Genomic DNA, 57,671 nt, shown 5'->3' with positions numbered 1-57,671 from the left:
AGGAGGATATATTCTCGCTGTTGCTTGTTCACGCTGAGGGATTGCAGTTAATCACGGTGAGTCCGGCTGAGTTGTTCATGGAAGGATTAAAGACGGCATTTTTCGCGGGGTTATTCGTCTCGTCGCCTGTGATACTGTACCAGCTCTGCGCGTTTTTGTGGCCGGGACTGAAGGACAGTGAGCGGAGATATTTATTCATTGGACTCATAATCGGCGCGGGATTGTTCCTGCTTGGGACTCTTTTCGCGTATTTCGCGGTGATTCCGGGAGCGTTGAGATTCTTGACGGGATTGAACATCAGCGGAGTAAAGCCTATGTTCACGCTGAATAATTATATGTCATTCGTTTGGACGTTCATTGTATTGTTCGGGCTTGCGTTTCAAGTTCCTGTGCTGCTCTCGTTATTGTCGTTAATCGGACTCGTTCGGCCTCAGTCGTTACGGTCAAAGCGGAAATTCTGCGTCCTGCTGATATTCATACTGTCGGCAATTCTGACTCCTCCTGATGTCGTCTCACAAATATTAATGGCCGTTCCTCTTCTTGCGCTTTATGAGATTGGCATAATCGGCGCGGAGATTGCATTGCGTTACAGGCGGAAAAATGACTAAGCGCGAATCAACAGCCGTAATTTTATGCGGGGGACTCTCGTCAAGAATGGGAACTCCTAAGCACAAATTATTTCTTGACCGCATAATCTCACAGCTTGAGGGCTTCAGGATTATTTCATTGTCCGTGAGAGATGAGACTCAAATTTACGGGTACGATTTTCCCACATGGCCGGATTTGCTGAAAGATTGCGGGCCTCTCGGAGGAATCTATACGGCTCTGATGATGTCTGAGACTCAATACGTTTTCACGACTCCCTGTGATGTTCCTGATATTGACGCGGGATTTATCGATGAGCTTTTCTCACAGCTCCGTGAAAATGATTTGTGCGCTGTGCCTGTGATTGACGGGAATATTCAGCCTCTCACGGGAATATATAGCGTGTCATGCGCGGGAATGATTCGGGAGTCTTTGAGGTCGGGAGATTTCAGCGTGAAAAAATTTCTGAGTCGTATTGACGTTCATTATGTTGACATTAACGAAAGGGGGCGGGAGTTTTTACGGAACATTAACACGCCGGAAGATTATAGAATCTGGCTTAACGATAATCCGAGCCATTCAGCCTAAAGATAATTCTATGGCAGCTTGGCCGACGGTCATTAACGGCCTCAGAGTATAACGGGAAACGGTTATGCTTTCCATCAAGAGAAGGAGAAAATATCATGAGAAAATTTGCGTCATTAATCACGGCTTTATTGCTGTTCACATTTTCGCGGGCGGCATTCTCGGAAACACTCACAATATTTGCGGCGGCCTCTCTGCAGTCAGCAACAGAAAAAATCACAGCACTATACACAGCGAACAATCCCGGTACACAAATCACATGCAACTTTGACTCATCCGGCACTCTCAAGACTCAAATTATGGAGGGCGCAGAGTGCGACATATTCATATCAGCGGCACAAAAGCAAATGGACACGCTAGAAAGTGAGAGCCTCATAGATTCGTCAGCAAGAGTAAATCTTCTTGAGAACAAAATCGTATTGGCCACAACGGAAATTAATCCGGCAAAAATAGAATCGTTCGCTGATTTAGGGACGGACAAACTGACCCTAATCGCGCTGGGAAATTCTGACGTTCCCGCAGGAATGTACGCGCAGGAAATTTTGACGGCTATGGGACTGTGGGACGCTCTGAATCATGCGGGGAAAATCTCTTTTGCGGGGAATGTTACTGAAGTCGCAATGCAGGTTCGCGAGGGTGCTGCTGACTGCGGAATAGTCTACGCGACAGACGCAATGACTCACGGCCTGAAAGTTATTGCCTTTCCTCCTGCAGGGACTCTCAAGACTCCCGTAATTTATCCGGCTGCTGTAATTTCCCGGTCATCACACAAAGACGAGGCCGTAAAGTTCCTCAAGTACCTTCAAGAATCAGAGTCGCAGAAAATTTTTGAGTCATTCGGCTTCACGTCAGCAAAATAAATCATGGACTTCTACCCGCTGTATAACTCTCTGAGAGTCGCTGTTGTCTCGTGCGTGATTGTGTTCTTCACGGGGATAATTGCGGCTTGGTATGTGTCAAAACTTCCGGCCATGTTTCGCGGAGTCGTTGATGTGATTCTGACTCTGCCTCTTGTGCTTCCTCCGACTGTTACGGGATATTTCCTGCTGAGACTCTTAGGGCCGAGGCGTGTTATTGGAGCGTGGGTTATGGCTCATTTCGGCGTGAGGCTGTCTATGTCGTGGCACTCGGCTATATTCGCGTCAGTTGTCGTTTCGTTCCCGTTAATGTACAGAACATCGCGCGGGGCATTCGAGGCCGTCAGCAAAAACATCATACACTCCGCAAAGATTCTCGGACTGTCTGAGTCGTTCACGTTCTGGCGGATTGTCGTACCGTGTAGCAGGAAAGGCATTACGGCAGGTGCTGTTCTGTCGTTCGCTCGTGCATTGGGCGAATACGGAGCTACGAGCATGATTGCGGGGTATATTCCCGGGAAGACCGCGACAATTTCAACGACTGTATATCATCTCTGGCGGACGGGAAATGATGAGCTTGCTGTGAAATGGGTACTCGTCAACATCGCAATATCATTCGCTGTCTTGCTTGCGCTGAATGTTATTGAGCGGGGGAAATCATGAGCCTTTATGCTGACATACGCAAGAAATTTCCGGGCTTCAGTCTCAATGTCTCGCTTGATGTCGGTGATGAGAGTCTCGCGGTTCTCGGTGCGTCAGGTTCAGGGAAGAGTCTGACTCTCTCATGTATTGCCGGAATCGTTAAGCCTGATGAGGGAAAAATCATCATTGACGGCGTTACGGTTTTCGACAGCGCAAAGGGGGTAAATCTTCCTCCGCAGAGAAGGCACACGGGCTTGATGTTTCAGGATTACGCATTGTTCCCGAATATGACAGTCGAGGAGAATATCAGAGTCGCAGGAAGAAACCGCGAGTCAAAAATTGAGTCTGAAGAATTAATACGGCGTTTCGGTCTTGAGAGCGTGAGAAATCTATTGCCGTCTCAAATTTCAGGAGGCCAGAAGCAGCGCACAGCATTAGCCCGGACTCTGTTGTCCCGTCCCAAAATCTTAATGCTTGATGAGCCTTTCTCAGCGTTGGACAGCCATTTACGTTTTCAGACTGAGCGCGAACTCTCAGAAGTTTTCCGTGAGTTTTGCGGGACTGTGATTCTTGTGTCTCACAGCATGGAGGAGTCGTACAGGCTCTGCGGAAAAATAGCGGTCATTCACGGGGGGCATGTCGAAATTTCCGGTGCAACGGATGACGTTTTCAGCAGTCCAAAAACGAAACACGCCGCAATCCTCACAGGCTGCAAGAATATATCACGCGCAAAATTCACAGACGGAAAAATTTACGCTTACGACTGGGACATAGAGCTTCAATGCCCGGACAATCACGGCGACCCGAAATATGTCGGAATAAGATCGAACAATATCATTCACGGAGGCGGAGTCAATTCTTTCACGTGCAGAGTCATTCAGGCTGTCGAAAATCCGTTCTCATTTACTGTAATGTTGCTCGCAAAAGTAAACGCAGACCCGATATTTTGGGAAGCGGATAAAACTTTGTGGCGTGAAATTGAGTCTGAGACCGTGAGAATTTCATTTCCGCCCGAAAATTTATTGATGCTGAAGGAGTGAGAGTTGTTGACTTACGAAGAAGCAAGAAATATTGTCGCTGAAAATGTTATCCCCGTATCATCGGAAAAAATATCATTGTCCGAATCAGCCGGGAGAGTCTCAGCGCAAGATATAACCGCAAAAATCAACGTGCCTTCATTCGACCGTTCACCCTATGACGGATTCGCATTCATGGCCGGGGACGTTCCCGGAAAATTACGAATCACGCAGGAGATCCGCGCAGGAGATCCGCCGCAAATGCCGCTGAAGCATGGCGAGTCCGCAAAGATTTTGACGGGCGCAATGATTCCTGAAGGTGCAGACGCTGTAACGAAATACGAGGACACAGAATTTACTGACAGCGAGGTTACAATCAGCCGGAAATTTGCGGGCGGTGAAAATATCATCAGGGCAGGCGAGGACGTTAAAGCCGGAAATGTCATCGTGAGGAACGGAGAAATTATTGACGCGGGCCGGGCAGGACTCATAGCGTCGCAGGGCATCGCAGAAATCATCGCCTACCGTAAGCCCGTAATCGGCATAATCTCAACAGGAAATGAAATCGCCGACATACATTCGCCATTAACAGACGGAAAAATCTACAACACAAGCCGTTATACATTTGAGACCGCATTAACGCTCGCAGGATTTATCCCGGATTTTATCGGCGTTGCATGTGATGATGAGAACGAAATCGCCCGAATAATGTCGGAGGCATTATCATCGTGTGATGTGATTATTGTTACGGGGGGAGTCTCAGCGGGGGATTATGACAGAATGCCGGAAGCGTTGAAAATTTTGCGCGCTGAAATTCTCGTGCGTGATGTCGAACTCAAGCCCGGCGGGAAATGTATATACGCCGTGAAAAATGGCAGGCTAATCTGCTGTTTGTCGGGCAATCCTGCTTCAGCACTCACAAATTATTACGCCGTCGCGCTTCCTGCCCTGAAAAAATTATCCGGCCTGAAAGATTTTATGCCAGTCGAAATTGATATAGCCCTCGCGGATTCATTCGGCAAAAAGAGTCCAATCACACGAATCATTCGCGGGACTCTGAAATTTGCTGACGGAAAAATATTTATGCGCGTCCCTTCAGAGCAGGGCAACGGAATTTTGCGTACTATGTCGGGCTGTAACGTAATGGCAGTGATTCCGGCCGGGAGCGGACAAATTCAGGCGGGCGAAAAGCTGAAAGGATTTCTGATATGAGGAAAGTTAAGACGGAAAACGCATTAGGACTCGAATTGTGCCACGATGTTACGGCCATGCGGGACGGATTCAAGGGTGCTGCATTCAAGCGCGGCCATGTCATAACGCAGGACGATATTCCCGAATTGCTGAGACTGGGAAAAAAGCACGTGTTCATATGGGAGTCAGAGTCAGGAGAAATTCACGAGGATGACGCAGCATTGAGACTCGCGGAAATTTGCAGGACGGAAGGGACTCACTTCACCGGGCCTTCTGAGGGGAAAATAGTAATGACGGCTGACATTTGCGGATTGTTCACGGTTGACACGGAATTATTGAGGGCGGTTAATTCTGTTGATGACGTTACAATCTCGACACTGCCGAATCATTACCCCGTCAGCAAAAATTCCCGTCTTGCGTCAATGCGAATCATTCCGCTTGTTACTCACGAGTCGAATATCATCATGGCCGAAAATATTTGCCGTGAGAAAAAATTAATTTCCCTTTTACCATACAAGCCAATGAAGGCCGGAATTATTATCACTGGCTCAGAAATTTATCACGGACTCATTTGCGACAAGTTCGAGGCCGTAGCGCGCAGGAAACTCGAAAATTATCCGTGCGAAATTTTGGGCGTTACTCTCTGCGATGATGACCCCGGAATGCTGGACTCCGCGATAACGTCATACATGACTCAGAACGCGGATATTGTCATCATGTCCGGCGGAATGTCCGTAGACCCTGACGACCTCACGCCCTCCGCAATCGCTCACACAGGCGCGGAAATCGTCTCATACGGAGTCCCCTCACAGCCCGGAAACATGACGATGTTAGCATACCTGAATGACACGGCGATAATCGGAGTCCCCGGCGCGGCAATAATGATGCCCGTAACAGTCTTTGATGTCTTACTGCCTCAGATTTTCACGGGGCTGAAATTCACGCGGGATGATTTGATTCGTCTTGCTGACGGCGGATTGTGCCAGCTATGCGCGGAATGCCGTTACCCTAATTGCACATTCGGACGGTATTAGCATGAAGGATTCTTACGGGCGCGAGATAACGTATATGCGGGTGTCTGTTACTGACCTGTGTAATTTGCGGTGCCGTTACTGTATGCCAGCTGAAGGTGTCATAAAGAAAAATCATGACGACATTATGAGCGAGGAAGAAATTATTACGGTGATTGAAGTTGCGTCTGAGCTTGGCATAAGAAAGATTCGTTTCACTGGCGGAGAACCGTTAGTGAAGAAAAATATTATCTCAATTTGCAGACGTACTCACGAAATCCCCGGCATTAACGAGATTTGCATTACGACAAACGGAATATTACTGCCGAAATTAGCTGAGAGTCTCAGATCGTCAGGCGTTGAACGAATCAATATCAGCCTCGACACATTGAGGCCGGAAAAATATTCGTACATCACACGCGGAGGGAATATCGCTGACGTTCTGCAGGGAATAGAGTCGGCAATGAGCGCGGGATTTCGGGTGAAAATTAACACGGTTCTGATTAGGGGCTTCAATGATGATGAAATTTCCGACATGGCCGGGATGACTCTTGAGCGTGATATAGATATTCGCTTCATTGAGCTGATGCCGATGGTTGAAAATTTTGCTGACGGATTCATTTCCTCACAGAAAATTTTTGACATGCTCCCGGATATTGAGCCTTTAGAGTCAGACGGGGTAGCGAAAATTTACAGACTCAAAAACGCAAAGGGCCGTATAGGATTCATAAGTCCGATTAGTGAGTCGTTCTGCGATTCGTGCAACAGGATTCGGCTGACTGCTGACGGGTATTTGAAGCCCTGCCTGCATTCTGACACAGAGATTTTCATACGGCACAAGACAAAGCACGAAATCAAATCCCTCATCACACGCGCAATAATGTCGAAACCGAAACGCCATCACCTTTGCGAAAATCACATCACAGAATCATTACGGGCAATGAACAGAATCGGAGGCTGATAAATTCATGGACTTCACGCACTTCAACGACAGCGGGCGCGCGAAAATGGTAAACGTAGGCGACAAGGACATAACCCGGCGCAAGGCTACAGCGTCAGGAAAAATTCACGTAAATGCCGAGACATTCAGGCTGATTCAGACGGGCGGAATGAAGAAGGGCGATGTTCTGACAGTGGCGCAGATAGCGGGGATAATGGGCGCGAAAAGGACTCCCGACTTAATCCCGATGTGCCACACGTTAAACCTTAACGGCGCGGATATATCGTTCACACTTGACGAGGAGAGTCTGACGGTGAATGTTACGGCTGAAATTTCCTGCTCAGGGCGGACTGGAGTCGAGATGGAAGCATTAACGGCGGTAAGTGTCGCATTGTTGACGGTGTACGACATGTGCAAGGCTGTGCAAAAGGATATGACGATAACGGACATAAAATTACTCACAAAGAGCGGAGGCGTTCACGGAGATTATGAAGCGTGCAGCAGTAATAACGATAAGCGATAAAGGGTCAAAAGGTGAAAGAGTCGACACAAGCGGGCCGGCACTGGTGAAGATTCTTGAGTCTGACAACTGGGAAGTAGTTTACACAAAAATTATTCCCGATGATTTTGACGTGATAAAGTCTGAGCTTCTGAAATGTTCTGACGGGATGAGAATCACACTGATACTTACGACAGGCGGGACGGGATTTTCTCCGCGTGATGTTACGCCTGAAGCAACGTTATCCGTGATTGAGCGTGAGACTCGCGGAATCCCGGAGGCGATGAGAGCCGAAAGCATGAAGATTACGCCTATGGGATGTTTGTCGCGTTCGGTTGCTGGGATTCGGGGTGAGTCGCTCATCATCAATTTGCCCGGAAGCGAGAAGGCAGCGCGTGAATGTTTCAATGCCGTGAAAGCCGCGATTCATCACGGAACTGATATGCTTGCGGGAAAAACTCAGGACTGCGGAGTCGTAGTGCCAAAAATTTTAGCGGTCTGCATAAGTGAACGAAAGGGGGAGCAGAAACACGCGGTGAAAAGTATCACGCTCAGAAAAGATTATGGGATTGTCGGCGACGCTCATGCAGGAAAGTGGCATAGGCAGGTGAGTCTTCTTGCGGTTGAAAGTGTAGCGAGGCTCGAAAAAGTTACGGGGATGAAATTTCCGGCCGGGGCATTCGCGGAGAACATTTTGACTCAGGGGATAACGCTTCATGATTTGCCTGTCGGGACGAAAATCCGAATCGGGACGGCGTTATGTGAAGTTACGCAGATCGGCAAAGAGTGCCATAACGATTGTGCGATTCGCAAAGCTGCCGGGGATTGTGTAATGCCCCGTGAAGGAATCTTTGCGCGGGTTCTTGAGGACGGGGAAGCAAAGAGCGGAGACAGCCTGAAATACTCCTTTAACTGATATTACGGAGAAAAGACAAGCACAGCCGAGATAAATTAGCCGTCTGCGAAACTTTTACGCATGAAAAAGCAGATGGAGATTTTTGCGTCCTCTACTATTCCACGTGATTTTTTTTAACAGAACGTAATATAAATACTTAGTTAATATTTCCCTGCGGCAGGGTATTACGGCAAATGCGGAGCCGGCTATAACTTCTTTTGAGTAACATTGACTCTTTCGCTGATATGGTTGAATGGAATCGGGGCTGTCAAGTAAACTGGAGACTCCTATATGGGACACGTATGAACAGATAATAGCCAAGTATGACGGGCGCGGAAAAGGTCTGAAGCAGCCTGTATCTCTCGCAAAAGCAGGGCTGAAAGTCTTTCACGCGGGGGCAATCGGCGAAAATGACGGGCAGTTTCTTGCTGATGAGACACGAAAAATTTTGCCGCCTGAGATGCCCTTGTGATTCAGAATGAAATCAGTGAGCCGATAAAATTTGAGCGCGATATTTCAGGCCGTGTTCAGTGCAAAAAAATCCCTCTCCCAAAATTTCAGGAGGGGGATTTTTTTATATGCGTCCAGCAGGATTTTACATTCTCACTTTCTGCCCTTCATGCAAAAGATGTGCGCCGGCCACAACGATTTTATTCCCGTCTCTGAGCTGTTCGCTTGTGATGTCAATGAAGCCGTTGTTATGCGGGCTGTTCTGCTTCACGCTGACACGTTTCACCGCGTTGTCCTCACACTGCCATACATATGCATTGTCGCCGCTGGTAACAACAGCCGTCTGCGGAACTGTGTACACTCTTTCGCCGCCCTCAGAGTCTAAAACTTCAACCTCTACAACAGCGGTCATCCCGGGCAATAAGGCTACATCTCTCTGCTGAGGCATTACGGCGGTTACGGGGAAAGTGTTTGTGCTTCTGTCAGCCTGCAACACAAATTCTTTGAGCGTCAGGGGAAAAGTCCTCTCAGGGATTGCGTCAAATTTCGCACGGATTGAATCGGGGGCTGATGATGTCGCTTTTGTTGCCCATATCACATCGGTGTCCGGGACGTTGAAGACTATCTCCAACATGGATATGTCCTGCAAAATGAAAATCGTCTGTTTTGCGTTCACGTCCTGGAAACTTTCTACCATCCTGTCAACAATTACACCGTCAAACGGCGCACGGAGTTCCGTATCCTTCAGCGAGTCGCGCACGGCGGTAGTTGCGGCTTTCGCGACATTCAGCGATGACTCAGCGACATTCAATTGAGTCTTGTATGTGTCATATTGCGAGCGTGCTATGACTTTCTGCTTGTAGAGATTCTCATATCGCTTGAAGTTTGCCTGTGCGTTTTCGTACTGAGCCTGAGCCTGCGCCTGATTGCTCTGAGCCTGCTTTAACTGTGTCTGATAGTCGCGGGGGTCTAACGTCGCAAGAAGCTGGCCTTTCTTCACTGAGGCTCCCTTGTCTACCCTTATGCTTCTGATAGGCCCCGGCACCCTGAAGGACAAATCAACGCGCCTTCCTCCCTGCAACGTTCCGTAGTACTGCCACAAGCCGCCCTTGCCGTTGCTCCTGAGGGTAACTGTTTTCACTGGACGGATTACTTCTTTCAGCTGGATTTCCTCTTCTTGTCCGCGCATTAACTCAAGACCTTTATATGCCCCGAATACAAGCCCTACAAGAATTATTATCTCAATGAGTCTCTTCATGTTTTATCACCTTTCCTGCAAAAAATTTTTATTCCTCTTCGTATTCGTCTCCGCTGTTGTCTTCAGGATTGGGAACGTTATAGGCTACCGCTGTCATTACAGGTATGAATACCATCGTAAGAATCGTGCTGACTGTAAGCCCGCCCATAATCGTAACAGCCATAGGGCCGAACATGCTATCCCATATCAGCGGAATCATACCAAGCACTGTAGTAACCGCTGACATTGCTACGGGTCTCAGCCTGCTTACGCCTGTTTCAACGATTGCGAGATAGCGGTCTTTGCCTGAAGCGAAATCGCTGGCTACTTGGTCAAGAAGGACGATTGAGTTTTTCGCCAGCATTCCCACAAGGCTCAGTATTCCCACGATTGAGAGGAAATCAAGCGGCTTATGTGCGAGAACGAGTCCAAGAACAACTCCGATGACGATTAACGGTATCGAGCCGAAAATGATAAACGGCTGGCGAAATCCGTTGAACAGGAAAACCATTATCGTAAACATCAGAATCAGGCACGGCAGGAATAATACTGACATTCCGTCCATTGCGTCCTTCTGGCTTTCGTCCTCGCCGCCCCATTCAAACCTGTAGCCGAACGGTAGCGGTATGGCCTCAATTTTGGCGCGTATTCTCTCCTGCATCTCTGAAACGTTGCTGCCGATAGTTACATCGCTTACGACACTGAGAACCCGCCTTCTGTTTCTCCGCATGATTACTTCGTCTTCATATGACACTTCAACGTCAGAAATCACCGAGCCTAATGTTACAGCCCTGTTTGCGGACGGCGACCACACCGGCAATGACTGCAAGTTGTCTATCCTGTTGCGCTCTTCAGGAATGAGGCTGAACAGAATAGGCAGTGATTTGTTCTTGTCCCTGAACGCCCCGACAGTTAATCCTGATGTGCCTGTGAGAATGGCATTGTTTATCATCGGGCGGGTAAGTCCTAGGCTCTGCATTCTGTCCTTGCGAATCTGAGGGCGGAATACTGTAACGCGGTCGTTCCAGTCAAGCCGGACGCAGTTATGTATAGGGTCTTCCTCCATGATTTTGCGTGCCTTGTCTGCTAGGCCGCGTAACACAAGAGGGTCATCGCCGTAAAATCTTGCCTCAATTACAGGAGCCATGCTCGCACCCTTTGAGAAAAGTTTACACACACCAATAACGCCGGGCATTTCGTCATCAATAATCCGCTGTGTTTCCTGAAGGATTGCTTTCGGGTCTCCGCCGGGGTTTACTTCTACGAGAAGCTCTGAGAATGCGTTATCACCGTCAGGCGGGGAATATGTCAGCATGAAGCGCAGATTTCCGGCTCCGATTGTGCTCGTAACGTTCTTTATGTCGGGGCGTTTTCTCAGGCGTTCGGCAAGCTGTTCCGTCATGTCTCGCTGAACGTTGATTGATGTCCCCTCGCGCTGCCACAAGTCCGCAACGAAATACATCGCTGTTGACGAGGGGAAGAAAACTTTTTCGACAGACGTAATCAGAACAACAGCAGAGAAAGCGAACATGATCACAACAACGGCTATCGTTAGGAGTCTCATGTGAAGGCAGCCCTCAAGAAATGCCCGGTAAGCCCTGAACAAAAAGCTGCCGTAGGGGTCTCCTCCTGACTGTTTTGCGGGCTTGAGCATAAGATTTCCGATGACAGGAGTCGCTGTAATCGCAAAAAGCCAGCTCAACATCATCGATATTCCGACAACCTGAAGAAGACTCCGGCAAAATTCGCCCGTGCTGTCAGGTGATAATCCGATTGGCGCAAACGCAAGGACAGCGATAACAGTCCCGCCGAACATCGCCCACATTGACCCCGATACAGTGCTTGAGGCGGCATCTTCTGCGGATTGCCCGTTTTGGACTCCTACAAGCATTCCCTCAGTAACAACTATAGCATTGTCGACTAATGAGCCTAGCGCGATAATCATGGCCGCAAGTGAAACCTGCTGAAGGAAAATCCCCTGCTGATTCATCACAACAAGAGTCGCCGCAACCGTAAGAAGCAATACAATACCAATTATGAGTCCCGATCTCACTCCCATAAACACGAGCAGGACTCCGACAACTATAACAAGCGACTCAATCAGGTTAATCACGAAATCGTTGACGGACTTCACAACCCCGTCTGACTGCATATAAATCGGTTTCAGCTCCATGCCTATGGGACAGTCTTCTTCAAGCTCTTCTAGTCTTTTCTCTACAGCCTCGCCCATAGTAACGACATTCCCGCCCGTAACCGTTGATATTCCGATCCCTAAAGCGGGCTGGCCGTTGAAATACATCATCATTGTCTGCGGGTCAGCGTAGTCCCTGCGAATCTCTGCAACTTCCTTCAGCCTTATAAGATGACCTTCTCCCCCGCCGATAACAGTCTCGCCGAAATCCTCAACGCTAAGGACTCCTCCTGTCGGGTTTATTGTTACGTACTGTTCCCCGTAGAAAGTTTTTCCCATAGACGAGAGTGAATTTTGCTGATTTAGTATGTCAAATATTGTTGATGATGATATTCCCAGCGAACGCAGGCGGGCTGATGAGAACTCAACGTAAACGGCTTCTGTCTGCTCGCCTACTATGCTGACTTTTGCGACTTCCGGGACTAACACAAGCTCCTTCTTGAGAAAGTCCGCGTAATCGTAAAGCTCCCTCATAGTGTAGCCGTCTCCCGTGAGCGCGTAATACTGTCCGAAAACGTCCCCGAAATCATTGTTGATTACGACTGTACAGCCTGACGGGAGATTGACGAGAGCATCATTAACTTTCTGCCGGAGAATATTCCAGACCTGCGGAAGATCTGCGGTAGTATACTGGTCTTTGATGTCAACATAAATTGTTGCGGAGCCGGGAGAAGAGCGTGTGCGGATTCTCTTTATCTCTCCCATTGCCTGGATTGCGTCTTCCATTCTGCTTGCGGCTTCCTGTTCTGCCTCGTAGACAGTTGAGCCGGGGTATAAGATTGTTACAACTGCGGTTTTGATAGTGAAGGCGGGATCTTCAAGTTTACCGATGCTGAAATAGGCAGATACACCGCCAAGAGAGATTAGAAGGCAAATGAAAAGTACAACGACAGTACGCTTTATACTAGCGCGGGCAATATCCATGACAAAAAATTCCTCTTTCTGTCTGTAAGCTGTTTGTGCGGTTAAGTTTACCATAACACGCAGGAATTTCACAAAAATAATACCCTATGGACTTCAGCGATGACATTGCCGGGGCTGACTCGCGGGGGCGTTCATTTCCGGGAAGGCAGAGCGCATACAGCAGTCCCGGAATTTTACGGCAAGTGTAAAAACTATAGGGGGAGAGTAAAATCTCCTCTTCATTTTTTTTTTTGCGCTGTGGCGGAATATGTGATATATTCTCGCAGGCTCTCCTGTCCGGCCTTCATGCTGGCGGGGAACTAAGAAGCCGACACTCTGAATCTATACGCATATAACTGTCAGGGGTCAGGCTTGAAATTTATGAGCCGCCCTGATTTTTATTATGCAAATCAACTACAGCTGCGGCAGATTTTGAAAGGAGGAGGAATTTTTGCCCGGCAACGAAGAGAATACCCCGCGCATTAATGAGGAGATAACATCATCGCAGGTGCTTCTTGTTGACGAAAACGGGGTGAAAGTCGGAATCACAAGCACTATTGATGCCATAAGGATGGCGCATGAGCAGTCGCTCGACCTTGTGGAGGTAGCACCGCTAGCACAGCCGCCCGTTTGCAGAATTATGGACTACGGGAAATACCGCTACCAGCTCCAGAAGAAAGAGAAAGACGCTCGAAAGAAACAGAAAGTCCAGGAACTCAAAGAAATAAAGATGAGGCCGAAAATTGATGATCATGATTTTGACTTCAAGACAAAGGCCGTCAGGCAGTTTCTTGAGAAAGGACACAGGGTAAAAGTATCGGTGTTCTTCAGGGGGCGAGAGATGTCATTTCTTGACAGGGGCGAGGAAGTTTTGAACCGCGTATTAGCCGAGTGCGAAGACGTAGGAAAGTCAGAGTCAAAGCCCATCATGGAAGGAAGATATATGCGGCTCTTATTGACACCGGTAACAGGCAGCAGCGCAAAACAGTCAGCAAAAACGAAAGGAGAAGAATAAATCAGAATGCCCAAGCAGAAACTGAAATCACATTCCGGCGCAAAAAAACGTTTCTTCAAGACAGCTTCAGGGAAATTCGCATACAGGAAGTGCAGCAGGTCTCACATCCTCGTCCACAAGAAGCCCTCAAGAATGCGCCGCCTCAAGGAAACAGGCTACGTAACAGAAACACTCACCGAGCAGATGAGGCACTTGCTCCCCTACGACTAGGAAAGGACTGACACACAATGAGAGTAAAAGGCGCGTCGCAGAGCAACAACAAGCGCAGAAAGTTATTCAGCATAACAAAAGGCTACTGGGGTCAGCGAAAGAACGTTTACCGCCGGGCAAGAGAGGCATATTTAGCGGCACTCTCACGGGCATACGGCGACAGGAAGCGCAAAAAGAGAGATTTCCGCAAATTATGGATTACGAGAATCAGCGCGGCAGTCAGGGCTGAAGGAATGAGCTACAGCGTATTCATGAACGGCCTGAAGAAAGCAGGTATCACCCTCAACCGCAAAATGCTGTCAGAAATGGCGATACATGACGCAAAAGCATTCAGCGATTTAGTCGCAAAAGTGAAGGCCGCCAAGTAATGACGGAAGATAATATCACCGCAAAAACTGTGAGGGATTCATTCCGCGAGTCCCTCGCAGGAGCTTCAACACTTCAAGAGTTAGACGAAATCCGCGTAAAATTCACAGGCAAAAAAGGATCACTCACGCAATTACTGCGCTCACTCGGAAAATTACCACCCGAACAAAGGAAATCAGCAGGCCAGGAAGTTAATACCCTCCGCGACGAAATAGAGCACGAATTAGAGCAGGCCGGAAAAAGAATCCGCGACGCTGAGAACGAGAAGCAGGAAATCTCACAGCGCATTGACGTAACACTCCCCGCAAAGGGCAGAATCTCCGGGGCGTTCCATCCCGTTTTGCAGACAATGCACGAGATTGCCGACATAATGCAGGGACTCGGATATTCCGTAGCGTCAGGGCCTGAGATTGAAGAGGACTATTACAATTTCGAGTGTCTCAACGTTCCGCCGTGGCACCCGGCGCGTGATATGCAGGATACTTTCTACTTTGCTGACGGGACATTACTGCGGACTCACACATCGCCCGTGCAGATTCGCTCAATGCTGAAATACGGTGCGCCCCTGAGAATCGTCTGCCCGGGAAAAGTTTACCGCCGTGACAATGATACGACTCACTCGCCGATGTTCAATCAGATGGAGGGACTCTTAGTCGACAAAAATGTACCTTTCAGCGTCATGAAGGGTACTATGTCGGAAATGTTGAACGCATTTTTCGGGAAGAGTCTGCGATACCGTTTCCGGGCAAGCTATTTCCCATTCACAGAGCCTTCAATGGAGCTTGATATAGAGTGCGTAGAATGCTCCGGCCATGATGAGCATTGCAGGGTCTGTCATGGAACGGGCTGGCTTGAAGTCGTAGGCATGGGAATGGTACATCCGAATGTAATCCGCGCAGGGAAAATTGACCCCGATGAGTATAACGGCTTCGCTTTCGGTATAGGACTCGACCGTATGGCCATGCTCAAATATGGGATTGGTGATTTGCGTTTGCTGTTTGACGGGAATGTTTCATACTTCATGTCAGGATTCGGGGGTGCGGAAAAATGTTAGTGTCATGGGAACTGCTGAGGAACTTTATCGACATTGAGCCGCTGAATCTCACGCCGGAAGAACTAGCAGAGAGACTCACACTCTCAGGCTCAGAAGTCGAAAGCATTACTTACACCGCCGGAAAAATGAAGGGAGTCGTTGCCGCGAAAATTGACGCTCTCGAATCCCATCCCAAAGACGCAAAATATTCCATCGCCCATCTTGACACAGGAACGGGGATTCACGTCTGCATTACCAGCGCAAAGAACATGAAGAAGGGCGACATGGTATTTTACGCGGGAGAAGGTGCAATCCTGCCTGACGGGACGGAGTTAGGCACAAGAGATTTTCACGGCGTTATGAGCTACGGAATGATGCTGTCAGCGGAGGAGCTTGGGCTTCATGATGTTGATGATCCATCGGGACTCTTAATCCTTCCGAATGACGCGAGGCCGGGCGACAAAGCAGAGAGCCTCTATCATGTCGGAGATGTCATTCTCGATGTCTCAATCACTCCTAACAGAGGGGACTTGCTGAGTCTTCTCGGAATGGCGCGTGAAATCAAAGGCTTGTATCCCAAATCAACGCTCAAGACTCCCGAATGGCTGCGGCCTCTCAAGCAGGACAAAGAATGGTCTGAAGAGTTCGGGAAAATATCATTGCCCGATAAAGGCTGTTACGCTTACAGGCTGGGACTTGCGACAGGCGCAAAAATTTCTGACTCTCCGCTGACCGCAAAAATTGACCTTGCCCACTTGGGAATGAGGCCGATAAATAACGCTGTCGACGTAACGAACTATGTCATGCTCATGTTAGGCCAGCCCCTTCACGCTTTTGACCTTAACACGTTGCCCGCAAGAGAAATTACCGTGAGGGCAGCCCATGAAGGCGAGCATATGATGACTCTTGACGGAAAAGACCGCGCATTGACCGAACGCGACATGCTGATTACTTCAGGAGGGGAAGCAATAGCCCTCGCGGGTGTAATGGGCGGAGAGCAGACCGGCATTAATCCCGACACAACAATAATCGTCATTGAGAGCGCGAGCTTCTCACCCGTAAGAGTCGGACATACTTCACGCAGGCTCGGCATAAACTCGGAGGCGGCGTTCAGATTCTCGCGGACTGTTGACCCCGCTTTGAGCAAATCCGCCCTCATGGCCGCGGCGACTCTCATTCGCGACTGGTGCGGGGCTGAGGTCGGTTACAAGCCGTTATCCGCCGAGAATGACATTCACGAACCCAAGCCCGTAACACTCACCCGCAAAAAGTTATCTGTATATCTTTCGTGGGACAACATGAGCGAGGCCGCAAAAATTCTTGACGGTTTCGGAATCTCTCAGGTGAAAGACAACGGAGACTCCCGCGTTTTCATGCCGCCGTCATCAAGACCCGACATAACGATAGAGGAAGACCTCATAGAGGAAATCGGGCGGTTCAGAGGCTACAACGACACAGAAGAGAGGCTCCCCGGCGAAATGCCCAAGCGCGCCGACATCGGCGACTCTATGAGGCTCGCGGGATTCGTACGCAATACCCTAATCCCAAGAGGCTACACGGAAGTATTAACGTACAGCTTCCTGCCTGAAGATTTCCCCGAAAAGCTGAGGCTGAGTCCCGATGATGTTCGCGCAAAGCCCCTCACAATCTCAAACCCTATCAGCCGCGACCAAATGTCAATGAGAACGACTCTATTGCCCGGACTTATTGAGGGCCTCAAAGTCAGCATTACTTCAGGTTGGCGCGAACCCGTGAGAATCTTTGAGCAGGGGCGAGTCTTCCTCATGGACGGCGAATCATCTCACACTGAGCCGGAACATGTCGCCGGACTCATCTTCAGCGGAGTCGATACGCGCTCGCCTTCTGGGAATCGCAGTGAGGATTTCTACAGCATAAAGGCAGATATTGAGTCGCTGATTACTGCAAGGGGATACAGGGTCGAATTTGTTTCCGGCCATGAGAATTTCATGCACGCAGGACAGACGGCGGATATTTTTGCTGACGGCGTGAAAATCGGTTACGCAGGAAGACTGAAGCCCGCGATAGAGCAGGAGCTTGATGTTTCGGGCGTGTATGTGTTCGAGATTGATGTTACGGGGCTGACTGAGAGCCGCAAGCCCGCGTTCACTCCTGCAAGTTCATTCCCTGCGTCATTCCGGGATATTTCGCTTCTTGTCGCCGACACAAAGAGCAATGATGATGTTATGCGCGACATTCGGCAGTGCGTGAAAGATTCGGGAAGTGATATTACGCTGGAGTCATTGAGGCTGTTTGACATTTACGCGGGAAAAGGAATCCCGGACGGATTCAGGAGTCTTGCTTACAGTCTGAGCTACCGTTCACAGACAAAAACATTAACCGTTGAGGAAGTAGAGACATTGCACAACGGTGTGCGCGAATCGTTGAAGGCAAAAGGCTACGTAGTGCGCTAGGATAGAGCATACAGATTATCACCCCTCTGTTACAATTAGCGGAGAGGTGATTTTTTTATGGCCGTGAATCTTAATGACGCGGAATATTTTGCTGACACGATTATGAATCGCGTTGAACAATTATTGAATGAGCGGGATATTCTGCGCCGTGAGCTTGCGAGGAAGTCAGACGGGACACAGGAGCATGATAAAGCATTTGTGCGGGCGTTCCAAAACAGCGTGGCCGACAACGCTTCAGCCTCCGAGAAAATCGCAAGGCTTGAACATATGCTGCTGATAAGGTGATGGATGACATGAGAACTTCACGCGATGTATTTCTCACAATCGGAAAAGGAAGCTACACGATACATACCCCGCTTGAGAATGAAGAGATCGACAGGATAAAGGCATTAATTGATGAGGCTTGCGGGGAAATAATAAAGGGTGCGACTCAGGAAGATATGTTAATGCTTACGTGTCTGAAACTTGCTTACAGTCTCGACAGCGTGAGCGAAAAGCTGAGGAAGGTTGTTGAACGCATAGACAGCGAAAACTGAGGAGGAATAATTTTGATGACACAGATAATTTTCGGCCTGCTGATTATTGCCGGGATATATTTTGCGCTGAAGTATATTCACCGTGAAAGGCACTGCGCCCACAACTGCCGCGAATGCCGACACCCCTGCAGGACTCGGACGTGATATTATTTGCGGGTTAATTTTGAGAAGGGAGATAAATTTTCATGAAGGTAATACTGAAATCAGACGTATCAAAATTAGGCAAGGCAGGATCACTTGTTGACGTAAGCGACGGACACGCAAGAAACTTCCTTATTCCCAAAGGACTCGCAATCGAGGCGACACCCGGAAAGCTCAATGAATGGAAAAACGAGCAGGCAAGACTCAAAGCCAAAGACGAAAAACTCCGCGCAGAAGCAGAGTCCCTCCGCAAAAAACTTCAGGGGAAATCCGTAACAGTTGAAGGCAAAGCAGGCGAGAACGGAAAATTATTCGGCAGCATTACAGCGGCGCAGGTCGCCGAAGCCCTCGAATCACAGCACGGCCTCAAAGATTTCGACAAACGCAACATCAAACTTGACGACACAATTAAGCAGCCCGGAAATTTCCCCGTCTCGCTCAAACTTTACCCCGGCATTCAGTGTGATATGACCCTCTCCGTGAAGGTGTCATGACTCCTGATTACAGCCTTCAGCCCCCGAACAGCCCCGACGCGGAGCGCGCTGTGTTAGGCTCCTGCCTCCTGTCAAAAGAAGCTCTCGGAAGCGCAATCGAGATTCTGAAGCCAGAAGACTTCTACAGCCCAGACAACAGAAAAGTGTATGAAGTCCTCTCAGCTATGTACATGGCCGACAAGCCTGCGGATATTGTTACGGTTCAGATTGAGCTTGACTCACGCGGGGAGCTTGAGCCGCTCGGAGGTCAGGCATATTTCGCCGGACTCGTTCACAACGTTACAACTACAGCCAACGTCATATATCACGCCGGAATCGTCCGCGAAAACGCCGTGAGAAGGAAATTATTGCTTGTGGGCGACGCTATCCGGGGAATGTCCGTGAACAATTCGCTGTCAGTCCCCGAAATCGTAGAACATGCAGAGAAATTAATCTTTGAGGCAGCCGAGAACAAAAGCTCGACAGACTTCCGCCACGTGAAAGACATAATCAGCCCTGTTTTTGTTGACGTTGAAGAGCGTTACAGGCAGAATGACAACAAGACATCGGGCTACCCTACAGGATTCGCAGACCTAGACAGCTACACCGGGGGGCTACAGCCCGGAAGCCTTAACATTATCGCGGCTCGTCCGTCAATGGGTAAGACCGCTTTCGCCGTGAACATCGCACAGTTCGGAGGGGGAAGCGCAAACCGCCCCGTTCTGATATTCAGTCTCGAAATGCCCGCAGAACAGCTCGTCATGCGTATGCTTTCAGCAGAAGCAAGCGTGAACCTCTCACTGTTGAGCAAGGGAGCTTTTGACACTGATGACTTTCAGCGCGTCCGGGAAGCATGTAGCATTCTCGCACAGCGCAATATCTTCATCAATGACGACTCAAGCCTCACAGCCGTAGATTTCCGCACAAGGTGCAGACGTTTCAAGACACGTTACCCGGATTTGTCGCTTGTGATTGTGGACTACCTTCAATTGATGAGTTCGGGCGAAAAGAGACTCACCGATGGCCGTCAGCAGGAAGTATCAGACATTTCGCGAATGCTTAAGGCCGCCGCAAGGGAAATGAAATGCCCCGTCATAGCTTTGTCGCAATTGTCGCGGGCTGTCGAGTCTCGGAATGAGAAGAAGCCGCAGCTTTCAGACCTCCGGGACTCCGGCGCGATTGAGCAGGACGCAGATTTAGTGCTGCTGATGTTCAGGGAGGATTATTACAGCGAGAACGAGAACAACGACACCGCAAACAGCAAGGCCGATATAAGAGTCGCAAAGAACCGCAACGGCAGCACGGGAGTCTTTCACCTGACCTTTGAGCGTGAATATACGCGCTTCAGGGATTACGCCAATGACATGCCGGGAATGTAGCAGGGATTAGGGACTAGGGATTAGAGTCTTTCCCCTGTCCCCTGTCCGCTATTCCGTCCTCAGTGCGTCAATGGGATCAAGATTTGACGCTTTCCACGCAGGCCAGAAACCGAACAATATCCCGATAAACGCAGAGAACCCCGCCGCGACTATTATCGACTGCCCGGAAATTATCGTAGCCCAGCCGACAAACGCCGTTACAGCTTTCGACACTCCCACGCCCAGCGAAATCCCTATAGCCCCTCCGAGAAGTGATAACACTACTGCTTCCGTCAGAAATTGGACGCGCACATTTGACGGCCTCGCGCCCACGGCCATGCGTATGCCTATCTCGCGGGTACGTTCGCTGACCGACACAAGCATGATGTTCATGATGCCTATTCCGCCGACAAGAAGAGAGATTGACGCGACTGCGCCCAGTAACATGCTCATCACATTTGCGGTGCTGGCCATGCTCTCTTGTACCTCGGTCATGTTGCGGACGTTAAAATCATTCTCGACTCCGTCCGTAAGTTTGTGTCTCTGCCGGAGAAGGGATATTATTTCTTTTTCCGCAGATGACACCGAGTCTTTGTCCTTTGCCTGAACGTTTATCCGCCTCACTGTGTCGACTCTCGTTCCCGCCCTCGAAAGCCGCCGCTGTGCTGTCGTTACCGGGACGAGAATGAAATCATCCTGATCCTGCCCCCAGGAGTTTGCGCCCTTCTTTGTCGTCATCCCTGCGATTCGGAAAGGCACGCTCTTGATTCGTATCGTTATGCCTACAGGGTCAGAATATCCGAATAATTCCCTCGCTACTGTCTGGCCAATCACGCAGACTTTCGCGCCGCTCCTCACATCCTGCTCCGTGAACATCGCCCCGCTTGCCATTGACCAGTTACGCACCTGCAATATATCCGGCGTACTGCCTGTAACGCTTGTGTTCCAGTTAGAATTTCCGTAAATCACCTGCGCTGACGTGCTGACCTCCGGGGCTGTCCTTGCGATGGAAAATGTTTGTTCCGCAAGCGCATACGAATCTTCAAGCGTCAATGACTGCCCGGAACCCGCCGCCCCTCTCGCGCCTGTCGAATTAGGCGGAGCAGGCATTACGATTAGCATATTTGACCCGAACCCGGCTAACGCGCTTTCTACCTGTTGTGCTGCGCCTCGTCCTATTGCTACCATTGTGATTACCGCGCCGACTCCGATTATTATTCCCAGCATTGTCAGAAGTGAGCGCGTACGGTTGCTGAGAAGGGAACGCAGTGCCGTCTTTATTATTTCCATCAGCAAAAATCCTCCGTGCGAAAAATTTTCCTGCCATTATAGATTACTCTTCCATGTTGTATTTTGTGTGTGAGGTGTTACCCCCCCTCGGCAAGCCGTGTCCCCCCTAACTTAGGGGGGGCAGGGGGGCTTCATGGAGGGTGAGAAAAATAAATGCTATAATGTCAAACGCTAACTGAAATTTTCACGCGACAAAGGGAGGAATTATTATCATCATGGAACCGTTCTACAGGACATACAAGCCCGCAAAAAGAGGGTTCTACAAGCTGTGGCTTCTCGTGATTCTGATTCTCGTGCTGGCATGGGTAGTGAATCATTACAACCCCGGCGCGGACTGGTGTAAATGGATATGGTACGCCGCCGCCGCTGTTGATGTTCTCATTGTGCTTTACATTCTCGTGAAGCGCATGACAATATCTCTCACGCTCAAAGATAACCCCGAAAAGCCCTCGGATCAGGAAGTATCATTCTCAGAGTTAAGCCCTCTGAAGCCGTTCAGCTCGGATTTCAGCAAGTCGATTGAAATCGGCCTTATGAACATTGAGCATATCGAGGTAAAACAGACGCTCATGCAGAAAATTTTAGGCATCGGCGACATCATAATAGCCTCGTCAGGAACAGGCCGCGAGGAAATAATCGCTCCGGGAATCCTTCACCCCGTTGAAGTCCGCGATGAGATTCAGGAACACGCAAGCAGGTACAAGGCCAAAATTTAGCCCTCATTCACCGCACACATTACACGCAGAAAAATTGACGGGAGCGAGTCAGCCGGATTGACTTTGCCCCCGTTTTTCTTTGTCCTGATTTCTGTAGCCTGTCCGCTATTTTTTGTTGAGGAACTGACGCAATAGCTTCATCATTTCGAGGCTCTTGAACGGTTTGGGCAGGTAGTCATCGAAGCCCATCCCGATATATTCCGCCCGGGCGTTTCCCCCGGCGTTCGCTGTAAGGGCAATGAACGCGGTATCAGGGGCGTATTTTTTCGCATGGCCGAGAGTCTCTACTCCGTCCATCCCCGGCATTTTGTGATCTAGGAAGACAATATCATAATGCCCGGCCTTTATTTTCTGTAAAGCCTCCTCGCCGGACTCAGCCGTATCAATGTCAGCCATTGACTCTTTCAGCATTCCTTTTGCGACAACAAGATTCACCGGGGTATCGTCAACCACAAGAATTTTCGCCCCCGGCCACACTGACGGCCCGTCATCCTCCGCGGCTGTCTCTACATTGGCAGCGTTCTGCATGTAGTCTTCATACTCCTGAATCGTGATGTTGTCCCCCCGTACTATTCTCTGCGGTATCTCGAACGTTACGCGGGTTCCCTTGCCGTATTCGCTCTCAAGGTCTATACGCCCGCTCATGATGTTAATGATGTTCTTGACTAACGCAAGGCCGAGTCCCGCACCGGGTATGTGCCTCGTTTCGATGATATTCGCCCGCTCGAAAGGCTCAAAGATATTTGCGCTCTCACTCTCCCGCATTCCTATTCCGGTGTCCTCAACGACAAATTTCAGGATTACGGCGGAATTATTATCGCTGACTGATTCGCACGAAACGTTAAGGGCTATGCTTCCTTTGAGGGTATATTTCGCGGAATTGCTGAGTAAGTTTGTCAGCACCTGCTTTAGCCTCAATGCGTCCCCGTGCAGATGTTCGGGCATTGAAGGATCTGCGCTGAGTATGAATTTTATTGCGGGGTTCTTTCCGATCAGACCTGTGATATATCCCTCGCAGTCTTTGAGAATCTCCCAAAGGTGATAATCTGACTCGTAAAGCTCCATTTTCCCGGCCTCAATCTTTGAGATGTCAAGAATATTGTTGACGATGTTCAATAAATGCTCGCCCGCGTTCTTGATGTCCTGTGAGGCTTTCTGCGTCTCCCAGTCTTTTGCCTCCGCGTGAATCATCTCATTGATACCGAGTATTGCGTTCATTGGTGTGCGGATTTCGTGCGACGTGCTTGCGAGGAAGTTGCTTTTTGCTTTGTTGGCGGCTCCGGCTTTCCTCATTGAGTCCTCAGCCATGAGGCGGGCTTCTTCTATTTCGTTCTGAGCTGATAATAGCTGCCTGTACGTGGGTGCTTCAAGGTAAAAGAACGTGAACACAAGCATGATAGTTGCGACAGTGTAAACGAGGGGCATATTCTGCCGGAAAAGGTACTGCATGACGAACGAGTCAATCAGCAGCACGAACAGCACATTCATTACGATAAATTGTCCGTTGCCGTAATACTCCTGATACGCGAGCTGTAACACGAATCCTTCAAGCACGAAAAGAACCCCGACTCCCGGCGAGAATATCATAGAAATGTCCCCGCTGTAACGGAACATGAACGGAATAATCACGCTCAAAGCCAGGAAGAAGAAATGTATCTCCGCGAATCTCCTGCTGATTTTGCGCGTGTATGCCGCAACGTAGCACATTAAGCAGTAGCCGTTGACGTTGATTGTAGCGTAGAATAATTTGCGCCATACCGTTACGGTTTTTATGTCGGTGAAAATCTCCGTGAGAACCTCAAAGCACGCCGCCGTTAATGTTGACGCAACTAGGAAGAGAAAACGCCGATTAATCTCTGATTTAGTCGCAAGCCGTCCGCCCAGGAAAGCAGAGAATACGAACAGGAACGGAAGCATTGTAATCTCAAGAAATGCCTCTCTGATATTATGTATTGCCGTCATGACAGAAAGCAAAGCCCCTTTTTGTGTGAATGATAGACTGAGTATAGCACCTTTGCGCGTGATATAATGCCCTCACCATATCCCAATAAAGGACAGACACGACAATGCTATTCATGATTGACACGGACAGGCATCTCAAGCGCGAGCTAACTCCCCTCAATGTATGGTCGCTGGCGTTCGGCTGCGTCATAGGCTGGAGCGCGTATGTAATGCCGGGTACGGTGTTCCTTCCCAGCGCCGGCCCTCTTGGGACTCTTATTGCGATGGAGATTGCCGCGTTCGTCATGCTCATAATCTCGTACAACTACAGCTACATGATAAAGAAATTCCCGCTGACCGGGGGCGAGTTCATTTACGCCAAGACATCATTCGGCGAGACACACGGATTTATTTGCGCGTGGTTTCTGTCGCTGTCGTATTTGTCCGTCATCCCCCTAAACGCTACTGCCCTCAATATGATTATGCGGGCGGTATTCGGCGACGCGTTCAAGTTCGGATTTCACTACACTGTATCGGGCTATGATGTCTGGTTCGGTGAAATGCTGCTTGCGCTCGGAGTCATGGCCGTGTTAATGCTAGTGAGCTTCATGGGCGTAATATTCACCGGGAAATTGCAGACATACCTTGTCATGATTCTTCTCGGCGGGATACTCGTAATAATCGGGGCGGCGTTCGTGAGTCCGAATGTTTCAGCCGCCAACATTCACCCGATGTTCCGCCCGGTAACGCAGGACTTCACGAAAGGGATAATCGCGCAGATTGTAGCAGTTGCCATAACCGGCCCGCAGTCGTTCATAGGGTTTGACACTGTGCCGCAATTGATGGAGGAGTCGAAATTCTCGCCGGACAAAGTGAAAGTAGTCATGGACACAAGCATAATATGCGGGCTTTTCGTGTACTTGGCACTGACATTGCTGGCGTGTTCTGTCGTTCCGTATGTGTATCATCATTCATGGCCTGCGTACATTGCAGACCTCCCGAATCAGTCAGGCACGGCGGGAATCGCTACCCTCAACGCGGCTAATATAGTGATGGGCAAGACGGGACTCGCGGTGATTACGGCCTCAGTTCTTGCGGCGATGCTGACGGGGATTATAGGATTCTACACAGCTACAAGCCGAGTGCTTTACTCGATGGCCAGGGACGGAATGATCCCCGAATGGTTCGGCTACCTCAACAGGAACGGAGTCCCCTCCCACGCGGGACTCTTCTGCGCCGGAGTCGCCGGGGTAACATGCCTTTTCGGGCGGGCGGTAATGGGCTGGGTGTTCGACATGGCCTCTATAGGAGCGTCAATAGGCTTTGCGTACACTTCACTTGCGGCGGCAAAATATGCGTGGCGGGAAAAACGCAGAGACATTATGATTTTCGGGGTACTCGGCGTAATATTCTCGCTGGCTATGGCTGTTATACTTCTCGACTCACTGAGCTACGAGTCATATACTCTGCTGTTCTTATGGGGAGTAATAGGGACTTTGTTTTACGTAATCCGGCGTATATGGGGGGGGGGGGGGGGCTTAACCGCCAAAAATTACCTGCCGAATGAAGAAGATTCCGGGGAATAATTATACCCGGTATTCAATGGCACCCGGAAAATTCCGCTTAGTGCTGCTCCCTTCCGGGCCTGACACGGTTCGCAGGTTTCCGCCGCATTGAGCCGGGCTTGAATATTCTATCACATTATCGGAGAATAGAGACATAAAATCACGGAGGGAGGTTTATTGCGATGAGGAAAATATTTCTTGCGGCATTGATGGTGATTGCTGTATGTTCGGAATCGTTTGCGGTGTCTCAGGATATGGGAGCGTATGTGAGGCAGGATGTTTTTGACGCGAAAATGGAGATGCTTTTCATGAGGCTTGAGGGCAAGATTGACTCATTGTCAGAGCGTATTGACGGTGTGGGAAAATCATTGTCAGAACGTATTAACGGCGTGGAAAAATCATTGTCAGCTCGAATTGACGGTGTAGAAAAAACATTGTCAGAACGTATTGACGGCGTGGACAAGAAAATTGACAGTGTGGAAAAACGTCTTGACGCTCGTATTGACGGTGTGGAGAAACGTATGGGCGTGATGGACAAGCGAATGGATGACGGCTTTAGCGGGATGCATAAGCGTATTGATGACACTAATAATTTTGTTTACTGGGTACTTGTGCTTTTAGGGGCGATGATTGCTGTGCCATTCATCAACAAATTCTGGGATTTCGCCAAGGAAGCGCGGACTCCCGCTGTAACTCTTGATGACGTAAAGAGCCTCATAGCTGAAGCCATATCCGAGGCTAAACTTCAGCACAAAGCATAATTTCAGACCATATATAATTTCCCAGCCTCATTCCCCGCGGAGACAGTGCGATTCTCTCAGGCGTGAACACAAAAAGATCCGCGGGCATTTCAGATATTGCGCGTTCGATTTCAGGCAGGAGATTTTTACGCGGGACTCCGAATTTCGTCCGCAAAGACAGAATCACAAGCTCAAGCTCCGAATCCCTCGGCGATAATTTTTCCCGTTCACCCTTAACGCCCGCAATATATTTCCCAAGCTCGGACGGATTCGCGCACCTTACCCCGTCAACATAGCTCACAGCAGACGGCCCAATTGCTATAACGTCCGAATGATTCCAGTACGCTAAATTGTGCCGGCATTCATGGCCGGGAAGCGCGAAATTAGAGATCTCATACTGCCCGAAATTATGACGCGGAAGCATGTACTGCGCGTAACGGTAAAACTTGTAGCCCGCCCCGTTCAGGTCATCCCCGCCGAATTTCTCCCACATCGGGACTCCAGGCTCTAACGTAAGCTGATAGCACGAAATATGACACGCATATTCCATCACGCGCCGTAACGAATAATCCCATGACCTTAGAGTCTGGCCTGGTATGGCGAAAATCAAATCACAGCTGAGATTCAGCCCGGAAGATTTCACGAGGGACATTGCTTTTTCTGCTGACCGGGAATCGTGCAAGCGTCCCAAAGTCAGAAGCTCAGAGTCATTCATGCTCTGCACTCCCAAGCTAATGCGGGTAAAATTATTGTCCCTGAAGAATGATACATGCTCAGGAGTCAGGCTTGCGGGGTTCGCTTCTGTAGTGGCTTCTGTGATTGCTGACGTGCTGAAATTAGCGCGGATTATCGTCATCAGAGTATCCCATTCCGTTACAGTCAGGAACGTTGGAGTCCCTCCGCCGATGTAGAGAGTCGACAGCGGAATTTTCCCGTCCCGGGAATATGACTCTGCCTCGCGTTTCAGAGCCTCAAGCCACGCGGGAATAAGCTCCCTTCCTCCGGCCATGCTGTAGAATGAGCAGTAGCCGCACTTCCTCTCACAGAACGGAACATGTACATACAGTGAGACCGCCAATCATAAATCGCCTCCGGGAAAATATTATCACTTGCGCGGGGATTTAGTGTACAATTACAATATCAGCAGGCAAAGGAGGAATAATAATGCGTGTGGTACAGACGAACATAATCACAAACACCGCCGGAAATCCCACGAGAATCGAGCGCGGGCCGATTGTGCGGAGAGTTGAGACGCAGTATGTACACGTTCAGGAGTCAGTATTAGTGCAGCAACCAAGAATCGAGGACTTCAACAATTTAGTTGTGGTTCATGATCAGGTTGAGCAATATGTATAGGAGGTATAAATAATTGCGTAAGAGTTTTGTATTGTCATTAGCGTTAGTGTTCGTCATGGCCGTGTCAGCGTTAGGCTTCAGCGGCCACGAGATGTGGAAGCTCCAGCTTGACAGCCCAATAACTAGCGGGATAACCGTATCAGGCGGGACGGTTTTCTTTGGGACTGAGACCGGGAAAATTTTTGCGGTCAATGCAAAGTCCGGCCAAGTCGCATGGGAGTACAAAGCCGACAACACGATTTACGGTGTTCCGGCTGTAACAGGCGACACGGTTATATTCGCACAGGGCAGCGGTGAGCTTCTCGCGTTCAAGGCTACGGCAGGCGGTCTTGTATGGACATCAGGCGGCGAGGGCGGTAAAGACCTTCACGGCCGTGATGTGAATGACGGACTTTCTGACGGAGCTTCAACAGGCGGCGGACTCGTCTACGTCTCAAAGGCTGACAGAAAGGTTCACGCATTCAGCACAAAAGACGGCAAAGCGGCATGGACATACGCCACAAGCGACCAGGGAGTCAGGGCTGCTCCCCTGTATCATGACGGCATCGTGTTCGTCGGAGAGTATGACGGCACATTCAGCATGGTTGACGCGAAAACAGGCAAGAGGCTCAACGGAGGCGGCGCAGGCGGTGCGGTAAACACTCCCACAGTGAACGGCGGGAACGTCTACTTCTCCGCGTGGGACGGCTCTGTGAACTGCGTCAAGATAAATGGCGTTGAACCCCTCTGGCACGTCAACGTTCACGACACAATCACGACACAGCCGGAAATTTCAGCGGGAAAAATTGTTGTAGGCACAGGAAGCGGGGCTGTAATCGCGCTTGACGAAAAGACTGGGCGCACTTTGTGGAGATTCAACACGAACTCAGGCAGCATTTTGGCAAAGCCAGTAATCGGAGACGGCGTAGTCATCGCAGGAGCTGAAACAGGGTCAGTATGCATTCTTGACCTGAACACAGGAAGGCAGGCGGGGACTCTCACAGACGCAACAGGACTCAGCGCAACCCCGGCATTCTCGGACGGAGTGTTTTATTTCGGCAGCGGAAGTACCCTTTACGCTTTCCAGTAGGCCGTAAATTTCTGAGGCTCTCCCGTTTTCACTGCGGGGGAGTCTTTTTTTGTTTTTTGTTACAATGTTGTAATCTCAAAGGAGGTTTTATTCATGCTGAAAATTTTTCTTGCCCTCATCATTTCCGCAGGACTTGTCTCACAAGCACATGCCGCAAAACAAACGCCCTGGCTTAATTCCAACGTTATCGGCGCAATGAAGGACGCTAAATATTCGCCTTCCCTCAAAGATGACTATTACGCGAATATAAATCATGACTGGCTCATGAACACCGCGCTCAAGCCCGGCTACCCCCGCGCAGGAGCGTTCACCGAGCTTCAGGACACAATAGACGAACGCCTAAAAGCCATGATGACAGACGTAACAATCTCCGGCCATGACGCAGATTTAGTGCGGAGGCTCTATGCCCTCTGGCTTGACTGGGACTCCCGGAACGCCGAGGGACTCGCAGACCTAGACAGGCAGGCCGGGCGGATAACGTCAATCAAGACTCTTGACGAACTCAGCGCGTACTTCATGCAGGAAGAGACGTTGTACAGCGGTGAAATGCTCGCCGATTTCGGGATCGGCCGCGACAACAAGGACTCAGAGTCTCACAACCTCGAACTGTCAGCAACAGGACTCTCACTCGGAGACTCAGCCGAATACAGGAAGCGCACCGCAAACGGAGACCGCGTGAAGAAAATGCATGACGGAATCGTCCGCTACATGCTGCGGAGACTGGGCTACACGGAGGAATTTGCGCGGGATATTCTTGAGCGTTCGTACAGGTTCGAGGAGAAAATCGCCGCCCATGAAATGACGCTGAAAGAAGTATATGATCCTTCAGCAATCGACAAAATGTATAACCCGCTCACAATGGACGAGCTTAGGCAGAAATCGCCAGTTTTCCCGTTTGCTGACATTCTCGCGGCTCATAATGCAGTCTCAGACCTCATGAATCTTCAGGAACCCGAATGGCTGAAGGCACTCAATGAGCTTTACACGGAGTCAAATCTTGAGGACATGAAAGCGTACCTGCTGGCTAATCTCGTGTCAGGCTATATCACTCTCACGGATGAGGCCGCTTACAGGGAGTATCAGAGATTATCACGCGAGAGGCTCGGAATTTCTGAGAGCAAGCCGGATATTGATTTGGCGGTTGACTTTGTTCACGGGAATTTAGCGGGGTCAGTCTCACGGATATACATCGGGCGATATGTCCCTGAGTCAGCAAAAAAAGAAGTTGAAGACATAATCCGCCGGACAGTGAAATATTACCGCGCAATGCTTGAGTCTGAAGACTGGCTTTCAGAGTCGACACGGAAAAAGGCCATCGAGAAACTTGACGCAATGAGGCTCAATTCAGCATACCCGGAAAAATGGGTAGACTTCTCCGGCTATGAGATTTCCGCTGATATGGGACTGTATGAGGCAGTAAAAGCCCTGAAAAAGTACAAGATACAGAAATATTTTTATGACCGAATAAACACGAAAGTTGACCATGATTTATGGATTAATGATGTTGTTGTCGTCAACGCCTACTATCAGCCGTCAGAAAACTCGATAAACATAATCGCCGGGATAATGGGCGGGGATTTCTACAGCCCGGAAATGTCCTACGAGCAGAAACTCGGCGGCATCGGTATGGTAATCGGGCATGAGATTTCCCACGCATTCGACACGAACGGGGCGCAGTTCGGCAAAACGGGCAACGTTGAGTCATGGTGGACTGAGGAAGACAGCGCACACTTCAAGAAACGCGCTGAGAGGCTCATAAAGTACATTGACACATTCAGGGTAGACGACTCCGGCGAACATTACAGCGGGGAGCTTGTGCAGGGTGAGACAATTGCGGACATGGCCGGGGTGAAAGCCATGCTCGGAATCGCCGAGGGCATAGAGGGCTTCAGCTACAATAAATTTTTCAGGCAGTACGCAAAAATCTGGAAGATGATTCAGACGCGGGAAATGTCAGACCTGAGAATAAAGACCGATGTCCACGCCCTGCCGTACATCCGCGTGAACGCAATCGTACAGCAGTATGAGGAATTTTTCAGGACATACGGAATCGGCGAGGGGGATAACATGTATCTCGCTCCTGAGAAAAGAGTCGCAGTCTGGTAGAAGTGGTAATATTTTCCGTGAGGTGAAAAATTCCATGAACAGAATAATCACTATAGGCCGCGAATTTGGGTCAGGAGGCCGCGAGCTTGCCCGGCTCATCGCTGACATCACCGGCTTTGCGTACTATGACCGCGAAATTATCGCCGAGATCGCAAAACGCACATCACTGTCAGAGAAATACATTCAGAACGTTGCCGAGCAGAAGCCCGTAATCCCCTTCCCGATTCACACGGGGCGAACATTCTGGGCGGTCATTCCCGACTACGGGCAGGACGTACAGAAGGAGCAGCACGGAATAATACGCGAGATGGCCGGGAAATCGGATTGTGTCATTGTAGGCAGGGGGGCGGATTACATTCTGAGGGACGCGAATCCCTTCCGTGTGTTTGTGTATTCTGACGCAGAGTCAAAGCTGAAGCGGTGCCGGGAAAACAGCTCCAACGACTACGCGAAAGGAGTCGAAATGTCCGACAAGGAATTAGCCCGCAGAATAGAGCAGATCAACAAGGCCAGGGCGGAATACTACGAGTTCTACACGGGTCAGGAATGGGGCGACAAAGCAAACTATGATTTCTGCGTCAACACGTCAAAATGCGCGGACTTCAGGAAACTTGCGGAGGCTCTAGCGTCATTGATATAGCACCTAACAAAAACAGGACGGCTCATTATCGGGTCATCCTGTTCTTTTTTTGCCTTTTGCCTTCTACATTTCGTAGCGCATGACGTATTTTGTGTAGAGAGGTATTTTTGCTATGGTCTTATCGAGTCGGGGATTACGGTTCCACATTCTGAAGTTCCGTATCTCGCTCTCGGATCTTCCTCCCGCAAAGAAATCGTACACTCCCTTGCTGTATTTCTGCACGAAGAGGAAGAATCGCCGCTTTCCGACATGAAGATAGAACGTTATCATGTCATTGGCTTTGGTGACCGTGATTTTGTTCTTCATGGCTCCTTGCCTCCGCGTTTATTTTGAGTGTAAATTGTATTATATTATCACTCATCAATCATGGCAATTTTGCAGAGTTATTATTTTATTCTTCATGGTAAAATTAAATAATCACCTTTTTCATTCACATAATTTTGAGGAGGTAATATTCATGCGCAATTATCTTGACGTTCTCAAAAAGATAGAAGAGACAGGAGCAAGGGCCTGGCTGGTCGGCGACACTGTCAGGATGATGCAGATGGGTATACAGCCCGAAACTATAACCCTGGCAGTTGACTCCGATGACATGTACGCGGTATCCCAGGCAATCGGCACAGGAACGGTTGACGCAAGAGGCCCGTTCCCCGCGCTGAGGGGTGAATTGCTTGGTATGCCTTTCAGGGCGTTCAGTCTCAGGGGAGATACGATCGAGGATGACCTAGCCTGCCGGGATCTCAGCATTGAGGCAATCGCAATACGTTCTGACGGCGGATTTGTTGACCCGTTCGGCGGAAGGCTCGACATTCGCAACAGGGTCATACGCCTTACGGGGGACAATGTTGACCTGATTGAGGCTGACCCGCTGAGGATATTACGTATGCTGAGGTTCGCGGCGGAGTTCGAGATGGATATATTCTGGAAGACTGAGTCGGACGTACGCAAATTTCTTGAGCTTCACGCGGACAGGATGAAGGACATCCCGCAGGAAAGATGGGGGCGCGAAATCATGAAGGGCATTAGGCAGAGGCCATGCAGATTCATAGAGTACTGCGATGATTATGACTTACTGCCGTTCTTTGTGCCTGATCTTGACGCGCTCAAGAATGCCCCGGACGGAAAAGGGCGCACGATTTATGACCATGTTATTCACATTCTCCAGATAATAGAGCAGAGGCTCGCGACAAACAAAATCATACAGAATGATACCTTTGTTCTTGCTGGATTACTGGGTCATATCGGCTCGGTGAAGCCAGATTTAAGCGACAGGGGCAAGCAGGCCGACCGCATAATCACGGAATACATGACGCGCTGGAATATACAGTCAGAAACCATCAACTACGTAACAGCTATCATGAACAACTACAGGCGTTTCTATGAGCCAATAAGCGAGGAAGTTTTGTGCCGCCAGACACTGAATTATTCCCGCGAGGCTCTCCTTGTGGCTATGCAGTTCGCCAAGTGCGCCGCGATTGCTGAGGGTCATATTGAGGAACACCGCGATGTCCTCGACAATAATAACTGGAACCTGAAGCAGGTATTGAGGCGTTTCAGGACTGTGGAGCTTCAGACGCAGGGAGCTTCACGCTACATGACAGGGCGCGAGGTAATGTCCCTCCTTCACATGAAGCCGGGAAAGAGAGTCGGCGAGCTTCTTGAGGGACTCGACATGGCCATAGGCACCGGGAAAGTGTCATCACGCGCCGCGGCGGAGGAATGGCTCAAATCACAGACCGCATGAACGACACAATAGCGGCAATATCTACGGCATTAGGCGAGGGAGCAATCGCAATCGTGAGAATCTCCGGGCCTGATGCCGTTTCTGTCTCACAAAAAATTCTCACCCGTCAGAATTTCCCGGAGCATGGCCGGATGTATTTGTCGAGTCTTGTTGACGGGGGCGAAATCGTTGACCGTGTTTTGTGCGTCTGCTTCAGGAGTCCCAAGAGCTACACGGGCGAGGACGTTATAGAGATTCACACTCACGGCGGAATTTTCGCGGCGGAAAAATGTCTTGAGCTTGCTGTCTCAAACGGCGCAAGAGTCGCAGAACCCGGAGAATTTACCCGGCGGGCTTTCGTCAGCGGACATATTGATTTGTCGCAGGCTGAGGGCGTTTTGTCGGCAATAACTTCACGCAGCAATGAGGCACTCAAAGCGGCGGCGCGGACTCTCACGGGCGAATTGTCGCGGGCTGTCATGAAAATTCATGATGATATTTTGTCGCTGCAGGGGAAAATAGAAATACAGCTTGACTTCCCGGAAGGCGAGACTCTCACCGGGCTTGATGTTCCCGGCGAAATAGGGCCGATAGTCTCATCACTTGAAGCACTCCTGCCGAGATGTTCCGCCGGAATGATTCTGAGTCAGGGTGTAAATGCTGTAATCGCAGGCCGTCCCAATGCGGGAAAATCGTCCCTCCTGAATGCCCTTGTCGGCAAAAATCGCGCAATCGTTACGGACATTCCCGGCACAACACGCGACATAATAGAGGAGAATATCATCATCGGGGGCGTTCCTGTGAGGCTGTCTGACACCGCCGGACTGAGGGAATCTGATGACGTTATCGAATCCGAGGGGGTAAGGCTCGCGCTTGAGGCTGTGAGGGACTCGGATATATGTATCTATGTTCTTGACGGCTCGCAAAATCTCACGGCTGAAGACGCAGAATATATCAGCAAACTTGAAGGCCGTAACGCAATAATCACCGTGAACAAGTCAGACCTTCCCGACATGGCCGGGGATATTGAGACGGGGTGCGCGGTGATTCACCTGTCGGCAAAAACAGGAGCCGGCGTTGAGGAACTGAGGCGGGAAATTTACCGCATTGCCGTAAAGGATTGCGCGGTTAATGCCGGGCTTAATGTCTCGGCGTATCAGCTCGGAGAACTGCGCGGGGCATTGAGCGACTTGCGGGAGGGGGAAAAGTCCGCCGTAAGTTTCGCGGGTGATGATGTTACGGCGGGGCTTCTCGGTTCGGCGAGGGTTAGACTATTGCGCGTCTTGGGAGTCGGTGCGGGGGATGAGCTTCTCGACTCCATGTTCAGCCGTTTTTGCGTCGGGAAGTGATGACATTCCGCCAACAATAATGCTGACTGCCTCGCCCCGTGTCATTCCCTCGCGGTATTGTGCTGTTACTGGCTTGTTCATGGCCGACTCTGCGCGGGAAATGATGCCGTCAAATTCTTTCCGTGTTACTTTTCTGTTGACTCCGAATCTGCCGGGGACTCTGCGCGTTTTTGACGGAGTGCTTATTCTCTGCTTTGGGTAAACGGGATATTTGTCCGGCGAAATGAGCCTGTAGAGCGTCGCAATCTGCACAGCCCCGTAATATTCGCTCCGTTCGGGAACATCGTCATATTCAGCAAGAGACATCATCACGCCATAGTCAGCAAGAATTTTCTGCACGTCAACTGCGTGAATATCCCCCGGCCTGATGTCATAACTCACCGCAAGAGCCGCCAAAGTCCCGACAGCCTGCCCCGTCATCATGCAAACGGGCTGTAATCTTAGCGCGCTTGTGGCAAGACGGGACATTGAGAGATTTTTTTCCGCCGCCAAAAAGTTATCATCACTCAGCGGGATAAATATCCTCATAGGCACCTGAAACGCCCCGCAAGGCTCGTGAGTCCTCATTGCTGACTGACGCTCGCCGAGTTCATGCTCGAAATCATCATCATCATCTCCCGTGTGAAGGTCGAGAATATATCCCCCGATAGCGATTGAGTCGGGGATTTCCTGATTCTTTTTCCCGTTCCTGTAGCTTTCGGAGTTGGTGAAAATTGCCTGAGAGTTATACGTGTAATTTCCCACAATCCTGCGCGACTCTCTGACGTATGGCACCGGGGGAAAATGCCGGGCAATGTTCTGCCATTCCTCCGGGAGATTGGCGGCTTCTTTCGGGAGATCGTCATATTCGTTCGGGTCAACTGACCATGACTCGCCTAATTCGTTTTGCATGTAGTATATGAAGTGCAGTGTCTTGATGAGTGCCTCGCGGTTAATTTCGTCCCGGAAAGATTTATCCTCAAGATATGCGATAGGGATTCCGAATTTCTCCTCCCAGCCGTATGTGCCGGGATAATCGTTGCCCCAGTTGACTCCCGTCTTTGTGATTCGCTTCCAGTCTTTTCGCGAACCCGTGTAATTTCCCGGCAAGTATGAATCCGGCACTGCCCTGTAGCCGTTGTGCGCGGAAAACTCTGCGGGAAGTTTGAACGGCGACCTGTTACCCGCTCCGAAATTGTTGCGTGATACGTAGGCGAGGTAATTTTTGCGGGCTTTGTCGTAACCTGGGAGGGGTGATTTCGGCCTGAGAATGTCCGGGACTCCTTTCGGGTATTTCCGGATTATGGCCGTCCATGTGATGTCCTGAATCATCGAGTCGGGATTCATGTCGGGTGAAATTGAGTTTCCCGAACGGTATTTGAGTCCCGCCAGCGGTATAACGTCGCCGTATTCTGTCGCGTCAATGAGAATTTTGCAGGTGAAAGATTTTGTGCCTTCAGGGGTTTTTGCGGTGATGATTTTCCCGTTTTCTGACGGTTTCACGCTGACGATCTCGGAATGGTACAGTATATCCGCGCTTGCGGCCATGACTTTGAGGATGTCGCTTCCGATTTTCGGCTCAAATGCTTTTCCGTCCGTCTTCCAGTATGATGTGGCGATAGATTTCCCCTTCTCCGCGTAATGACTCCTCACCTTGTCCATGAAGTCGCGGTAAATTCCGCTCTCAGGAAGGCGGGACATGTCGTCCATTGTTGAGACTCCTGCCGCTGTGGCCTGCCCTCCAAGCATTGATGTAGGCTCAATGATGAGGACGCTTGCGCCGAGTCGTGTGGCCTGAATCGCAGCTGACACACCCGACATTCCACCGCCTGCTATGATTATGTCGTAAGCAAATGCTGTTGATGATGAGAGAATGAGAAAAGCAATTAACGCTGAAAACTTTTTCCGCATAGTTAGTGCCTCCGTGTGAAATGCCAATATTCTACATGACTGTGCTAAAATTTCAGGAAAAAATTTTTTCACGAGGGGTATTTTATGGACAAGACAGCCAGAAAAATAAACGGCTCGGAGATATTAATACAGTGCCTCTTAGAACAGGGAGTCGATACGATATTCGGTTATCCCGGCGGGGCAATCCTGAACGTTTACGACAAATTATATGAACATCCCGAAATCCGCCACATTCTTACGGCACACGAGCAGGGAGCCTCACACGCCGCTGACGGTTACGCCCGGTCAACAGGCAGAGTCGGAGTCTGTTTTGCTACGTCCGGGCCGGGGTCAACAAACCTCACAACAGGAGTCGCAACCGCATACATGGATTCTTCACCTGTCGTATTCATCACCTGCAACGTTAATTCAGACTTAATCGGCCGCGACTCATTTCAGGAAGTAGACATAACCGGCGTAACTCTCCCAATCACAAAATGTACATACATAGTCAGCAGTGTCAAGAATCTAGCTGACACTGTGAGGGAGGCTTTCGCTGTCGCCAAAATGGGCAGACCCGGCCCGGTATTGATTGACATTCAGAAGAACGCAACCGCCGATGAGTGTCTCTACACGCCGACAACGCCGGAAGATTTCGTGTCATCAGGTAGCCCGCGCATAGCCCGAATGAGGGACTCACATCACCCCGCAATAGGTTACCCGGAAATTGACGTTAAGGCCGTTGAGACTCTCGCGGAAATGATTGACCGTTCGGAGAAACCGCTACTGATTTGCGGAGGCGGAGTCGTACGTTCGGGAGCGTCTGAGGAGTTCAGGACGTTGGCGCGGAGAATGGACTCTCCTGTCGCAATTACTGTGATGGGCGGGGGTGCTTTCGGCGGATATGACCCTCTGAAAACCGGCATGATCGGTATGCACGGCTCACAGGCTTCTAACATGGCGTGCGATGCCTGCGATTTGCTGATTGCGGTCGGCTGTCGTTTCTCTGACCGTGTAACGCTTAATCCGGCGGGGTTCGCGAAAAACGCAAAAATAGTACACATTGACATTGACCCGTCAGAAATCGACAAGAACATAAAATCAGACCTTCATATTATCGGGGACGCAAAAGAGATTCTGACTCTCCTACTGTCGAAACTCAAGCGCGACAAGAACAATGACGGATGGAAAAATTATGTTTTCTCGTTCCGCCGTGAGACTGAATATGACGACCCGAAAAACGGCAATCTCACGCCCAAGCAGATATTATCATCAGCCGCAGAAATTCTCCCGCAGGACACTATGGTAACAACAGACGTGGGACAGCATCAGATGTGGGCGATTCAGCACTTCAGGTTTGACTACCCCGGCCAGCTCATAACATCGGGGGGATTCGGGACAATGGGATTCGGACTCGGCGCGGCAATCGGAGTCCAGGCGGGCAACCCGGACAAGACGGTGCTTCATGTTACCGGGGACGGGTCATTCCGCATGAACTGCAACGAGCTTGCTACAGAGCAGTATTATCACATGCCGATTATCACGTTACTGTTCAACAATCAGACTCTCGGAATGGTCAGACAGTGGCAACACTTGATTTATCATGAGCATTACTCGCAGACAACGTTAGACCGCGGGCCGGATTTCGTGAAACTGGCAGAGGCATACGGCATTCACGGCGCGACAGTGAGGGATGAAGAGACATTGCGGGATGTCCTGAAGACGGCTGTAGCCTCACGCACTGACGGTCTCGGCTGGGTGATTGACTGCCGGATTGACATTGACGAGATGGTTCGGCCTATGGTCGGCGGAAATAGTTTCATCACAAATTTCATGCTCTACTAGGGGGTGAGTGATAATGCAGGCAAAAGAAGACAGCAAGAGCCTGAAGCGTTACACGATAGTTACGGCGATGGACAATGAAGCCGGAGTCCTCTCGCAATTGGCGCATTTGTTCTCACGGAAGGGATATAACATTGAGACGATAGCGGCGGGATGGACGGTAGATCAGAATGTTACGCGCTTCACGATAGAAATATATTCGGACGAGGAAAGAATAAAGCTGTTATGCAGTCAGCTCCGCAAACTTGTGCCGATACATTACGTTGAAATTCTTGACCCGGCCAAGTCGATACGGCGCGAGTTAATGATGGTTCGTGTTCATGCTGCTGACAGGGCCGCAAGGAATGAGATCATACAGATCTGCAACATCTTCCGGGGTTCAGTCGTGGACATTACGCCGGACAGCATTACGGTTTCAGTTACGGGCGACGATCAGAAGACGGGGGCATTTGAGGACTTATTGAGGGAGTTCGGGATAATTGACCTTGCGCGGACTGGTATTGTAGCCATTGAACGCGGCGAAATGTAGAGAGTGAAAATTCCCCCGGAGAACATGGCCGGGGGGGAAATTTTTGTGTGTGCTATTCGTCCGGGTCTTTGAGGTATGCCGTGAAAGAATGCGGCCTGACTCTCTTTTCAGGGGGAGGCGGGGTCATGTAGTCGCCGTAGTACTGAGTTAGAACTTTATCATATCCTGCGGGGACTTTGTACTTTTTCCCTTCAAATTCCATGTCAACGAATGAGCTTACCTCTTCCCTGCTGTACACAGAATAACCATACTCTACAAACTCACCTACGCGCTTTGTATCCTCATGCATATAACGTTTTGAGTTTTCCACCAGTTTGCGGGGAAAATAACCTCTTGGGAATATTCTCATCATTATCCTGAAAGTGTAGATGCACAGCTGTTTAAGAATATTCCCGCCAGTCTTACTGCTAATACGCCTCAGCCGCCGGAAATTCATCCTGTGATAGAAATCGCGGCGGCGGTACATTTCCGCGACTACATCATCATCATCTGGGGCGTTATCGTGGACAAATATGTCTATGTTTACACCGTATTTGATATTCTCCATACTTTTCCATAAAGAAAGCGTACGGGTATCAAACACTCTGCCGAAACCGCGGACAAAATTAGGGTCATTCTCTATGCAGTGAGCCTCATAGCGGGGATTGTAGCCGTTAAACTCCTTCATAAACCTGTCGTAATCCGGCCTCAGCATTCCGATGTCAATATCATCATCCCAAGGGATAAAGCCTTTGTGCCTCACAGCACCCAGCAACGTCCCGTAGTCGATCCAGTAATTTATTCCGCGCTCCTCACAAAAACGCGCTACAACCTCAAGAATACCGACCGCTATTTTCTTGATCTCCTCTACGGTAAGCTGTCTCATTGCATAGCCTCCGTATCAGAAAGAGAAACACGTGGGAAATTTTTTGACGGGAAATTACAGTTTGACGCGCAAAGAATTAGCCGACAGCTGACAGTCGACAGCCGATTTTACTGACCATCATTATCTTTGTCAAGTCCTTTCTTTGTGGATTGTTTGACTGATTTTATCATATTCTCCGGCGTTATGCGCTAATCCAATTCGTAAGCCCTGAAAAAATGAGTCGAGGCTCTCTTTTCCGGCGCAGGAAGGCGCATGTAATCCCCGAAAAGTTTTCTCAGCCACTCATCATAACCGGCCGGGGCATTATACTTCTTCCCCTCAAATTCAAGCCGCGTTATATTCTCCGCAAGGTCTCTTCTCATCACAGCATTGTGAGTCCCGGTGAAATCCCCGAAATATTCCGTGTCAGCCCCGGCGAATCTCTTTGCGTTCCTCACAAGAGCCTTCACGAAATAATGACGCGGGAAAACTCTCAGCACCGCCCGGAAAGCATACACGCACAGCCGCCGCAATATTCCTCCCCTCGTGGGCTTCAGGAAAACAGGCAGCTTCCTTCCCAAGTTGCAGACGTAAAGAACATTACGCCACCGGAACATTCTTTCACGGGCTGAAACATCATCGGGTGCGTTATCCATCGGAAATATATCTATGTACACTGACAACTTTTCGCCCCTCTCATCAGGCTCATACAATACTGTTGACGTATCGAGGACTTTCCCGAAATGCGTAAAGCTCTCCGGGTCATTCTCGTAACAAACAAACTTGTAGCGGCTGTTGCTCCCGTTGAACTCGGCCATGAACTTGTCGTAGTCCCGTCTCAGCATCGCAAGGTCAACATCATCATCCCATGGGATATAGCCCCTGTGCCTGACCGCGCCGAGAAGAGTCCCAGCATTTAGCCAGTAATTTATCCCGTGAGCCGTGCAAAATTCCGCGACAGTATCAAGAATCCCAAGCTGCAATTCCTTCAGCCTTGAAGGTGTAATTTCCTTCATGCCTGCGTACCTCCCTAAGAAAAATCCCCCCTGTAAATGTCTCACAGAGGGGAATATTTTAACGCCTCTAGCTGTTTATAGTTATCGTGAACTCTTTACTGTCAGTGCCGATTGAGTTTGTCGCCGTTATTGTTACGGTGAAATTTCCTGACTGTGTAGGCCGTCCGCTGAATGTCCCGTTGCTGAACCTGAGTCCGGCAGGCAATGTCCCTGAAATCGTGTAGCGGATTGTGCTTGTACCTGTCGCCGTGACTCTCGCGCTGTAGTTCCTGCTGACTGTCCCGGATGGAAGCGATGCTGTTGTGATTTTCGGTGGGGTCTGCGTCCTTATGATGACTCTTTTTGTCGCACTGCCGTCCGCGTTTGTCGCCTTCACCGTTATCGTTGTCGTTGTGTCCCTCGCGGGGGCTGTCCCGGAAAGATGAGCGTCATAATCTCCCGTCTGTGTCAGAGTGAAGCCGCTTCCGCCCGTCATGCTGTAGGTGATTTTCTTTGAGCCTGTTACCGTGAAATCAATATCAATATCGCTCCCAATCTCGCATGTCATGTTCACTGTTGACGCTGAAGGAGCCGTGAATCTCGGAGCTGACCCGGCTATAGTGAGGTATACACGGCGTGTTACGGATGATACTATGTTCCTTGCGGTGAATGTTATCGGGAGATTCTTCAGCGAAAACTCAGGAGTCCCGGTGATTTTCGCTGTGCCGTCTGCTGAATTGCAGGTGAATTTGAGTCCCAAGTCTTCAAGGCTCGTTATTCCGAATTTCACAAGGTCTGAATCTGATATGCTGTGCGTGATTTCCATCGGCTTTGTTCCTGTCGCGTAAATCCTGCTTCCCGTGTATGACTGTCCTACAGAAGCCCGCGAAAGTGTCGCCGTAAGTCTCGGAGCCACTCCCCTCACAATGAAATTCACGGTGTAATCCCTCGTCCCGGCCTCGTTAGACAGGCTCATGCTCACCGAGTAAGTACCCGGCACTGTAGGGATTCCCCGGACTGTCGCACTTGTCCCGGCTGTATTCTGCTCAAAGCTCATCCCGTCCGGGAGTCCTTCAATGCTCCACGTTATAGGGGCTGTTCCTCTTGCTGTGAATCGGGCTGTATATGTGATGTCCGTTGTTCCGTTGGCCATTCTCGCCGATGAGATTTCCGGCTTCTGCAATATCGTGAGAGGCACACGGAGCGAGTCATTTCCGCCTGAATTTGACGCTCTTACGGTCATGTTGAATTTTCCGGCCCGACTCGGAGTCCCCGAAAGGAGTCCCGTACTGCTCATTCTCATTCCCGACGGCTGTCCCGAAATCCTCCATACTACCGGCTCTGTACCCTGCGACAATGTAAACTGAACGCCGTTATACGCCTCGCCCATAATCCCGTCAGAAAGAGTCCCGGGGGCATTGATTTTTGGAGCCTGCGCCCTGACTACAAGCCGGACTGTTCTTGTTATCGGCCTGTTTTCGAGCCTCGTTGCAACATTTTCCGCAGTGAACCTGATATTGTACGTCCCTGCTTTTGACGGAATGCCGCTGATGAGCCATGTGCCGGAGTTGAACGTGAGTCCTTCAGGGAGTCCCGTTGCTGTTACGGTTATGGGTGCTGTTCCTGTTATTGTTACGGCTCGTGAATATTCCTCGCTTACAGTGGCGTTCGGAAGGATTGATGTTGTTATAGTTGGTCTTACTGGCCTCGCGCTTATGCTGAAGTTTACAGTGAACTCTGTTACGCTTGTCCCGGCTGTCGCTGTAACCTTTACGCTGAAATTCCCGGCTGTCCTCGGAGTCCCGGAAATTAGTCCCGCCCTGCTGAGTGAAAGTCCCGAAGGAAGAGACGACAATGCCCGCCATATTACAGAGCCTGAAGCCGACACCGAAAGCTGCTGCCTCACAGCGTACCCGACATACCCGGAAATGTTCACGCTGTCGCCGTCAAGTGTCGCAATAATATTCAGCGTGTACGATTTCGAGGCCGTGCCGTATTCGTTCGAGGCTGTTACGGTGAAAGTGAAAGTGCCTGACTCTGTCGGAGTCCCGGAAATCACGCCTGTTGAAGCGTTAATGCTCAGACCTGCCGGAAGAGTCCCGGAAGTTACCGCCCATGTTAGCGGGGCTGTGCCTGACGCTGTGAGAGTCTGCGAATATTCCGCGTCAATTTTGCCGTCAGGAAGGCTTGATGTTGATATTGTCGGCCTCACTCCCGCCGCGGCGATTGTTACGGTGAAAGTTTTGGAGGCTGTGCCGTATGAGTTTCTCGCGGTGATTGTGATTCGGTATGTCCCTGCTCTTGACGGAGTCCCGGATAATCTTCCCGCTGACGTGTTCAGGCTGACTCCTGAAGGGAGACCGGAAGCTGTCCACGTTATCGGGGCTGTTCCATCGGCAGAAAGAGTCGCGCTGTAACTTTTCCCGGCCTGCCCATTAGGTAATGAGTCTGTCGTGATTGACGGCTTGACACCTGCGGCGGAAATTGTGAGGGTGTATGTTTTCGAGTCTGTCCCGTAACTGTTCGAGGCCGTAATAACCGTGCTGTATGTCCCCGCGGCTGTCGGAGTCCCTGTAACAGCTCCCGTTGATGAGTTTATCGCCAGTCCTGCCGGGAGATTCTGCGCTGTCCACGTTATTGGAGTCGTTCCTGTAGCAGTGAGTGAGGCACTGTAACTTTTGCCCGCCTCGCCTGAAGGAAGAGCCGTTGTAGTTATTGCGGGCTTTGTGCCGGAGCTTGAAGCCGTAATCTTTATCGTGTATGACTTTGACGCAGAGCCGTAAGCGTTCGCGGCTCTCACCGTGAATGTGAATGTCCCCGCGCTTGTGGGAGTCCCTGAGATTACGCCGGACTGTGAATCGAGAGTGAGTCCCGCAGGAAGAGTCCCCGATGTAACCGCCCATGTAACATATGACGTTGCGAAAGCGTTTAACGTCTCGTAATATGGCGTGCCTGTTTTGCCGTCCGGAAGAGTCTGCGCTGTGTCAATGTCAGGCTGTAATGTTGTCGTATATACATAAATCGTGAAGCTCCGCAATGTCGAGCCGTTCGAGTCCGATGCCCTCACCGTGAAAATATATGTCCCTATCGCCGATGGAGTCCCGCTGATTATTCCTGTTGAGGCGTTCAGAGACAAGCCCGCCGGAAGACTCCCGGACGTTACAGCCCATGTTATAGCCCCTGTGCCTGACGCTGTGAGGACTCCCCTGTAGCCGCTTCCGCCCTTGAGTCCGTAAGGCAAATCACGAGTCGTTATACGCGGCAAATTTCCGAGCGTCCTCACGGTCATTGTGTATGCTTTCTCCGCTGTGCCGTAAGTGTTCGAGGCTTTCAGGGTGAATGAATACGTCCCTGCCGCTGTCGGTGTTCCTGTGATTGTGCCGTAGCGCGAAATCGAGAGTCCCGCCGGAAGAGTCCCGGACGTAACCGCCCAGCTTATGAGGGCGCTTTGTGTTGATGTCGCTGTCATTGTCTGGCTGAAGTACTGCCCTGTGTAGCCGTCAACAATTGAGTCTGTCGTGATTGTCAGTGTTCCCGACGAGGCTGATACGGTCAGTGTGAATGACTGCGAGGCTGTCCCGTAAGCGTTTGAGGCTGTTACGGTGAAAGTATATGTGCCTGCCGCTGTCGGTGTCCCTGAAATCAGAGCCGCGCCGGGATAAATGCTGCTTGATGATCCTGCGAGCGTGAGTCCTGCGGGGAGAGTCCCTGTTGCGGAGAATGTTATCGGGGCTGTTCCTTCAGCGTAAATATACTGACTGTACGCCGTATTGAGGGACGGAGCCGGGAGAGTCGCTGTAACGATATTCGGGGCGTAGCCTGTGGGAGTGATGGCAGTAATCGTGAGGGTGAATGTTTTTGTGTCCGAGCCGTAAGCGTTTGAGGCTTTCGCGGTGAATGTGTATGTCCCGGCCTGAGTCGGTGTCCCGGAAATTTCGCCCGTTGATGTGTTTCCCGTGAGTCCGGCGGGAACGTTCCCGGAAAATGTCCACGTTATCGGGGATGTTCCTGTTGCTGCGAGTGTTGCGCTGTATGCTGAAGAGACTTTGCCGTCAGGAAGGGAAGTTGTTGTGATTGAAGGGGCTGTGCCTGATGATGAGCCTGTAACGGTGAAGGCTTTAATACAGGCGTTCCGTTTCGGGGACATTGAATTTCCGTCCGTCCATGATGTTGGGAAACTGTTCCCCCCGGCAAAATAGCTCTCCCCCGCGTTCACTGAAGGCTGGGAATAATATCCTCCGCCGGGGTAAGACGCTTCACGCTCGATGGCCATATTGTACGCGCCGGTGTTGAGGGTGTTTACGACAACCGCGAAATATTCACCGTCATCAAGTTTCACAGGGTCGTCAAGCGTAATCACATGATACCCGGCGTAAGTTATTGTGCCAGTCTTCTTTGCCGCGAACCCTCCCGCCGTAACAGAAAGTGAGGACGGCTTAGTTTTTCCCAGCTTGTAGACGTAGACAGCATAGCCCGCGTTATTCTCTGTAGTGATTAGTGAGACCTGCGTCAGGATTTCATTAGCACCCTCAGCCCTGAAGACATTAGCCGCCCACCCCGGAATTTTCGCGCTGTTTGACGTATATCCGAATGTCCCGCACATACCTAAAGGATCATGGCAGTATACATTAATTCCGCTCGTCAAAGGCTCGGTGATATACGCTGTAACGTCCGCGATATTCTGCTTGTACGACATCCAGAAATACCCGGCCTGCCCCCATGAGCCGCCCCAGGAGTTACGCACGAGCCACGCTCCGTTTGTGCCGGGATTAGGGCTGAACTTTGACGCGCTGAAACTGTCATCCCATCCCACGATCAAGACAGCGTGATTCGGAGTCGCGCCTGAAGTATTGTAGTATGTATATGTGCTGTCGCTGTTCTTGTAGTATGCCGACACTCCTGAACCTGTCGCGACAGTCTGGTTTGAATAGTAGCTTATCTCAACAGCCCCGTTGTTCATGACAAGCTGCTTTACTGTGGGCATTAGTGAGGATGTCATATCGCCGAGGGTGTAAGCGTCATGAAGCCTCATAACAGCGGGGTAATCTTCCGGGAGTTTGCTGGACGGAATAATTTTCTGCATTCCCGACACAGTAGCGTTAATGCTGGTATACGGCAGTACAGACTCGTTGACTGGGCCGGCAATTCGGGACATAAGCGCGATGGCCTTGTCTGCGTTCCCGCCTTGGCCGAAAACTTCGCCCCCTGTGAATGAGCCACTCTGCTTGCTGAACGAATATCTCGTCCTTGGATCCTGGTAGACGAACCACGATAAATGAAGCTCGGACAAATCCGGCTCGCTACCCGTGAGATATGAAGCACCCTGCCTGAGGTAGTTAGACTCCATAGCCCCTAACGCGGCGTGCGCCCAGCATGTTCCGTACTGCCCCTGATTTCTGACTGAGGGGACATAGCTTTTCCCGCTGACGTTCCGAAGGTCATAAGCGGAGGGGATTGCGCCGTCTCCGACATTCCTAGAGTCAGTTCGGGTTACCGGGGGATTGCCTGAAAGGTGAGACCTATTTACAGGGCTTGGGGTATATCCGTTCGGGGCGTGGGTGCCAGGATTATTGAGCCATTCGAGATAAGCGGGGGATAAAGGCTCTTCCTGGAGATTTGGAGTCTCGTCAGCAAAAACTGAAGAGGCAGAAATAATTATCATCACAGAAAAGCATATAGCCTTCAGAAATTTCCGCATGATAAAAACTCCCTTCATTGATGGAATATAATAAATCTCGGAGTGAAATTGCTGATATTTTATTACAGGCGGTGAAAAATTTATGCGTCTATTTATCACAACACTGTCGCTTCTTTGCGTTATCTCATTCGGTTATGCTCTTGCGGGCTACGGAAGCTCATTGTTCGGGGGCGGCGTGAAAATGGATTACGTTATCGGCGGTTTAAGCGGGGGATTCATTTTCGGGGGGCTTGCTATGGGTCTATGGTATTGGAAGCGGAAAGACTTTTTTGACTCTGACTCTGACAGCGGCAACTAGCGCGGGCATGTATAATATTCACGCAGCAATCTACAACGGAAGGAACAAAATTAACATGGGCATCACGAAATTAGAGCAGCGTTACGAGGGAAAAGCCAAGAAAGTTTTTGCGACTTCAGACCCGTCATATTACATTGTCGAGTACAAAGACGACGCGACAGCCTTCAACGGCCTAAAGCACGGAACAATCACAGGCAAGGGAGTAATCAACAACAAGATGAGCAATATGATGTTCAGACTGTTGGAGAAAAACGGAGTGAGGACTCATTTTGCCGAACAGTTAAGCGACCGCGAGACCCTCGTGAAAGCAGTCGAGATAGTCCCGCTTGAGATAATAATCCGCAACACAGCCGCCGGATCATTCTCGAAACGTTACGGAGTCGAGGAAGGCACCCCGCTGAAATGTCCGACGCTTGAATTTTCCCTCAAGAATGACGCGCTCAATGACCCGTTAATCAACGACAGCCACATAATAGCCTTGGGAGTTGCGACAGAGGACGAACTCAAAGTGATTCGGGAAATGGCGTACAAGGTCAACGATGTCCTGCGGGAATTTTTCGCGGGTATCGGAGTCAAGCTCGTGGACTTCAAGATAGAGGCCGGGAGACTCCCTGACGGCAGTATCATTCTTGCTGATGAGATTTCGCCGGATACGTGCCGTTTCTGGGACGCAAAGACGAATGAGAAGCTCGACAAGGACAGATTCCGCAGGGACATGGGCGGGGTTGAGGAAGCCTACGAGGAAATATTCAGGCGCATAAACGGCAATGTCTGATGAGCTTCACGAGGAGTGCGGAGTGATCGGTGTATACCTGAATGATGAGGCGGGGCAAGCGTCTCGCTTGGTGTACTACGGACTGTACGCGCTTCAGCACAGAGGGCAGGAAAGTGCCGGGATTGCGGCGAACTCGGCGGGGAAAATCGAAATCCGCAAAGATTTGGGACTCGCCGGGGAAGTTTTCCGGGACTATGATTTCGGGAAGCTCCCCGGGAATATCGCCATCGGCCATGTGAGATATTCGACAGCGGGCGACGGTTCACAGAGGAGCGCACAGCCCCTAGTGGCCTCGTGCCGTCTCGGTGAAATAGCCCTCGCGCATAATGGCAATCTCGTCAACGCCGACAGCCTCCGGGAAATGCTCACGGATGAGGGCGTAATCTTCCACACAACAAGCGACTCCGAGTCAATTCTCAACCTAATATGCCAGCACGGCTCGCGGGGAATCGAGGCGGGCATCAAAAACGCAATGAGCCTCATTAAGGGCGCGTATGTCCTTGTGATTACCATTGGCGATAAATTAATCGGCGTGAGAGATTCATACGGCCTTCACCCGCTCTGTATCGGTAAGCTGAAGAATGACTCCGGCTATGTGTTCGCGTCTGAAACGTGCGCGCTTGAAGCTCTTGACGCTGAATTTCTGTGCGATGTCAGGCCGGGGGAAATAGTGATTGCCGACAGGGACGGGCTGAAATCGGTTGAGCCGTCTCACTGGTGCAGGAAAAATTTGTGCGTGTTCGAGATGGTATATTTCGCGAGGCCGGACTCTATTGTTGACGGAGTGAGCGTGTACGATTTCCGGCGGAGGTGCGGAATGAAGTTAGCACAGCAACGAAAGATTGAGGCTGATGTAGTAATGGCCGTGCCTGATTCGGGTATACCTGCTGCGATAGGTTACGCGGAGGCTTCCGGCATTCCCTACGGCGAGGGACTCATCAAGAACAAGTACATGGGCAGGACGTTCATATTACCGTCTCAGGCAATGAGGGATGACGCTGTACGCATAAAGCTGTCTACGATTCGGCGGAACATCGAGGGCAAAAGGCTAATCATCATTGACGACTCTATAGTTCGCGGAACGACATTGCGGAGGATTGTGGGACATCTCCGGGACGCGGGTGCGAAAGAGATTCATGTCTGCGCGGCTTCCCCTGAGGTGAAATTCTCGTGCTATTTCGGGATTGACACTCCGCACCGTGAGAAGCTCATAGCCGCACAGAAATCGCCGGAAGAAATCTGCGAATATCTCGGCGCGGACTCATTAACATATCTCAGCGAGGAAAGTTTGCGGGAAGTCTGCGCTGAGGACTCATACTGCAAGGCATGTTTTGACGGAAATTACCCGATGGAAGTCCCTGTGTCGTGATACAATAGAGACAGTTTGCGGGGGTGGCGGAATGGTAGACGCGTCAGACTTAGGATCTGATACCCTAAAGGTGTAGGGGTTCAAGTCCCCTCCTCCGCACTGAAAATTTTACATTTCCCATCAATTATAGTAAACTTTTCCCCAAATCCCACAAGAATTATTTATCCTCATCATCAAAGGGAGGGCAAAAATTTTTCATGGCAGAAATTGTAACAATGGGCGAGCTTCTTGTAGAGATAATGCGCCCGAAAGAAGACATACCGCTATACGAGTCCGATTATTTTCGCGGCCCATTCCCAAGCGGCGCACCCGGTATATTTATCAGCACGGCGGCGAGACTCGGACATTCCACAGCGATAATCAGCGGAGTCGGACATGACGATTTCGGCGAAAACATTATGCGCAGGCTCAAACATGACGGCGTTGACGTTAGCCGGGTAATCATTCCTGAAGACGGCCATACGGGTATAGCGTTCGTTACGTATTTTGCTGACGGCTCAAGAAAATTTCTGTTCTACATGGACAATTCCCCATGCGTTAAGGCAAAAGCTCCCGGAAATTTCACAGGCTTTGAGGACACGAAATATTTTCACATAATGGGCTGTTCGTTAATGGCTGATGTGAATTTCGCGCGGGAAATTGTCAAAACTATGAACATGATGATCTCTCACGGCGTGAAAATTTCCTTTGACCCGAATGTACGACTCGAAATGCTGAAAGATAATGCGGTGCTTGAGATGTTGCAGGAAGTCTTCAGAAGCTCATCAATATTAATGCCGGGAGTCTCCGAGCTGAAAATGTTTGCGGGAAAAGAAAATCTTGACGAGGCAATAGAGTCAGTGTTCAGCAATAAAAATCTTGAAGTCCTTGTGCTGAAAAACGGCTCTAAAGGCTCAAGCATTTACACGCGCAAAGGTCTTGAGGTTTCTCAGCCAGTCTACAGAGTCATTCAGGAGGACGCAACCGGGGCAGGAGACTCATACGATGCCGCATTCATCTGCGGACTCGCCGAGGGGAAGACGTTAGCAGAGTGCGCGAAAATGGGAGCAGCAGCAGGAGCATTGAACGCCGCCGCATTCGGGCCGATGGAGGGGAAAATCTCGCCTGAGTCAGTCCGCAAAATGATAGAGGAGTCATAACGATATATGAGACATTGAAGCCCTGTGAAAACTTGCGGGGCTTTTATTTTTGTGAAAGGAGTAATTTTTACGTTGCGGAATCCTTTGCTTGACATCTCAGAACGAAGGAAATCAGGAATCCACGCGGGCATACCGTCATATTGCACCGCAAACGAACTCGCAATAGAGGCAATTTTGGAGCAGGGGAAAAGATTCGACTCTCCGATTCTCATCGAGGGGACAGCGAATCAGATTAACCAGTACGGCGGGTACACAGGAATGAAGCCGCAAGATTTCCGGGATTACGTTTACGGTATTGCGGACAAGGTGAGATTTGACCGGGCAAAAATCATTCTCGGAGGAGATCACATCGGGCCGCTTGTGTGGGCGAATTTGCCGGAGGCTGAAGCTATGAGCCGTGCGCGTGAATTAGTGCGTCTCTGCGTCATGGCCGGGTTCAAGAAGATTCATCTTGACACAAGCATGAAGGTTGCTGATGACCCTGCCGGGCGGCTCTCCGATGACGTTATCGCCGAAAGGGGAGCGGCATTGCTTGAGGAGTGCGAGAAAGCATATCAGGAGATGAGGAAAAATAATCCCAGCGAAATGCGCCCGGTATACGTCATAGGCAGTGAAGTGCCAATCCCCGGCGGGACGCAGAATGACGAGGGACTCACCGTAACAAGCCCGAAAGATTTTGAGACTACACTAATGACCTACAAGCGGAAATTCGAGGAGCATGGAATCTCCGACAGATGGCAGGACGTTATAGCCGTAGTAGTTCAGCCCGGAGTCGAATTTGGCGACAGGGACATTCACCAGTATTGCAGGAATGACGCGGCGAGTCTCACATCTACATTGAGGAAATATCCCGGCTTTGTTTTCGAGGGACATTCAACGGACTATCAGCCCCCCGAAAAATTGCGCGAGATGGCAGAAGACGGAATAGCGATTCTCAAAGTCGGCCCGGCTCTGACGTTCGCATTACGTGAGGGACTTTTCGCACTCAGCATGATTGAGCGTGAGCTAGTCCCGGAAAATGAACGCGCTAATTTTGTTGAGACGTTAGAGTCCGCAATGCTCGAAAATCCGCACAACTGGGAGAAACATTATCACGGCTCAGAATTGGAGAAGCACATTGCGAGGAAGTACAGTTATTCCGACCGTTGCAGATATTATTTCAGCCTACCCGAAATCAAGTCAGCAATCACAAAATTATTCGCCAACATTGACAGTGTAGAAATACCTGCGGGAATGCTGAGTCAATTTTTGCCCCGCCAGCACAAAAGAGTCAGGGACGGAAAATTACCGCTGAAGGCTTCCGCGCTCGTGAAAGATTGCGTAGTAGCTTTGTGCGAGGATTACAATTACGCAGTAAGCACTAAGATTTACGATTGAGAGATGATAAATTTTGCTTGTGAAATCACGAGAATTATTGCTTGACGCACAGAGAAACAAATACGCCGTAGGAGCTTTCAACGTTGAGAATATGGAGATGGTGTTAGCTGTACTTTCAGCGGCAGAGGAAACAAATTCCCCAGTAATCATGCAGACGACTCCCGGGACAGTGAAATATGCCGGGGCTGATTTCTATTTCGCGAACATAAGAGCCGCCGCAAGACGAACGCGAATCCCCGTAGCCTGTCATTTGGATCACGGCAATTCGCTTGCTATGGCGGTGCAGGCACTTCACGCGGGGTATACATCAATCATGATTGACGGAAGCAAGCTGCCGCTTGAGGAAAATATAGCCCTCACAAAAACAGTAACCGAAATTTGCCACGCCGTTAATATTCCCGTTGAGGCGGAATTAGGCAGGGTAGGCGGAAAAGAAGACGGCCTCGACAATTCACAGTCGGAAAATCCCTACACTGACCCGGACGAGGCAAAAATATTCGTTGAGGAAACCGGGTGCGACTCTCTTGCTGTTGCTGTCGGGACTGCTCACGGAGTCTACAAGGGAACGCCTCACATAAATTTTGACGTTCTCACAAAGATTCATGAGCGCGTTAATATCCCGTTAGTTTTGCACGGCACATCAGGAGTCCCGGACGATCAGGTGATTCGCTGTGTGAGTATGGGAATGTGCAAGGTGAATTACGCGACAGACCTGCGAATCTCATACACATACGGCGTGAAGAAATACATGAAGGAAAATCCCGGAGTATTTGACCCGAAAAAATACGGCGCATACGGAATGGAGGAGGTAAAACGCTACGTGAAAGAAAGAATGCAGGTCATCGGCAGCTGCGGAAGAGTGTGATAGGAATACCCCGCTGTTCACCCCCCTTGTGAGGTGTTACCCCCCTCGGCAAGCCGTGTCCCCCCTAACTTAGTGGGGAGGGAGCGCAAGCAGAAGGAGGGTAACTGCAAGGGGAAATATAGGGAAGGAACAGCAATTTAACAGGAGGAATCATTATGGCATTACCCAATATCCACAAATACCCGTCAGATAAATTAACGCCCGAACAGATAACAGCCCTCGAAACATCAGCAAAGAGAGCGAGAATTACAGCCCTCACAATGGTAAGCGCGGCAAAGTCAGGACACCCCGGCGGAGCGTTCTCAAGCATGGAGATGTTCATGACAGTATACGGAGTCGCCGACCTTACGCCGGAAAATTGCAGCACTACAGCGCGTGATTATGTCGTAATCTCTCACGGCCACACGTCAGCAGGAGTCTACGCAACGTTAGCGGAATGGGGATTCGTTGACCGTGAAGAGGCAATGGCGCATTTCAGGCAGTGCGGCTCAGTTTTTCAGGGACATGTTGAGCGCGAAATTCCCGGAATCGATTTAGGCACCGGGAATTTAGGACAGGGACTCTCAGCGGGAGTCGGATTCGCGCTCGCACAGAAGGCAAATAATCATCATGGCCGCGTGTATGTTCTCATGGGCGATGGAGGACAGACAAAGGGACAAATCGCAGAAGCCCGGCGCATGGCAGTGCGTCAGAATCTCACGGGCTTAACGGCTCTCATCGACTGGAACGACATACAGCTTTCGGGAACACGTCAGGAAATTTTGCCGTGTGATATTCGCGCATTGTGGGAGGCTGACGGCTGGGAGGCTGTAGAGGTTGACGGGCATTCATTCGCGGCACTCTATGAGGCTCTCAGGAACGCGGGCAAAAACGGAAAACCCACCGTGCTTTTGTGCAAGACGGTCATGGGCAAAGACGGCCTAATCATGGAAGGAATCCCCGACTATCACGGAAAGCCCGTATCAAATGACGATTACGCGAAAATTGTAGCTCATCTCGGCGGAGAACCTGACACCCTCGCAAAGGCACTCGAACGCAGAAAGAATCCCCCCACATTCGCAGGAAGGAAGATAGATTTTCCCCCCGCGCCGAACATTGACACTGGGACTCCGTTCGATTACGAGGGCGAAAAAGTTTCGGACAACCGCGGCGCATTTGGCAAAGCTCTCGCTGATGTAGGCAAACGCAACTACAAGAAGGAAGGCCGGACTCCGATTCTCGTTTTCGACTGCGATTTATCCCCGTCCGTAATGACAGGAGCCTTCAAGAAGGAATGCCCCGATAATTTCATTCAGAGCGGTATACAGGAACATTCAGTAGCAACAGCTTCGGGAACTGCGAGCCTTGCGGGAGTCGTAAGCGTATGGGCGGAATTTGGCGTTTTCGGCGTTGATGAAGTCTACAACCAGCAGAGGCTCAACGACATTAACCGCACGGGCAACAAGACAGTGCTGACTCATGTCGGGCTTGACGTTGGCGAGGACGGAAAGACTCATCAGTGCATTGATTACGTCGGATTAATGCGTAACATGTTCGGCTGGAAGCTCGTTGTACCTGTTGACCCGAACCAGACAGACAGGGCAACTCGATGGATGCTGAAAACTCCGGGCGATATTTGCATGGCCGTTGGACGCTCAAAGATTGACGGGCTGAAATATTACACGGGCAGTTACGGCTTCACATACGGAAAGGCAGACAAGCTCCGGGACGGCAAAGACGGCGCAATATTCGCGCTCGGTTACATGGCGCAAATCGCACTGAAGGCCGCCGACATTCTCGCGTCAAAAGGAGTCGAGGTTTCTGTTTACGGCGTATCATGCCCGCTTGAGCCGGATATGTCAGCAATCAATGAGGCAGTGAAGACCGGCCACATCATGACGGTTGAAGATCACAACGCAAATACAGGAATGGGTGCGGTGATGGTGCTTGAGTCAGTACGAAAAGGAATCGCACTCCCGAAAATTCAGACACTCGGAGTGAATCATTACGGCGAGTCGGGAAATTCTGACTCAGTGCGCGCTGAAATGGGACTCTCAGCGGAAAAGATAGCTGAGTCGTTCATGAAAGGCAGGTAAATTTATGGACGCAAAGAAATTAATCCTTGAGGGAAAAACCGCATTAGGGATTGAGTTCGGCTCAACGAGAATCAAAGGCGTGTTAGTCGATTATGACGGCCATGTGTTAGCGTCAGGTGTTCACGACTGGGAGAACAAGTTAGTTGACGGCGTATGGACGTATGATCTTGAGGACGCAGAAGCCGGACTCCGTTCGTGCTACGCCTCCCTGCGTAAAGATGTCGAGTCTAAATACGGCGTAACACCCGCGACATTCGGGGCAATGGGAGTCTCCGCGATGATGCACGGATATATAGCCCTCGACAAGGACGGCAAGCAGATAGCCCGCTTCCAGACTTGGCGAAACACTAACACGACAAAGGCCGCTGACGAACTCACAGAATTATTTGACTTCAACATTCCGTTACGATGGTCATGCGCTCACCTGTACCAGAGAATATTAGACGGCGAGTCCCACGTGAAGAATGTCGCCTCCGTTTTCACACTTGCCGCCTACATTCACTACAGGCTGACGGGCGCAAAGGTCATCGGAATCGGAGACGCTGCCGGAATGTTCCCGATTGACTCGGAGACTCACGATTACGACTCGGACATGGCCGCAAAATTTGACGCTCTCATGAAGAAACACGGCCATGCGCTGAAACTCGCTGACGTTTTCCCGAAAGTTTTAGTCGCAGGAGACAACGCCGGAAAACTCACAGAGGAAGGCGCGAAACTCCTCGATGAGACCGGGACTCTCAAAGCCGGGGTGATGATGTGTCCCCCCGAAGGCGACGCAGGTACGGGAATGACCGCAACGAACGCAGTAGCACCCGGAACAGGCAACCTTTCAGCAGGAACAAGCACGTTTGCGATGATAGTTGTCGACAAAAAGCTCAAGAAGTTACACCGCGAGATTGACATGGTAACGACACCTTCAGGATTCCCCTGCGCTATGTCCCACGCCAACAACGGAACGAGCGACCTCAATGCGTGGGTCTCACTCTTTCACGAGTTCTGCGGACTCATGGGGATTACCGCCGACATGGGCGAATTGTACGGGAAACTGTACACTCATTCATTGACGGGCGATAAAGACTGCGGGGGACTCTTGGCATACGGCTATTACTCCGGCGAAAATGTTACGTTCATCAACGAGGGAAGACCCCTTTTCGCGAGAATGCCCGACAGCAAATTCAATCTCGCTAACTTCATGCGCGTGAATCTCTACACGTCATTAGGCGCGGTGAAATTGGGCATGGATATTTTGTTGAAGGACGAGGGAGTCAGGCTCGACAGAATCACCGGGCACGGCGGACTCTTCAAGACACCGTTAGTCATGCAGAAATTTCTTGCGGCTGCGGTAAATTCTCCCGTCTACGTAATGTCAACAGCCAGCGAGGGAGGCGCATGGGGTATCGCGCTTCTTGCGGCGTATCTTGCTGACGGAAAGAGCGCGGGAAAACTTGAGGACTATCTCAACAGCAGAGTGTTCAAAGACTTGTCCGGGGAAGCTGTCAACCCTGACCCGGAAGAAGTGAAAGGCTTTGAGGAATTTACACGGCGTTACGTTGCTGGACTCGAAATCGAGAAGGCAGCAATCAGCGCAATGAAATGGTAAAAGGGTTACCCCTCTCCCGCTTTGCTCTATCCCCCCTAAACTAGGGGGGACACAGGGGGGGATATCACCGTTAGGGGGGACACAGGGGGTATATCACCGTTAAGGGAGTAAGCTGTAAAAACATTAAGTAAGGAGGAAATATCATCAATGACAGCAATACATCAGGCGTTCAATCTCGGCCAGTCAATATGGCTTGACTACATCAACAGGGAGCTTGTAGCATCGGGCGGTCTTCAGGAATGGATTAATCTCGGCGTTACGGGCGTTACGACAAACCCGTCAATATTCGAGAACGCAATCGCAAAGACAGCGGACTATGACGGCGCAATAAAATCACTGTCATCATCAGGCAAAACAACAGCGGAAATCTACGAGGCTTTAACGGTTCAGGAAGTCGGAGCAGCTGCGGACATAATGCGCCAGGTTTACGACAGGACGAACGGCAAAGACGGCTATGTCTCTCTCGAAGTGAATCCGTTGCTTGCTTCTGACCGTGATACGACTATCAGCGAGGCAAAAAGATTGTTCGCGCTTCTCAACCGTCCCAATGTCATGATAAAGATTCCGGCGACACCTGAAGGAATTTCGGCATTAACGGAGTGCATTGCGTCAAACGTCAACGTGAACTCAACGCTGATTTTCTCACACGCTCAGTATGTCGATGTCGCAAAAGCATATCTTGAGGGCGTGAAACGCGGAGGCAAGGCGGCTTCTGTCGCGTCAGTTTTCGTGAGCAGGGTTGACGGTGCTGTTGACAAACTGCTTTCGGAGAAGGGCGAAACGTCATTATGCGGGCGGATTGCTGTTGACGGAATCAAGCTCATGTATCAGGAGTTCAGGAGGCTTTTTGCGGGCGCGGGACAGGTTCAGCGTCCTTTGTGGGCAAGCACGGGTACAAAGAACAAGGCGTACTCCGATGTGAAATATGTCGAGGAATTAATCGGCCCTGACACAGTGAACACCGTACCGCCTGCGACGCTTGAAGCGTTTGTGAATCACGGCCATGCTGCATTGACTCTTGAGACTGGACTCGCTGAGGCTGAGTCGGACATGAAGAGGCTTGCGGAAATCGGAATAGATCTCGGCGAAGTGTGCGCTAAGTTGCTTGCTGACGGACTCAAATCCTTTAACGCTGCGTTCGAGTCGCTGATGTCGGCAATCGAGACAAAAGCGGGAAAACGTTAAGGCAAAAATTTCTGAAGGGGCTGGCGTTGAATGTCAGCTGAGTCTGTGCAGAAAAGTGTGTTTTGATGAAACGAACACCTTGCAAATTCTAGAAAAAATTGTGTCTATACACAGAAAACTTTACAGACTCTGTCAGTCCTTTTTTTGTGCC

General features: G+C 50.3%; 50 protein-coding genes, 1 tRNA gene, 1 other RNA gene and 1 riboswitch (1 of these 53 running past the window's edge). Of the genes, 41 read left to right on the top strand and 11 right to left on the bottom strand.

Features of this window, described 5'->3' with window-relative positions; genetic code table 11:
• The 11 genes from tatC to IKQ95_09845 all read left to right on the top strand — a co-directional run.
• A protein-coding gene (tatC, locus tag IKQ95_09895) for a twin-arginine translocase subunit TatC (GenBank protein MBR4197008.1) crosses the window boundary here: on the top strand, window positions 1-608 show its 3' portion. Its footprint begins 118 nt before the window's first position; 608 of the gene's 726 nt are visible here — the last part of the coding sequence; its start codon lies beyond the left edge, outside the window; it ends in the stop codon at window positions 606-608.
• Window positions 601-1,173, top strand: a complete 573-nt coding sequence (locus tag IKQ95_09890) for a molybdenum cofactor guanylyltransferase (protein MBR4197007.1) — start codon at window positions 601-603, stop codon at window positions 1,171-1,173. Before tatC ends, IKQ95_09890 begins: the two co-directional genes overlap by 8 nt.
• Window positions 1,142-1,276, top strand: a riboswitch (molybdenum cofactor riboswitch). Its footprint overlaps the gene before it by 32 nt.
• Window positions 1,269-2,030, top strand: coding sequence for a molybdate ABC transporter substrate-binding protein (gene modA / locus IKQ95_09885; protein ID MBR4197006.1), 762 nt, complete (start codon window positions 1,269-1,271; stop codon window positions 2,028-2,030). Its footprint overlaps the riboswitch before it by 8 nt.
• Before the next feature lie 3 nt (window positions 2,031-2,033).
• Window positions 2,034-2,690 (top strand): molybdate ABC transporter permease subunit, encoded by a 657-nt coding sequence (gene modB / locus IKQ95_09880; protein ID MBR4197005.1) that lies wholly within the window; start codon window positions 2,034-2,036, stop codon window positions 2,688-2,690.
• Window positions 2,687-3,709, top strand: coding sequence for an ATP-binding cassette domain-containing protein (locus tag IKQ95_09875; protein MBR4197004.1), 1,023 nt, complete (start codon window positions 2,687-2,689; stop codon window positions 3,707-3,709). Before modB ends, IKQ95_09875 begins: the two co-directional genes overlap by 4 nt.
• 6 nt (window positions 3,710-3,715) lie before the next feature.
• A complete protein-coding gene (locus IKQ95_09870; GenBank protein MBR4197003.1) occupies window positions 3,716-4,897 on the top strand; it encodes a molybdopterin molybdotransferase MoeA in 1,182 nt (393 codons plus the stop codon).
• On the top strand, window positions 4,894-5,910 hold the full coding sequence (locus IKQ95_09865; protein ID MBR4197002.1) for a molybdopterin-binding protein: 1,017 nt from the start codon (window positions 4,894-4,896) through the stop codon (window positions 5,908-5,910). The genes IKQ95_09870 and IKQ95_09865 overlap by 4 nt, the downstream gene beginning before the upstream one ends.
• A gap of 1 nt (window position 5,911) precedes the next feature.
• Window positions 5,912-6,847 carry a GTP 3',8-cyclase MoaA gene (gene moaA / locus IKQ95_09860; GenBank protein ID MBR4197001.1) on the top strand — a complete coding sequence of 312 codons (936 nt, stop codon included), beginning with the start codon at window positions 5,912-5,914 and terminating at the stop codon, window positions 6,845-6,847.
• A 7-nt stretch (window positions 6,848-6,854) separates the two neighbouring features.
• Complete coding sequence (gene moaC / locus IKQ95_09855; GenBank protein MBR4197000.1) at window positions 6,855-7,349, top strand: cyclic pyranopterin monophosphate synthase MoaC; 495 nt, start codon at window positions 6,855-6,857, stop codon at window positions 7,347-7,349.
• Window positions 7,315-8,241, top strand: coding sequence for a hypothetical protein (locus IKQ95_09850; GenBank protein ID MBR4196999.1), 927 nt, complete (start codon window positions 7,315-7,317; stop codon window positions 8,239-8,241). Before moaC ends, IKQ95_09850 begins: the two co-directional genes overlap by 35 nt.
• 232 nt (window positions 8,242-8,473) lie before the next feature.
• Window positions 8,474-8,692, top strand: a complete 219-nt coding sequence (locus IKQ95_09845) for a hypothetical protein (GenBank protein MBR4196998.1) — start codon at window positions 8,474-8,476, stop codon at window positions 8,690-8,692.
• A gap of 123 nt (window positions 8,693-8,815) precedes the next feature.
• Here IKQ95_09845 and IKQ95_09840 read toward each other — a convergent pair whose 3' ends face one another.
• Together IKQ95_09840 and IKQ95_09835 are read right to left on the bottom strand one after the other, a co-directional pair.
• On the bottom strand, window positions 8,816-9,928 hold the full coding sequence (locus IKQ95_09840) for an efflux RND transporter periplasmic adaptor subunit (GenBank protein ID MBR4196997.1): 1,113 nt from the start codon (window positions 9,926-9,928) through the stop codon (window positions 8,816-8,818).
• A gap of 28 nt (window positions 9,929-9,956) precedes the next feature.
• The gene (locus IKQ95_09835) at window positions 9,957-13,022 is read right to left on the bottom strand and encodes an efflux RND transporter permease subunit (protein MBR4196996.1); all 3,066 of its coding nucleotides are present in this window, start codon (window positions 13,020-13,022) and stop codon (window positions 9,957-9,959) included.
• 430 nt (window positions 13,023-13,452) lie between these two features.
• On the opposite strand from IKQ95_09835, the gene infC reads away from it, so the two are divergent.
• From infC to dnaB, 9 genes are all read left to right on the top strand, one after another.
• Window positions 13,453-14,016: a translation initiation factor IF-3 gene (gene infC, locus IKQ95_09830; GenBank protein ID MBR4196995.1), complete on the top strand. Its 564-nt coding sequence runs from the start codon at window positions 13,453-13,455 to the stop codon at window positions 14,014-14,016.
• 6 nt (window positions 14,017-14,022) lie between these two features.
• Window positions 14,023-14,226 (top strand): 50S ribosomal protein L35, encoded by a 204-nt coding sequence (gene rpmI / locus IKQ95_09825; GenBank protein MBR4196994.1) that lies wholly within the window; start codon window positions 14,023-14,025, stop codon window positions 14,224-14,226.
• 17 nt (window positions 14,227-14,243) lie between these two features.
• Window positions 14,244-14,594 carry a 50S ribosomal protein L20 gene (gene rplT, locus IKQ95_09820; protein ID MBR4196993.1) on the top strand — a complete coding sequence of 117 codons (351 nt, stop codon included), beginning with the start codon at window positions 14,244-14,246 and terminating at the stop codon, window positions 14,592-14,594.
• On the top strand, window positions 14,594-15,646 hold the full coding sequence (gene pheS, locus IKQ95_09815; GenBank protein MBR4196992.1) for a phenylalanine--tRNA ligase subunit alpha: 1,053 nt from the start codon (window positions 14,594-14,596) through the stop codon (window positions 15,644-15,646). Before rplT ends, pheS begins: the two co-directional genes overlap by 1 nt.
• Complete coding sequence (locus tag IKQ95_09810; GenBank protein ID MBR4196991.1) at window positions 15,640-18,057, top strand: phenylalanine--tRNA ligase subunit beta; 2,418 nt, start codon at window positions 15,640-15,642, stop codon at window positions 18,055-18,057. Before pheS ends, IKQ95_09810 begins: the two co-directional genes overlap by 7 nt.
• Before the next feature lie 57 nt (window positions 18,058-18,114).
• The gene (locus IKQ95_09805) at window positions 18,115-18,342 is read left to right on the top strand and encodes a hypothetical protein (GenBank protein ID MBR4196990.1); all 228 of its coding nucleotides are present in this window, start codon (window positions 18,115-18,117) and stop codon (window positions 18,340-18,342) included.
• A gap of 8 nt (window positions 18,343-18,350) precedes the next feature.
• Window positions 18,351-18,593 carry a cell division protein ZapA gene (gene zapA, locus IKQ95_09800; protein MBR4196989.1) on the top strand — a complete coding sequence of 81 codons (243 nt, stop codon included), beginning with the start codon at window positions 18,351-18,353 and terminating at the stop codon, window positions 18,591-18,593.
• A gap of 185 nt (window positions 18,594-18,778) precedes the next feature.
• Window positions 18,779-19,228: a 50S ribosomal protein L9 gene (gene rplI / locus IKQ95_09795; protein MBR4196988.1), complete on the top strand. Its 450-nt coding sequence runs from the start codon at window positions 18,779-18,781 to the stop codon at window positions 19,226-19,228.
• On the top strand, window positions 19,225-20,586 hold the full coding sequence (gene dnaB, locus IKQ95_09790; protein ID MBR4196987.1) for a replicative DNA helicase: 1,362 nt from the start codon (window positions 19,225-19,227) through the stop codon (window positions 20,584-20,586). Before rplI ends, dnaB begins: the two co-directional genes overlap by 4 nt.
• 48 nt (window positions 20,587-20,634) lie before the next feature.
• Here dnaB and IKQ95_09785 read toward each other — a convergent pair whose 3' ends face one another.
• Window positions 20,635-21,855, bottom strand: coding sequence for an ABC transporter permease (locus IKQ95_09785; GenBank protein MBR4196986.1), 1,221 nt, complete (start codon window positions 21,853-21,855; stop codon window positions 20,635-20,637).
• 215 nt (window positions 21,856-22,070) lie between these two features.
• On the opposite strand from IKQ95_09785, the gene IKQ95_09780 reads away from it, so the two are divergent.
• Window positions 22,071-22,571 (top strand): PH domain-containing protein, encoded by a 501-nt coding sequence (locus tag IKQ95_09780; GenBank protein ID MBR4196985.1) that lies wholly within the window; start codon window positions 22,071-22,073, stop codon window positions 22,569-22,571.
• A gap of 105 nt (window positions 22,572-22,676) precedes the next feature.
• On the opposite strand, the gene IKQ95_09775 is transcribed toward IKQ95_09780, so the two are convergent.
• Complete coding sequence (locus IKQ95_09775) at window positions 22,677-24,533, bottom strand: response regulator (GenBank protein ID MBR4196984.1); 1,857 nt, start codon at window positions 24,531-24,533, stop codon at window positions 22,677-22,679.
• 104 nt (window positions 24,534-24,637) lie between these two features.
• On the opposite strand from IKQ95_09775, the gene IKQ95_09770 reads away from it, so the two are divergent.
• Window positions 24,638-26,098 (top strand): APC family permease, encoded by a 1,461-nt coding sequence (locus IKQ95_09770; protein MBR4196983.1) that lies wholly within the window; start codon window positions 24,638-24,640, stop codon window positions 26,096-26,098.
• Here IKQ95_09770 and ffs read toward each other — a convergent pair.
• Window positions 26,099-26,197: signal recognition particle sRNA small type (gene ffs / locus IKQ95_09765), an RNA gene on the bottom strand.
• A gap of 62 nt (window positions 26,198-26,259) precedes the next feature.
• Here ffs and IKQ95_09760 point away from each other — a divergent pair.
• Window positions 26,260-26,838, top strand: coding sequence for a hypothetical protein (locus IKQ95_09760; protein ID MBR4196982.1), 579 nt, complete (start codon window positions 26,260-26,262; stop codon window positions 26,836-26,838).
• Here IKQ95_09760 and hemW read toward each other — a convergent pair.
• Window positions 26,816-27,895, bottom strand: coding sequence for a radical SAM family heme chaperone HemW (gene hemW, locus IKQ95_09755; protein ID MBR4196981.1), 1,080 nt, complete (start codon window positions 27,893-27,895; stop codon window positions 26,816-26,818). The two genes, IKQ95_09760 and hemW, sit on opposite strands and share 23 nt — an antisense overlap.
• A gap of 86 nt (window positions 27,896-27,981) precedes the next feature.
• Between hemW and IKQ95_09750 the strand changes: the two genes are divergently transcribed.
• The 4 genes from IKQ95_09750 to IKQ95_09735 all read left to right on the top strand — a co-directional run bounded on the left by IKQ95_09750 (window position 27,982) and on the right by IKQ95_09735 (window position 31,988).
• Window positions 27,982-28,173 (top strand): hypothetical protein, encoded by a 192-nt coding sequence (locus IKQ95_09750; protein ID MBR4196980.1) that lies wholly within the window; start codon window positions 27,982-27,984, stop codon window positions 28,171-28,173.
• A 13-nt stretch (window positions 28,174-28,186) separates the two neighbouring features.
• On the top strand, window positions 28,187-29,242 hold the full coding sequence (locus IKQ95_09745) for a PQQ-binding-like beta-propeller repeat protein (GenBank protein ID MBR4196979.1): 1,056 nt from the start codon (window positions 28,187-28,189) through the stop codon (window positions 29,240-29,242).
• 93 nt (window positions 29,243-29,335) lie between these two features.
• Window positions 29,336-31,348 carry a M13 family metallopeptidase gene (locus IKQ95_09740; GenBank protein MBR4196978.1) on the top strand — a complete coding sequence of 671 codons (2,013 nt, stop codon included), beginning with the start codon at window positions 29,336-29,338 and terminating at the stop codon, window positions 31,346-31,348.
• Window positions 31,349-31,382: 34 nt separating this feature from the next.
• Window positions 31,383-31,988 (top strand): cytidylate kinase-like family protein, encoded by a 606-nt coding sequence (locus IKQ95_09735; protein MBR4196977.1) that lies wholly within the window; start codon window positions 31,383-31,385, stop codon window positions 31,986-31,988.
• Window positions 31,989-32,051: 63 nt separating this feature from the next.
• Here the strand turns inward: IKQ95_09735 and IKQ95_09730 are convergent, their stop codons facing one another.
• Entirely contained in the window at window positions 32,052-32,294 is a 243-nt protein-coding gene (locus tag IKQ95_09730; GenBank protein ID MBR4196976.1) for a hypothetical protein, read from the bottom strand.
• Window positions 32,295-32,445: 151 nt separating this feature from the next.
• On the opposite strand from IKQ95_09730, the gene IKQ95_09725 reads away from it, so the two are divergent.
• Together IKQ95_09725 and mnmE are read left to right on the top strand one after the other, a co-directional pair.
• Window positions 32,446-33,732, top strand: coding sequence for a CCA tRNA nucleotidyltransferase (locus IKQ95_09725; GenBank protein MBR4196975.1), 1,287 nt, complete (start codon window positions 32,446-32,448; stop codon window positions 33,730-33,732).
• Window positions 33,729-35,060, top strand: coding sequence for a tRNA uridine-5-carboxymethylaminomethyl(34) synthesis GTPase MnmE (gene mnmE / locus IKQ95_09720; GenBank protein ID MBR4196974.1), 1,332 nt, complete (start codon window positions 33,729-33,731; stop codon window positions 35,058-35,060). The genes IKQ95_09725 and mnmE overlap by 4 nt, the downstream gene beginning before the upstream one ends.
• On the opposite strand, the gene IKQ95_09715 is transcribed toward mnmE, so the two are convergent.
• On the bottom strand, window positions 34,983-36,950 hold the full coding sequence (locus tag IKQ95_09715; protein ID MBR4196973.1) for an FAD-dependent oxidoreductase: 1,968 nt from the start codon (window positions 36,948-36,950) through the stop codon (window positions 34,983-34,985). The genes mnmE and IKQ95_09715 overlap by 78 nt on opposite strands.
• Window positions 36,951-37,034: 84 nt before the next feature.
• On the opposite strand from IKQ95_09715, the gene ilvB reads away from it, so the two are divergent.
• Window positions 37,035-38,774 carry a biosynthetic-type acetolactate synthase large subunit gene (gene ilvB / locus IKQ95_09710; protein ID MBR4196972.1) on the top strand — a complete coding sequence of 580 codons (1,740 nt, stop codon included), beginning with the start codon at window positions 37,035-37,037 and terminating at the stop codon, window positions 38,772-38,774.
• Between the two features lie 13 nt (window positions 38,775-38,787).
• Window positions 38,788-39,300 carry an acetolactate synthase small subunit gene (ilvN, locus tag IKQ95_09705; GenBank protein ID MBR4196971.1) on the top strand — a complete coding sequence of 171 codons (513 nt, stop codon included), beginning with the start codon at window positions 38,788-38,790 and terminating at the stop codon, window positions 39,298-39,300.
• 52 nt (window positions 39,301-39,352) lie between these two features.
• Here the strand turns inward: ilvN and IKQ95_09700 are convergent, their stop codons facing one another.
• The 3 genes from IKQ95_09700 to IKQ95_09690 form a co-directional block, all read right to left on the bottom strand.
• Entirely contained in the window at window positions 39,353-40,165 is an 813-nt protein-coding gene (locus IKQ95_09700) for a LicD family protein (GenBank protein MBR4196970.1), read from the bottom strand.
• A gap of 188 nt (window positions 40,166-40,353) precedes the next feature.
• Window positions 40,354-41,160 carry a LicD family protein gene (locus IKQ95_09695; protein MBR4196969.1) on the bottom strand — a complete coding sequence of 269 codons (807 nt, stop codon included), beginning with the start codon at window positions 41,158-41,160 and terminating at the stop codon, window positions 40,354-40,356.
• A 67-nt stretch (window positions 41,161-41,227) separates the two neighbouring features.
• On the bottom strand, window positions 41,228-46,837 hold the full coding sequence (locus tag IKQ95_09690) for a putative Ig domain-containing protein (protein ID MBR4196968.1): 5,610 nt from the start codon (window positions 46,835-46,837) through the stop codon (window positions 41,228-41,230).
• 82 nt (window positions 46,838-46,919) lie between these two features.
• Here IKQ95_09690 and IKQ95_09685 point away from each other — a divergent pair, with 82 nt between their 5' ends.
• The 10 genes from IKQ95_09685 to tal all read left to right on the top strand — a co-directional run bounded on the left by IKQ95_09685 (window position 46,920) and on the right by tal (window position 57,520).
• Entirely contained in the window at window positions 46,920-47,135 is a 216-nt protein-coding gene (locus IKQ95_09685) for a hypothetical protein (GenBank protein ID MBR4196967.1), read from the top strand.
• 61 nt (window positions 47,136-47,196) lie between these two features.
• Window positions 47,197-47,910: a phosphoribosylaminoimidazolesuccinocarboxamide synthase gene (locus IKQ95_09680; protein ID MBR4196966.1), complete on the top strand. Its 714-nt coding sequence runs from the start codon at window positions 47,197-47,199 to the stop codon at window positions 47,908-47,910.
• A complete protein-coding gene (locus IKQ95_09675; protein MBR4196965.1) occupies window positions 47,903-49,279 on the top strand; it encodes an amidophosphoribosyltransferase in 1,377 nt (458 codons plus the stop codon). The genes IKQ95_09680 and IKQ95_09675 overlap by 8 nt, the downstream gene beginning before the upstream one ends.
• 17 nt (window positions 49,280-49,296) lie before the next feature.
• Window positions 49,297-49,378 (top strand) — tRNA-Leu (locus tag IKQ95_09670).
• 98 nt (window positions 49,379-49,476) lie between these two features.
• Window positions 49,477-50,418, top strand: a complete 942-nt coding sequence (locus tag IKQ95_09665) for a sugar kinase (GenBank protein MBR4196964.1) — start codon at window positions 49,477-49,479, stop codon at window positions 50,416-50,418.
• A 72-nt stretch (window positions 50,419-50,490) separates the two neighbouring features.
• A complete protein-coding gene (locus IKQ95_09660; protein MBR4196963.1) occupies window positions 50,491-51,795 on the top strand; it encodes a class II D-tagatose-bisphosphate aldolase, non-catalytic subunit in 1,305 nt (434 codons plus the stop codon).
• A 13-nt stretch (window positions 51,796-51,808) separates the two neighbouring features.
• Window positions 51,809-52,660: a class II fructose-bisphosphate aldolase gene (locus IKQ95_09655; protein MBR4196962.1), complete on the top strand. Its 852-nt coding sequence runs from the start codon at window positions 51,809-51,811 to the stop codon at window positions 52,658-52,660.
• Window positions 52,661-52,815: 155 nt separating this feature from the next.
• Window positions 52,816-54,735, top strand: coding sequence for a transketolase (locus IKQ95_09650; protein ID MBR4196961.1), 1,920 nt, complete (start codon window positions 52,816-52,818; stop codon window positions 54,733-54,735).
• Window positions 54,736-54,739: 4 nt separating this feature from the next.
• Complete coding sequence (locus IKQ95_09645) at window positions 54,740-56,335, top strand: FGGY-family carbohydrate kinase (protein ID MBR4196960.1); 1,596 nt, start codon at window positions 54,740-54,742, stop codon at window positions 56,333-56,335.
• A 147-nt stretch (window positions 56,336-56,482) separates the two neighbouring features.
• Entirely contained in the window at window positions 56,483-57,520 is a 1,038-nt protein-coding gene (gene tal / locus IKQ95_09640) for a transaldolase (GenBank protein ID MBR4196959.1), read from the top strand.
• Window positions 57,521-57,671: the final 151 nt, after the last annotated feature.

Source organism: Synergistaceae bacterium, from assembly GCA_017540085.1.
Taxonomy (GTDB): domain Bacteria; phylum Synergistota; class Synergistia; order Synergistales; family Aminobacteriaceae; genus JAFUXM01.
The sequence above is the reverse complement of the archived record's forward strand: the minus strand, read 5'-3'. Positions and strand labels throughout refer to the sequence as shown.

Excerpts from the sequence above, each read along its gene's own strand:
- IKQ95_09890 (MBR4197007.1), top strand. The coding sequence starts at position 601 with ATGACTAAGCGCGAATCAACAGCCGTAATTTTATGCGGGGGACTCTCG.
- modA (MBR4197006.1), top strand. The coding sequence starts at position 1,269 with ATGAGAAAATTTGCGTCATTAATCACGGCTTTATTGCTGTTCACATTT.
- modB (MBR4197005.1), top strand. The coding sequence starts at position 2,034 with ATGGACTTCTACCCGCTGTATAACTCTCTGAGAGTCGCTGTTGTCTCG.
- IKQ95_09875 (MBR4197004.1), top strand. The coding sequence starts at position 2,687 with ATGAGCCTTTATGCTGACATACGCAAGAAATTTCCGGGCTTCAGTCTC.
- IKQ95_09865 (MBR4197002.1), top strand. The coding sequence starts at position 4,894 with ATGAGGAAAGTTAAGACGGAAAACGCATTAGGACTCGAATTGTGCCAC.
- moaA (MBR4197001.1), top strand. The coding sequence starts at position 5,912 with ATGAAGGATTCTTACGGGCGCGAGATAACGTATATGCGGGTGTCTGTT.
- moaC (MBR4197000.1), top strand. The coding sequence starts at position 6,855 with ATGGACTTCACGCACTTCAACGACAGCGGGCGCGCGAAAATGGTAAAC.
- IKQ95_09850 (MBR4196999.1), top strand. The coding sequence starts at position 7,315 with ATGAAGCGTGCAGCAGTAATAACGATAAGCGATAAAGGGTCAAAAGGT.
- IKQ95_09845 (MBR4196998.1), top strand. The coding sequence starts at position 8,474 with ATGGAATCGGGGCTGTCAAGTAAACTGGAGACTCCTATATGGGACACG.
- IKQ95_09840 (MBR4196997.1), bottom strand. The coding sequence starts at position 9,928 with ATGAAGAGACTCATTGAGATAATAATTCTTGTAGGGCTTGTATTCGGG.
- IKQ95_09835 (MBR4196996.1), bottom strand. The coding sequence starts at position 13,022 with ATGGATATTGCCCGCGCTAGTATAAAGCGTACTGTCGTTGTACTTTTC.
- rpmI (MBR4196994.1), top strand. The coding sequence starts at position 14,023 with ATGCCCAAGCAGAAACTGAAATCACATTCCGGCGCAAAAAAACGTTTC.
- rplT (MBR4196993.1), top strand. The coding sequence starts at position 14,244 with ATGAGAGTAAAAGGCGCGTCGCAGAGCAACAACAAGCGCAGAAAGTTA.
- pheS (MBR4196992.1), top strand. The coding sequence starts at position 14,594 with ATGACGGAAGATAATATCACCGCAAAAACTGTGAGGGATTCATTCCGC.
- IKQ95_09810 (MBR4196991.1), top strand. The coding sequence starts at position 15,640 with ATGTTAGTGTCATGGGAACTGCTGAGGAACTTTATCGACATTGAGCCG.
- IKQ95_09805 (MBR4196990.1), top strand. The coding sequence starts at position 18,115 with ATGGCCGTGAATCTTAATGACGCGGAATATTTTGCTGACACGATTATG.
- zapA (MBR4196989.1), top strand. The coding sequence starts at position 18,351 with ATGAGAACTTCACGCGATGTATTTCTCACAATCGGAAAAGGAAGCTAC.
- rplI (MBR4196988.1), top strand. The coding sequence starts at position 18,779 with ATGAAGGTAATACTGAAATCAGACGTATCAAAATTAGGCAAGGCAGGA.
- dnaB (MBR4196987.1), top strand. The coding sequence starts at position 19,225 with ATGACTCCTGATTACAGCCTTCAGCCCCCGAACAGCCCCGACGCGGAG.
- IKQ95_09785 (MBR4196986.1), bottom strand. The coding sequence starts at position 21,855 with ATGGAAATAATAAAGACGGCACTGCGTTCCCTTCTCAGCAACCGTACG.
- IKQ95_09780 (MBR4196985.1), top strand. The coding sequence starts at position 22,071 with ATGGAACCGTTCTACAGGACATACAAGCCCGCAAAAAGAGGGTTCTAC.
- IKQ95_09775 (MBR4196984.1), bottom strand. The coding sequence starts at position 24,533 with ATGACGGCAATACATAATATCAGAGAGGCATTTCTTGAGATTACAATG.
- IKQ95_09770 (MBR4196983.1), top strand. The coding sequence starts at position 24,638 with ATGCTATTCATGATTGACACGGACAGGCATCTCAAGCGCGAGCTAACT.
- IKQ95_09760 (MBR4196982.1), top strand. The coding sequence starts at position 26,260 with ATGAGGAAAATATTTCTTGCGGCATTGATGGTGATTGCTGTATGTTCG.
- IKQ95_09750 (MBR4196980.1), top strand. The coding sequence starts at position 27,982 with ATGCGTGTGGTACAGACGAACATAATCACAAACACCGCCGGAAATCCC.
- IKQ95_09740 (MBR4196978.1), top strand. The coding sequence starts at position 29,336 with ATGCTGAAAATTTTTCTTGCCCTCATCATTTCCGCAGGACTTGTCTCA.
- IKQ95_09735 (MBR4196977.1), top strand. The coding sequence starts at position 31,383 with ATGAACAGAATAATCACTATAGGCCGCGAATTTGGGTCAGGAGGCCGC.
- IKQ95_09730 (MBR4196976.1), bottom strand. The coding sequence starts at position 32,294 with ATGAAGAACAAAATCACGGTCACCAAAGCCAATGACATGATAACGTTC.
- IKQ95_09725 (MBR4196975.1), top strand. The coding sequence starts at position 32,446 with ATGCGCAATTATCTTGACGTTCTCAAAAAGATAGAAGAGACAGGAGCA.
- mnmE (MBR4196974.1), top strand. The coding sequence starts at position 33,729 with ATGAACGACACAATAGCGGCAATATCTACGGCATTAGGCGAGGGAGCA.
- IKQ95_09715 (MBR4196973.1), bottom strand. The coding sequence starts at position 36,950 with ATGCGGAAAAAGTTTTCAGCGTTAATTGCTTTTCTCATTCTCTCATCA.
- ilvB (MBR4196972.1), top strand. The coding sequence starts at position 37,035 with ATGGACAAGACAGCCAGAAAAATAAACGGCTCGGAGATATTAATACAG.
- ilvN (MBR4196971.1), top strand. The coding sequence starts at position 38,788 with ATGCAGGCAAAAGAAGACAGCAAGAGCCTGAAGCGTTACACGATAGTT.
- IKQ95_09700 (MBR4196970.1), bottom strand. The coding sequence starts at position 40,165 with ATGAGACAGCTTACCGTAGAGGAGATCAAGAAAATAGCGGTCGGTATT.
- IKQ95_09695 (MBR4196969.1), bottom strand. The coding sequence starts at position 41,160 with ATGAAGGAAATTACACCTTCAAGGCTGAAGGAATTGCAGCTTGGGATT.
- IKQ95_09690 (MBR4196968.1), bottom strand. The coding sequence starts at position 46,837 with ATGCGGAAATTTCTGAAGGCTATATGCTTTTCTGTGATGATAATTATT.
- IKQ95_09685 (MBR4196967.1), top strand. The coding sequence starts at position 46,920 with ATGCGTCTATTTATCACAACACTGTCGCTTCTTTGCGTTATCTCATTC.
- IKQ95_09675 (MBR4196965.1), top strand. The coding sequence starts at position 47,903 with ATGTCTGATGAGCTTCACGAGGAGTGCGGAGTGATCGGTGTATACCTG.
- IKQ95_09665 (MBR4196964.1), top strand. The coding sequence starts at position 49,477 with ATGGCAGAAATTGTAACAATGGGCGAGCTTCTTGTAGAGATAATGCGC.
- IKQ95_09650 (MBR4196961.1), top strand. The coding sequence starts at position 52,816 with ATGGCATTACCCAATATCCACAAATACCCGTCAGATAAATTAACGCCC.
- IKQ95_09645 (MBR4196960.1), top strand. The coding sequence starts at position 54,740 with ATGGACGCAAAGAAATTAATCCTTGAGGGAAAAACCGCATTAGGGATT.
- tal (MBR4196959.1), top strand. The coding sequence starts at position 56,483 with ATGACAGCAATACATCAGGCGTTCAATCTCGGCCAGTCAATATGGCTT.